This window comes from Aliiroseovarius crassostreae (assembly GCF_001307765.1).
GTDB lineage: Bacteria > Pseudomonadota > Alphaproteobacteria > Rhodobacterales > Rhodobacteraceae > Aliiroseovarius > Aliiroseovarius crassostreae.
Map to the genome: position 1 here is coordinate 1 of NZ_LKBA01000006.1, position 57671 is coordinate 57671.

At 59.1% G+C, this 57671-nt stretch carries 55 protein-coding genes, 2 tRNA genes and 2 pseudogenes (1 of these 59 running past the window's edge); 31 read left to right on the forward strand and 28 right to left on the reverse strand.

The window, feature by feature from the left end; genetic code table 11:
* The first annotated feature begins 42 nt into the window (after window positions 1–42).
* Window positions 43–1228 (forward strand): annotated as a pseudogene (locus tag AKJ29_RS06270) (IS5 family transposase).
* A gap of 104 nt (window positions 1229–1332) precedes the next feature.
* Here AKJ29_RS06270 and AKJ29_RS06275 read toward each other — a convergent pair.
* Window positions 1333–1953, reverse strand: coding sequence for a thiolase family protein (locus tag AKJ29_RS06275; RefSeq protein WP_055189101.1), 621 nt, complete (start codon window positions 1951–1953; stop codon window positions 1333–1335).
* A gap of 106 nt (window positions 1954–2059) precedes the next feature.
* Between AKJ29_RS06275 and AKJ29_RS06280 the strand changes: the two genes are divergently transcribed.
* From AKJ29_RS06280 to aat, 6 genes are all read left to right on the forward strand, one after another.
* Window positions 2060–2602, forward strand: a complete 543-nt coding sequence (locus AKJ29_RS06280; protein ID WP_082392538.1) for a helix-turn-helix domain-containing protein — start codon at window positions 2060–2062, stop codon at window positions 2600–2602.
* Between the two features lie 59 nt (window positions 2603–2661).
* Complete coding sequence (locus AKJ29_RS06285) at window positions 2662–3288, forward strand: TetR family transcriptional regulator C-terminal domain-containing protein (RefSeq protein ID WP_200909142.1); 627 nt, start codon at window positions 2662–2664, stop codon at window positions 3286–3288.
* A gap of 243 nt (window positions 3289–3531) precedes the next feature.
* Window positions 3532–4107, forward strand: a complete 576-nt coding sequence (locus AKJ29_RS06290) for a hypothetical protein (protein ID WP_055189107.1) — start codon at window positions 3532–3534, stop codon at window positions 4105–4107.
* Window positions 4108–4402: 295 nt separating this feature from the next.
* Window positions 4403–4900: an acetyl-CoA carboxylase biotin carboxyl carrier protein gene (gene accB, locus AKJ29_RS06295; protein WP_055189109.1), complete on the forward strand. Its 498-nt coding sequence runs from the start codon at window positions 4403–4405 to the stop codon at window positions 4898–4900.
* A 10-nt stretch (window positions 4901–4910) separates the two neighbouring features.
* Window positions 4911–6263 (forward strand): acetyl-CoA carboxylase biotin carboxylase subunit, encoded by a 1353-nt coding sequence (accC, locus tag AKJ29_RS06300; protein ID WP_055189111.1) that lies wholly within the window; start codon window positions 4911–4913, stop codon window positions 6261–6263.
* Window positions 6264–6268: 5 nt separating this feature from the next.
* Entirely contained in the window at window positions 6269–6910 is a 642-nt protein-coding gene (gene aat / locus AKJ29_RS06305; protein WP_074963672.1) for a leucyl/phenylalanyl-tRNA--protein transferase, read from the forward strand.
* Here aat and AKJ29_RS06310 read toward each other — a convergent pair.
* The 16 genes and pseudogenes from AKJ29_RS06310 to lon form a co-directional block, all read right to left on the reverse strand.
* Window positions 6874–7233 (reverse strand): DUF2155 domain-containing protein, encoded by a 360-nt coding sequence (locus AKJ29_RS06310; RefSeq protein WP_055189115.1) that lies wholly within the window; start codon window positions 7231–7233, stop codon window positions 6874–6876. The two genes, aat and AKJ29_RS06310, sit on opposite strands and share 37 nt — an antisense overlap.
* Complete coding sequence (mlaD, locus tag AKJ29_RS06315; RefSeq protein WP_055189116.1) at window positions 7230–7685, reverse strand: outer membrane lipid asymmetry maintenance protein MlaD; 456 nt, start codon at window positions 7683–7685, stop codon at window positions 7230–7232. The genes AKJ29_RS06310 and mlaD overlap by 4 nt, the downstream gene beginning before the upstream one ends.
* Before the next feature lie 32 nt (window positions 7686–7717).
* Window positions 7718–8089: an NADH:ubiquinone oxidoreductase subunit NDUFA12 gene (locus AKJ29_RS06320; protein WP_055189118.1), complete on the reverse strand. Its 372-nt coding sequence runs from the start codon at window positions 8087–8089 to the stop codon at window positions 7718–7720.
* Window positions 8090–8253: 164 nt separating this feature from the next.
* A complete protein-coding gene (clpX, locus tag AKJ29_RS06325; RefSeq protein WP_055189120.1) occupies window positions 8254–9522 on the reverse strand; it encodes an ATP-dependent Clp protease ATP-binding subunit ClpX in 1269 nt (422 codons plus the stop codon).
* A gap of 159 nt (window positions 9523–9681) precedes the next feature.
* Window positions 9682–10308: an ATP-dependent Clp protease proteolytic subunit gene (locus AKJ29_RS06330; protein WP_055189122.1), complete on the reverse strand. Its 627-nt coding sequence runs from the start codon at window positions 10306–10308 to the stop codon at window positions 9682–9684.
* A gap of 321 nt (window positions 10309–10629) precedes the next feature.
* Window positions 10630–11481, reverse strand: a pseudogene (locus tag AKJ29_RS06335) (ABC transporter permease); the annotation flags it as partial.
* Window positions 11482–11486: 5 nt separating this feature from the next.
* Window positions 11487–12758, reverse strand: coding sequence for an ABC transporter permease (locus tag AKJ29_RS06340; protein WP_055189126.1), 1272 nt, complete (start codon window positions 12756–12758; stop codon window positions 11487–11489).
* Window positions 12759–12927: 169 nt separating this feature from the next.
* Window positions 12928–14034, reverse strand: coding sequence for an extracellular solute-binding protein (locus AKJ29_RS06345; RefSeq protein ID WP_055189128.1), 1107 nt, complete (start codon window positions 14032–14034; stop codon window positions 12928–12930).
* Window positions 14035–14162: 128 nt separating this feature from the next.
* Window positions 14163–15263, reverse strand: a complete 1101-nt coding sequence (locus AKJ29_RS06350) for an ABC transporter ATP-binding protein (protein ID WP_055189130.1) — start codon at window positions 15261–15263, stop codon at window positions 14163–14165.
* Between the two features lie 411 nt (window positions 15264–15674).
* Window positions 15675–16901 carry an aminopeptidase P family protein gene (locus tag AKJ29_RS06355; RefSeq protein ID WP_055190421.1) on the reverse strand — a complete coding sequence of 409 codons (1227 nt, stop codon included), beginning with the start codon at window positions 16899–16901 and terminating at the stop codon, window positions 15675–15677.
* Window positions 16902–17123: 222 nt separating this feature from the next.
* Entirely contained in the window at window positions 17124–18365 is a 1242-nt protein-coding gene (locus tag AKJ29_RS06360) for an efflux RND transporter periplasmic adaptor subunit (RefSeq protein ID WP_074963671.1), read from the reverse strand.
* 5 nt (window positions 18366–18370) lie between these two features.
* Entirely contained in the window at window positions 18371–20731 is a 2361-nt protein-coding gene (locus tag AKJ29_RS06365) for an ABC transporter permease (protein ID WP_055189132.1), read from the reverse strand.
* Window positions 20732–20735: 4 nt separating this feature from the next.
* Window positions 20736–21482, reverse strand: a complete 747-nt coding sequence (locus AKJ29_RS06370; protein WP_055189134.1) for an ABC transporter ATP-binding protein — start codon at window positions 21480–21482, stop codon at window positions 20736–20738.
* An 853-nt stretch (window positions 21483–22335) separates the two neighbouring features.
* Window positions 22336–22410, reverse strand: a tRNA-Val gene (locus tag AKJ29_RS06375).
* 19 nt (window positions 22411–22429) lie between these two features.
* Complete coding sequence (locus AKJ29_RS06380) at window positions 22430–22870, reverse strand: HU family DNA-binding protein (protein ID WP_161805378.1); 441 nt, start codon at window positions 22868–22870, stop codon at window positions 22430–22432.
* Between the two features lie 243 nt (window positions 22871–23113).
* On the reverse strand, window positions 23114–25516 hold the full coding sequence (gene lon, locus AKJ29_RS06385) for an endopeptidase La (protein ID WP_055189138.1): 2403 nt from the start codon (window positions 25514–25516) through the stop codon (window positions 23114–23116).
* A gap of 465 nt (window positions 25517–25981) precedes the next feature.
* On the opposite strand from lon, the gene AKJ29_RS06390 reads away from it, so the two are divergent.
* A complete protein-coding gene (locus tag AKJ29_RS06390; protein WP_152972430.1) occupies window positions 25982–26419 on the forward strand; it encodes a hypothetical protein in 438 nt (145 codons plus the stop codon).
* A gap of 31 nt (window positions 26420–26450) precedes the next feature.
* Here the strand turns inward: AKJ29_RS06390 and tgt are convergent, their stop codons facing one another.
* Window positions 26451–27590 (reverse strand): tRNA guanosine(34) transglycosylase Tgt, encoded by a 1140-nt coding sequence (tgt, locus tag AKJ29_RS06395; protein WP_055189143.1) that lies wholly within the window; start codon window positions 27588–27590, stop codon window positions 26451–26453.
* A 209-nt stretch (window positions 27591–27799) separates the two neighbouring features.
* Here tgt and AKJ29_RS06400 point away from each other — a divergent pair, with 209 nt between their 5' ends.
* The 9 genes from AKJ29_RS06400 (at window position 27800) to AKJ29_RS06440 (ending at window position 36065) form a co-directional block, all read left to right on the forward strand.
* Window positions 27800–28165: an SUF system Fe-S cluster assembly protein gene (locus tag AKJ29_RS06400; protein ID WP_055189145.1), complete on the forward strand. Its 366-nt coding sequence runs from the start codon at window positions 27800–27802 to the stop codon at window positions 28163–28165.
* Window positions 28166–28309: 144 nt separating this feature from the next.
* The gene (locus AKJ29_RS06405; protein WP_055189146.1) at window positions 28310–28957 is read left to right on the forward strand and encodes a helix-turn-helix domain-containing protein; all 648 of its coding nucleotides are present in this window, start codon (window positions 28310–28312) and stop codon (window positions 28955–28957) included.
* On the forward strand, window positions 28950–29657 hold the full coding sequence (locus AKJ29_RS06410) for a DUF3307 domain-containing protein (RefSeq protein WP_055189148.1): 708 nt from the start codon (window positions 28950–28952) through the stop codon (window positions 29655–29657). The genes AKJ29_RS06405 and AKJ29_RS06410 overlap by 8 nt, the downstream gene beginning before the upstream one ends.
* A 62-nt stretch (window positions 29658–29719) precedes the next feature.
* Window positions 29720–30115 carry a HesB/IscA family protein gene (locus AKJ29_RS06415; protein ID WP_055189150.1) on the forward strand — a complete coding sequence of 132 codons (396 nt, stop codon included), beginning with the start codon at window positions 29720–29722 and terminating at the stop codon, window positions 30113–30115.
* A gap of 77 nt (window positions 30116–30192) precedes the next feature.
* Window positions 30193–30870 (forward strand): hypothetical protein, encoded by a 678-nt coding sequence (locus AKJ29_RS06420; protein WP_139231369.1) that lies wholly within the window; start codon window positions 30193–30195, stop codon window positions 30868–30870.
* A gap of 76 nt (window positions 30871–30946) precedes the next feature.
* Entirely contained in the window at window positions 30947–31693 is a 747-nt protein-coding gene (tpiA, locus tag AKJ29_RS06425) for a triose-phosphate isomerase (RefSeq protein WP_055189154.1), read from the forward strand.
* A gap of 115 nt (window positions 31694–31808) precedes the next feature.
* On the forward strand, window positions 31809–33206 hold the full coding sequence (locus tag AKJ29_RS06430; protein ID WP_055189156.1) for a pyridoxal phosphate-dependent decarboxylase family protein: 1398 nt from the start codon (window positions 31809–31811) through the stop codon (window positions 33204–33206).
* A gap of 405 nt (window positions 33207–33611) precedes the next feature.
* Entirely contained in the window at window positions 33612–34253 is a 642-nt protein-coding gene (trhA, locus tag AKJ29_RS06435) for a PAQR family membrane homeostasis protein TrhA (protein WP_055189158.1), read from the forward strand.
* 261 nt (window positions 34254–34514) lie between these two features.
* A complete protein-coding gene (locus AKJ29_RS06440) occupies window positions 34515–36065 on the forward strand; it encodes a trimethylamine methyltransferase family protein (protein ID WP_055189160.1) in 1551 nt (516 codons plus the stop codon).
* 263 nt (window positions 36066–36328) lie between these two features.
* Here the strand turns inward: AKJ29_RS06440 and AKJ29_RS06445 are convergent, their stop codons facing one another.
* Window positions 36329–38152: an ABC-F family ATP-binding cassette domain-containing protein gene (locus tag AKJ29_RS06445; RefSeq protein ID WP_055189162.1), complete on the reverse strand. Its 1824-nt coding sequence runs from the start codon at window positions 38150–38152 to the stop codon at window positions 36329–36331.
* A 127-nt stretch (window positions 38153–38279) separates the two neighbouring features.
* The gene (locus tag AKJ29_RS06450) at window positions 38280–39065 is read right to left on the reverse strand and encodes a GNAT family N-acetyltransferase (RefSeq protein WP_055189164.1); all 786 of its coding nucleotides are present in this window, start codon (window positions 39063–39065) and stop codon (window positions 38280–38282) included.
* A 153-nt stretch (window positions 39066–39218) separates the two neighbouring features.
* Here AKJ29_RS06450 and msrB point away from each other — a divergent pair, with 153 nt between their 5' ends.
* Window positions 39219–39629, forward strand: coding sequence for a peptide-methionine (R)-S-oxide reductase MsrB (gene msrB / locus AKJ29_RS06455; RefSeq protein ID WP_055189166.1), 411 nt, complete (start codon window positions 39219–39221; stop codon window positions 39627–39629).
* 88 nt (window positions 39630–39717) lie between these two features.
* Here the strand turns inward: msrB and AKJ29_RS06460 are convergent, their stop codons facing one another.
* Entirely contained in the window at window positions 39718–40170 is a 453-nt protein-coding gene (locus tag AKJ29_RS06460; protein ID WP_055189168.1) for an outer membrane protein assembly factor BamE, read from the reverse strand.
* Between the two features lie 216 nt (window positions 40171–40386).
* Between AKJ29_RS06460 and AKJ29_RS06465 the strand changes: the two genes are divergently transcribed.
* The 9 genes from AKJ29_RS06465 to AKJ29_RS06500 all read left to right on the forward strand — a co-directional run bounded on the left by AKJ29_RS06465 (window position 40387) and on the right by AKJ29_RS06500 (window position 46992).
* On the forward strand, window positions 40387–40962 hold the full coding sequence (locus AKJ29_RS06465) for a YceD family protein (protein ID WP_055189170.1): 576 nt from the start codon (window positions 40387–40389) through the stop codon (window positions 40960–40962).
* A gap of 121 nt (window positions 40963–41083) precedes the next feature.
* Window positions 41084–41212, forward strand: a complete 129-nt coding sequence (locus AKJ29_RS20305; RefSeq protein ID WP_256415719.1) for a hypothetical protein — start codon at window positions 41084–41086, stop codon at window positions 41210–41212.
* Window positions 41213–41249: 37 nt separating this feature from the next.
* Window positions 41250–41459 (forward strand): 50S ribosomal protein L32, encoded by a 210-nt coding sequence (rpmF, locus tag AKJ29_RS06470; RefSeq protein ID WP_055189173.1) that lies wholly within the window; start codon window positions 41250–41252, stop codon window positions 41457–41459.
* Window positions 41460–41552: 93 nt separating this feature from the next.
* Entirely contained in the window at window positions 41553–42635 is a 1083-nt protein-coding gene (gene plsX, locus AKJ29_RS06475; protein ID WP_055189175.1) for a phosphate acyltransferase PlsX, read from the forward strand.
* Window positions 42632–43606 carry a beta-ketoacyl-ACP synthase III gene (locus AKJ29_RS06480; RefSeq protein WP_055189177.1) on the forward strand — a complete coding sequence of 325 codons (975 nt, stop codon included), beginning with the start codon at window positions 42632–42634 and terminating at the stop codon, window positions 43604–43606. The genes plsX and AKJ29_RS06480 overlap by 4 nt, the downstream gene beginning before the upstream one ends.
* Before the next feature lie 115 nt (window positions 43607–43721).
* Window positions 43722–44024, forward strand: coding sequence for an integration host factor subunit alpha (gene ihfA / locus AKJ29_RS06485; RefSeq protein WP_055189179.1), 303 nt, complete (start codon window positions 43722–43724; stop codon window positions 44022–44024).
* A 74-nt stretch (window positions 44025–44098) separates the two neighbouring features.
* Window positions 44099–45679, forward strand: coding sequence for a MerR family transcriptional regulator (locus tag AKJ29_RS19975; protein ID WP_235477313.1), 1581 nt, complete (start codon window positions 44099–44101; stop codon window positions 45677–45679).
* Between the two features lie 83 nt (window positions 45680–45762).
* Window positions 45763–45839 (forward strand) — tRNA-Pro (locus AKJ29_RS06495).
* A 73-nt stretch (window positions 45840–45912) separates the two neighbouring features.
* A complete protein-coding gene (locus AKJ29_RS06500) occupies window positions 45913–46992 on the forward strand; it encodes a 2'-deoxycytidine 5'-triphosphate deaminase (protein ID WP_055189181.1) in 1080 nt (359 codons plus the stop codon).
* A 138-nt stretch (window positions 46993–47130) separates the two neighbouring features.
* On the opposite strand, the gene AKJ29_RS06505 is transcribed toward AKJ29_RS06500, so the two are convergent.
* From AKJ29_RS06505 to AKJ29_RS06535, 7 genes are all read right to left on the reverse strand, one after another.
* Window positions 47131–47370: a hypothetical protein gene (locus AKJ29_RS06505; RefSeq protein ID WP_235477315.1), complete on the reverse strand. Its 240-nt coding sequence runs from the start codon at window positions 47368–47370 to the stop codon at window positions 47131–47133.
* A gap of 56 nt (window positions 47371–47426) precedes the next feature.
* Complete coding sequence (scpB, locus tag AKJ29_RS06510) at window positions 47427–48086, reverse strand: SMC-Scp complex subunit ScpB (protein WP_055189187.1); 660 nt, start codon at window positions 48084–48086, stop codon at window positions 47427–47429.
* The gene (locus tag AKJ29_RS06515; RefSeq protein ID WP_375542823.1) at window positions 48086–48838 is read right to left on the reverse strand and encodes a segregation and condensation protein A; all 753 of its coding nucleotides are present in this window, start codon (window positions 48836–48838) and stop codon (window positions 48086–48088) included. The genes scpB and AKJ29_RS06515 overlap by 1 nt, the downstream gene beginning before the upstream one ends.
* Before the next feature lie 33 nt (window positions 48839–48871).
* Entirely contained in the window at window positions 48872–49891 is a 1020-nt protein-coding gene (locus AKJ29_RS06520; RefSeq protein WP_055189191.1) for a glycoside hydrolase family 3 N-terminal domain-containing protein, read from the reverse strand.
* A 36-nt stretch (window positions 49892–49927) separates the two neighbouring features.
* Entirely contained in the window at window positions 49928–51187 is a 1260-nt protein-coding gene (locus AKJ29_RS06525; protein WP_055189193.1) for an SPOR domain-containing protein, read from the reverse strand.
* Between the two features lie 126 nt (window positions 51188–51313).
* A complete protein-coding gene (gene argS / locus AKJ29_RS06530; protein ID WP_055189194.1) occupies window positions 51314–53035 on the reverse strand; it encodes an arginine--tRNA ligase in 1722 nt (573 codons plus the stop codon).
* A 142-nt stretch (window positions 53036–53177) separates the two neighbouring features.
* Window positions 53178–54317 carry a deoxyguanosinetriphosphate triphosphohydrolase gene (locus AKJ29_RS06535; RefSeq protein ID WP_055189197.1) on the reverse strand — a complete coding sequence of 380 codons (1140 nt, stop codon included), beginning with the start codon at window positions 54315–54317 and terminating at the stop codon, window positions 53178–53180.
* A 265-nt stretch (window positions 54318–54582) separates the two neighbouring features.
* Between AKJ29_RS06535 and AKJ29_RS06540 the strand changes: the two genes are divergently transcribed.
* From AKJ29_RS06540 to AKJ29_RS06555, 4 genes are all read left to right on the forward strand, one after another.
* Complete coding sequence (locus AKJ29_RS06540; RefSeq protein ID WP_055190424.1) at window positions 54583–54912, forward strand: HesB/IscA family protein; 330 nt, start codon at window positions 54583–54585, stop codon at window positions 54910–54912.
* A gap of 136 nt (window positions 54913–55048) precedes the next feature.
* Window positions 55049–56236 carry a BaiN/RdsA family NAD(P)/FAD-dependent oxidoreductase gene (locus AKJ29_RS06545; RefSeq protein WP_055189199.1) on the forward strand — a complete coding sequence of 396 codons (1188 nt, stop codon included), beginning with the start codon at window positions 55049–55051 and terminating at the stop codon, window positions 56234–56236.
* A gap of 96 nt (window positions 56237–56332) precedes the next feature.
* Window positions 56333–57139, forward strand: coding sequence for an exodeoxyribonuclease III (gene xth, locus AKJ29_RS06550; protein ID WP_055189201.1), 807 nt, complete (start codon window positions 56333–56335; stop codon window positions 57137–57139).
* Window positions 57140–57175: 36 nt separating this feature from the next.
* On the forward strand, window positions 57176–57671 hold the 5' portion of the coding sequence (locus AKJ29_RS06555) for a nucleoside hydrolase (RefSeq protein WP_055189203.1). 443 nt of this gene lie beyond the right edge of the window; only the first 496 of its 939 coding nucleotides appear in the window; it begins with the start codon at window positions 57176–57178; its stop codon lies beyond the right edge, outside the window.

Consider the following 57671-nt stretch of genomic DNA (forward strand, 5'->3'; position numbering starts at 1 on the left):
AACATGATTCACCATCCGGGATGGTTACGGCGGGGGGGTATGATGCGCGGAACGGACGAGACGAGCGGGTCGCTGTTCAGCTATGTCGATCTTGAGGAGCGCATCCCGCCGCGACACCCGCTGCGCAAGATCCGGCAGGTGGTGAATGACGCGCTTGCCAGCCTCGATGGCGAATTCGAAGTGCTTTACACGGATTTCGGCCGCCCCTCGATCCCGCCGGAACGGCTGATCCGGGCGAGCTTGCTCCAGATCCTGTTCTCGATCCGCTCCGAACGGCAGTTGATGGAACAGATGGATTACAACCTGATGTTTCGCTGGTTTGTGGGCCTCGGGATCGACGATCCGGTATGGGTCCCCACGGTATTCACCAAGAACCGCGACCGGCTTCTGACCACGGAAATGTCGCGCAAGGTAATGGCGGCGATCCTGGCGCACCGCGAGGTCGCGCCGCTGCTGTCGGACGAACATTTCTCGGTCGATGGAACTTTGGTGAAAGCCTGGGCGTCGATGAAAAGTTTCCAGCCCAAGGCTGAAGCCGCTCCGCCTGACGATGAAGGACCCGATGATCCTCCCGCCACTGAGACCACACCCGAGACCGACCCGATGCCCCGCAATTCTCACCGCCAGCGCAATGCCGAGGTCGACTTCAAGGGCGAGAAGCGCTCGAACGCGACGCATGCCTCGACCACCGATCCGGATGCGCGCCTTTACAAGAAATCCCCCGGCACGGGTGCCATGCTGTGCTTCATGGGGCATACTCTGATGGAGAACCGCAACGGGCTGGTCGTGCAGGGTGATCTGACCCAGGCCCCTCTCGGCAGATTGCTGCGCAATCGCCTGCCGGGCAATGGACGGTCATGCCGAGCGCAAGGCGGCACTGGACATGATCCATCGACATTCCCCCGGATCAACCCGACAGCTGACGCTGGGTGCCGACAAGGGATATGACGCGGCCGGGTTCGTGTCCGACCTGCGCCAAGCCTGCGTCACGCCCCATGTCGCCCAGAAAACGAGATTTTCAGCAATCGATGGCCGAACCACCCGGCACGAGGGCTACGCTCTATCCCAGCAGCACCGAAAGAAGATCGAAGAGCCGTTCGGATGGGCCAAAACCGTCGGCGGCATGGCGCAGACCATGTATCGGGGCGTCGAACGCATCCGATCCCGCTTCATCCTGACCATGGCCGCCAACAACCTTGCCCCGCTGCCGAGGTTGCTGGCGGTATGAAGGGAAAGATGGCCCCAGAAGCGAGCCGTGGGCGCGCCGACAGACATGACACTTCAGTCGAACCGGACCTGACGACGGGAAAGCGTTCCGGCTCAGCGACTATTTCAGCGACCTGTTAACGGGTCCGCCACCATCGGGTTCTTGTCGCTCACCCCGGCACAGAACTCATAGGACAGTTCCTTGTGAAGCTGCGCCAGTGGGTTGCGCATTGCATTGGCGTGATTCTTCACAGCAATCTGCGCAAGCGCATCGGACTGATCACCGTATTTGTCAAAATAGGCCCGCGCAAATCCGGCAAAGACCTGCGGAAAGCTCATTCCCGCCTCTTCGGCCTGATAGGCCGCATGCCCCAAACCGCGCGCCACCTCGGCTGTGGGCAAGTGGGTCATCTTTTCCGCACCAATCACCAGGGCAATCTTGGCGCGCCCGCTTTCAATCGCATCGCGCGCGGCAAAGATCGCAGCTGCCCCGGACGCACAGGCATTTTCAAGCCGCGTCGCGGGGGTGAAACGCAGATCATCATGGATGCCAAGCGCCAATGACGCCGCAAACCCATCCCCCACCATGCCCCCGTTGAAATGCCCAAGCCAGATGCCATCAACATCCCCAGGTGCCACGCCCGCATGGTCCAACGCTTCGCGCCCTGCACTGATGATCAATGCTTCAAGATCAAAATCCGCAAGTTTGCCAAATTTGGTATGGCCCCAACCCACAATTTGCACCATGCTCCACTCCTGTCATTTGGCCTGTTCACGACAAAGAGTATCACGTTCCGGGGCAAGGTGGCGCAATCAGGTAGAAATACCCGCAAACCTCTGGCAGGATGGCGAAATGACGCAAATGGACATCGCTTTCATGCATGCGCCAACCGGGCTGGCGCTGACCGAAAACCGCATCGTTCGCCGATGTAATCTGCGCTTTGCGGAGATGTTTGGCGCCGCTGTCGATGATTTTTCAGAGATGCCTCTGGAACGGCTTTACCCCTCGCTCAAGGATTATGAAAAGGTCGCACGCGTTGGGGGGAACATCCTGCGCGAAACCGGGCGCTATGAAGATGAGCGCGTCATGCGGCGCCTGAACGGCGCATTGTTTTGGTGCCGGGTGCGTGGCACCTCCCTGACCCCTGAGGACCCCTTCAAACAAGGGGTGTGGAGCTTTGCCGACCTTTCCGCCGAACGGCCTGTGGTCGAATTGACCGCCCGAGAACGCGAGGTGGCCATCCTGACCTGCCAGGGCAAGACATCCAAGGAAATCGGGCTCGCCCTCGACCTCAGCTATCGTACTGTCGAGGCCCATCGCGCCCGGCTTTTACAAAAGTTCGGCGCTCGGAAATTGCCCGAACTTGTCGCGAAATTCTCTGGTATGCCCTTATAAAATCGCGTAATTTTCACCCCTATTGCCAAGGCTATTTCCAGCCAGAAGGAGAGTGACTGGTGACACAGCCCCCGCAAACCCGGATCCAGAAACGCAACCGCGCTGCCATCCTCAATGCCGCGCTGGATGTGTTTTCCGCACATGGGTTTCGCGGTGCCACGCTGGACCAGATTGCCAAGGCGGCCGGGCTTTCAAAACCCAACCTGCTTTACTATTTTCCGTCAAAAGAAGCGGTGCATGGCGCGCTTCTGTCCCAATTGCTCGAAAACTGGCAAGAACCGCTGGAGGCGCTGGATCCGGAGGGGGACCCGGTAGAGGAACTGATCGCCTACGTGCTGCGCAAGCTTGAAATTGCCCGCGCCCTACCGCGCGAAAGTCGCCTTTTTGCAAATGAGATTATTCAGGGCGCCCCCAGAATCCTTACGCAAATTCAGGGGCCTGTGCGTCATCTTGTGGATGAAAAGGCCAAGTTGATCGCCCTGTGGTGCAAACAGGGTCAACTGACGGATCTTGATCCGCATCACCTGATTTTTTCGATCTGGGCAACGACGCAGCATTATGCGGATTTCGATGTGCAGGTCCGTGGAATCCTTGCGCCCCAAGGCGACACCCATTTCGAAGATGCCGCCCGTTTTCTGGAACAAATGTATCGCGCAGCCCTGACCCCGCCCACGGCTGGGCAGTGAACCTCCCGCTTATCTAAAGCGCTTCCCGTTATCGTTGGATCACAGCAAGAACTGGAAACACCCACCATCCCTAATTTGATACGCGGCATTTCCCCATCACGCCGTTTTAACGTGATATGGAAACGCTTTAAGATAACGCTTATTAACCAGAAGTTCAGATTTCTCTGGAGAGTTAACTTTTGAGCAAGACATCCATCTCTAATCTTTTAGCAAGTGGGGGCTTCGTGAGAAACGGAGCAGAAAATGGATATTTCGGCACCATCACCGATCAGTGCGCAAGCCACGCTCGCAGCACATGCGCCGGTGCGCGAACCGCCAGCCGTCGCTCAGGTTGATCCCAGCCCGGCCAGCGATGGAACACGTATGGACTCCAACACCGCCAATGGTGAGGGTCGCTCAGATCTGGCCCAGGACGCGCGCAAAAGGCTGGCGCATCAGGAACGGCTGGAAGACCCAAAGACGCCAACAGGTCCACCGCCGACCTTTCAGATCACTTTGCTTGAGGTGGAACAGGATCTGCACAATATCCTTGCACGCCTAGAAATGGCCCGCTCAAAAGAACGCGATGCGGACGGGGTGCGCCCTGATGTTTCTCAGGATACAGCTCAGGCGTCCTCGGAGCTTCAAAACAGGGCACCCAATGAGGTAAGGGATGTTCCGTCTTCCCAATCCCAACAATTGGACGCACATGAGACCAATAGATCGGCCCCGACGCGCGCTATTTCCATGGTTGAGCCGGAACAACTGCCAGCCCAGACCTCGCAACAGGCTGCCACGCTGACCAGAGCCCCGACCACAAATGATGGCATGCCAGTTTGAGGCGCCGGTCGCCATCATCACGATTGAGAAATCCCCGAAACGTTTTGACTTTCACCCTGAGGCAGGGAAAAAGCGAAACGCCGCAAGAGATACCCATGCTCGTGGGGGCGCGCAGAATAAACATATGTTTTAAGTGCCCCCCGAAACGCCTTAATCGGCCCGTTTCACACGCAATGACCCCGCCAAAATTCAATTTTGGTGGGGTTCGCGCTTTTCTCCCCCTACGTCACGCTCTATATGTAGGCAGATAGTGATGACCCGCCCCAACGCGGGCACGGAAATAAGGCGAGGACCCATGTCCAAGAAAAACCACGAAACCGATGTGGCCTTTATCGAAGCTCTGGCCAAGCTGCTTCAGGAAAACGACCTGACGGAGCTGGAAGTCATGCGCGATTACGGCGAAAACGACAGCCTGAATGTGCGCGTCAGCCGCGCCAAAGAAGTGATCACCCAGATGGCGCCTGCTGTCGCGGCCGCGCCTGCTCCTGCAGCTGCAGCCCCTGCCGCGGCTCCCGCCGCAACCGAGGCACCGGCCGTTTCGGACGATCCCGCAAACCATCCCGGCGCGGTTCCTTCGCCCATGGTCGGCACCGCCTATCTGCAACCTGAACCGGGTGCCCCTTCCTTTGTCAGCGTTGGCGACACCGTGTCGGAAGGCCAGACCGTGCTGATCGTCGAAGCCATGAAAACCATGAACCAGATCCCTGCCCCGCGTGCGGGCAAAGTGAAACGGATCCTGGTCGAGGACGGCGCTCCGGTAGAATTCGGCGCCCCCCTCATGATTATTGAATAAGGGGCGGATCATGGCCCAATTCGATAAAATCCTGATCGCCAACCGCGGCGAGATCGCGCTTCGCGTGATCCGTGCGGCCCGCGAAATGGGCATCAAGACCGTCGCCGTGCATTCCACGGCTGACGTCGATGCCATGCATGTGCGGATGGCCGATGAAAGCGTCTGCATCGGCCCACCGCCGGGCACCGACAGCTATCTCTCGATCCCGGCCATTATCGCGGCCTGCGAAATCACCGGCGCACAGGCCGTGCATCCAGGCTATGGTTTCCTGTCGGAAAATGCCAATTTCGTGCAATGTCTGGAAGACCACGAGATCACCTTTATTGGCCCCTCGGCCAAACATATCCGCATGATGGGCGACAAAATCACCGCCAAGGAAACAGCGATCAAGCTGGGCATCCCGGTGGTTCCCGGTTCAGACGGTGGCGTCCCGGACATTGAAACCGCTCGCAAAGTGGCGGCGGATATGGGGTATCCGGTGATCATCAAGGCCACTGCTGGTGGCGGCGGCCGCGGCATGAAAGTGGCTGAAACCGAAGCCGATATCGAAATGGCCTTCTCGACTGCCCGTTCAGAGGCCAAAAGCGCCTTTGGCAATGACGAGGTTTACATGGAGAAATACCTCCAGAAACCGCGTCACATCGAGGTGCAGGTCTTTGGCGACGGCCAAGGCGGTGGGGTGCATCTGGCTGAACGTGACTGCTCGTTGCAGCGACGTCACCAGAAAGTGTTCGAGGAGGCCCCCGGCCCCTGCATCACCCCGGAAGACCGCACACGTATCGGGTCGATCTGTGCCAATGCCATTGCCGAAATGGGCTATTCCGGCGCCGGCACAATCGAATTCCTCTATGAAGATGGCGAGTTTTATTTCATCGAAATGAACACCCGCCTGCAGGTGGAACACCCGGTGACCGAGGCCATTTTCGGCGTTGACCTTGTGCGTGAACAGATTCGCGTTGCCGAGGGGATGAAACTCTCCTTCGGACAGGACGAGCTTGAGGTAAACGGGCACGCCATCGAAGTGCGCCTGAATGCGGAGCGTCTGCCCAACTTCACCCCCAGCCCGGGCAAAATCACCCAGTATCATGCTCCGGGTGGCCTTGGGGTGCGCATGGATTCTGCGCTTTATGATGGCTACTCGATCCCGCCCTATTACGACTCGCTGATTGGCAAGCTGATCGTTCATGGCCGCGACCGGACCGAAGCTCTGTCGCGCCTGCATCGCGCCTTGGGAGAGCTGGTGATTGACGGCATCGACACAACCGTGCCGCTGTTCCACGCCCTGCTGGAAGAGGCCGACATTCATTCCGGGGAATACAACATTCACTGGCTTGAACGCTGGCTTGACGAAAACATGGGGTAAGGGCTTTGGCCCCTCCCCCACTCACCGCTGAATTATTGTTGCGCGCCTACGCAATGGGCGTGTTTCCAATGGCAGAAAGCCGGGACGACCCAGAGATTTTCTGGGTCGACCCGAGCGAGCGCGGTATCTTTCCGAACGGCGGCTTTCACCTTTCGCGATCCCTCCGCCGCACCATCCAAAAATCACCACTGACCGTGACCCTGAACCGGGATTTCGCGGGCGTCGTGAAGGGCTGCGCAGATCGCGATGAAACCTGGATCAACGACGAGATTTTTGCGCTCTATTGTGACTTGCATCAGATGGGGCATGCCCATTCCCTTGAACTCTGGGATGGCCATACGCTGGCGGGGGGCGTCTATGGCGTCACTCTGGGGGCTGCCTTTTTTGGTGAAAGCATGTTTTCGCGCCGCCGGGACGCATCAAAAATTGCCCTCGCCTACCTGACCAGGCATCTGGAAGATTGCGGATTCAAGCTCTTTGATACGCAGTTCCTGACGCCACATCTGGCCAGCCTCGGAGCGATCGAAATCCCGCGCGCCGACTATCATGAGCGTTTGTCGAAAGCCCTTGGAAGCCGGGCAAGCCTGACGTCCCGCCCATTACCGGACGCTTATTCGGTGGTGCAGCGCAGCACCCAGACATCATAGCGCGGATGATCCAGGCCGTTCAGCCCGGGGCTTGAGGAAATCATCCAGCCCTCAAAGGCGGTCTTCTCTGAATTTCCATCCCGCACAACCAACCAGGCGAAAGCATCACCTGACGGGTTGTCGGTCGGATAGCGGCATTCCCCCAGGGTGATCTGCAATTTGCCAAGCAGAACTGTTTCACCGGCGTTCAGTGAAAAATCCTCGTAGCTGCCAGAAATCTTATCCAGACCGCGCAGCATGGCACCAGGTGCCTTTGCCGTCTGGGCTGTTGCCGCCAGCGGGGCCAGCAGGGCAATTGCACTGACAAATGCGCGAAAGATCACTTCTCCCCTCCACCATCGGAGACGAATTTCATCAAAAGCTGGACCAGGCTGACCGCCCCCTGCGTATCTTCAATCTCCGCACCTGGCTCAAGATTGAACGGAGAGCCCCCCGGCAGAAGTTCCACATAGGAGCCCCCCAGCAGGCCTTCGGACGAAATGATGACAGCCGTGTCTTCGGGAAGCGCCACATCAGATTGCACGGAAAACGCCGCTTCGGCCCGGAAAGTTTTCGGGTTCAGCGAAATACCCGTGATCTGCCCTACTTTCACACCAGCAAGGCGCACATCCGTGCCAATCGAAATCCCGTCAGCAGATCGGAAAGAGGCGGAATAACTGTCGAGGTGGCTGCTACCGGAAATTCCGACAATTTGCCCCGCATAGACCAAAAAGGCCACGGCGGCTGCCAGAACGACGCCGCCGGTGATTACTTCGGTGGTGTGGGATTGGCTCATCTCGCCCCCGTTTCTGTCTGCGATAGCGCGGGTTATTCCGGCTGCCAGGCCTCATAATCGCGACGTTCAGCCGGTTGTGCCTGACGCAGCGATCCAGCCGGTGCATAGGCGGCCGGCGACCCGGTCAGGTTGTCCTGATGGGGTTTTTCCCAGCCTTTATGCTCAAGCGGTGCCTCGGACGGGCAGTTATCAAAGGTGCGGTGCAGCCAGCCGTGCCAATCCGGGCTTACGCGGCTTGCCTCAGGTTCCCCTTTGAAGATCACCCAGCGGCGGCTGTCATCCTTGTTGCGGTAAAACACATTCCCCTGCTCATCTTCCCCCACCTTGACGCCTTTGCGCCGGGTAAAGAGCCAGGTGCCGATGGTTTCGCCGTGATACCAGGTCAGAAGGGACAGTAGCCGCATGTCAATCTCCGCTTTCTCTCAACCTCATATGGCGCAAAGACGTGCAAAGGTCCAGTGCTTTGCTTTGATTTGACTGGCTCTGCGCTGTTTTCCCCTCACCTGATCCCTGCAACGCAAAAGCCACCCTGCAAAGGGTGGCTTTCATATTGGCTCTCAGGGGCTTGTCAGCTGGCAGAGGCGCCTTCCTGTTCCCCTTTTGCGTAGATGATCAGCGGCGACGCATCCGAGGTGACGGCCTCTTCATTGACCACAACTTCATCCACATTTTCCAAGGCCGGCAGTTCGAACATTGTATCGAGCAGGATATCTTCCATGATCGAACGCAGGCCCCGCGCACCGGTTTTGCGCTCGATCGCGCGTTTGGCAATGGCGGTGAGCGCATCTTCGGTAAAGGTCAGCTGCGCCTCTTCCAGTTCAAACAGGCGTTGATACTGTTTCACCAGGGCGTTTTTCGGCGCGGTCAGGATCGTGACCAGCGCGTCTGCATCCAGATCTTCCAGCGTTGCAATCACCGGCAGACGCCCGACAAATTCGGGAATCAGCCCGAATTTCAGAAGGTCTTCCGGCTCCAGTTCCTTGAAAATCTCACCCACGCCGCGGGCATCATCCCCCTTCACTTCGGCACCAAACCCAATGGCAGACCCTTTGCCACGCTGGGCAATGATCCGGTCGAGGCCGGCAAATGCGCCACCGCAAATGAAAAGAATATTGGTCGTGTCGACCTGCAGGAATTCCTGCTGCGGATGTTTGCGCCCACCTTGCGGCGGCACGGAGGCAACCGTGCCTTCCATGATTTTCAGAAGCGCCTGCTGCACCCCCTCGCCCGACACGTCACGGGTAATCGAAGGATTGTCGGATTTGCGGGTGATCTTGTCGACCTCATCAATATAGACAATACCGCGCTGCGCACGTTCGACATTGTATTCCGAGGCCTGAAGCAGCTTGAGGATGATGTTTTCCACATCCTCGCCCACATAACCGGCCTCCGTCAGTGTCGTCGCATCCGCCATGGTGAAGGGCACATCCAGAATACGGGCAAGCGTCTGGGCCAGAAGGGTTTTACCACAGCCCGTTGGGCCAATCAGCAGGATGTTCGACTTGGCCAGTTCGATATCCTCACCGGATTTCGCCGCATGGTTCAGACGTTTGTAATGGTTGTGCACGGCCACGGCGAGCACGCGTTTTGCATGGGCCTGACCGATCACGTAATCGTCCAGAACCCCGCAGATTTCCTGCGGTGTCGGAACCCCATCCGCGGCCTTGAGACCAGAGGATTTGGTTTCCTCACGAATAATGTCCATGCAAAGTTCGACGCATTCATCACAGATGAATACGGTGGGACCAGCAATCAGCTTACGCACCTCGTGCTGGCTCTTTCCGCAGAAAGAACAATAGAGGGTGTTTTTGCTGTCACCGGAGGAATTATTCGCCATCTTGTCTTCCCTAGGGCCTACGCCCGAAACTTGAAATGCCCGTTCGGGCCTGAACCGGCCCCTGCGCCTTTAGCTTAGGACAGGGGCCGGTTGGGCACAATGCGATTTTCCACATGGCCTTTTTCATCACAGGCAGCAAATGGGCTGCCTCACCTCAAGTTACTCGTCATCTGTCTTGGGGCGGTTCTCGACGATCTCGTCGATATGTCCCCAATCCTTGGCCTCCTGCGGTGACATGAAGTTGTCGCGCTCCAGCGCTTTTTCCACGTTTTTCAGCGAGTTGCCTGTGTGTTTTACATAGATCTGGTGCAAGGTATCCTTGACCTTCTGGGTCTCGGCCGCATGGATCATGATATCGGTTGCCTGCCCCTGATATCCGCCCGAGGGCTGGTGCACCATGATGCGCGAATGCGGCAAGGAAAACCGCATCCCCTTTTCGCCGGCCACCGACAGGACCGACCCCATCGACGCGGCCTGACCAATCACCAGAGTCGACACTTTCGGTTTGATATACTGCATCGTGTCATAGATCGACAGGCCAGAGGTCACCACGCCGCCGGGCGAGTTGATATACATCGAGATTTCTTTTTTCGGATTTTCCGCTTCGAGATGCAGAAGCTGCGCCACGATCAGGCTCGACATACCATCATGAATCGGCCCGTTCACGAACACGATGCGTTCTTTCAGAAGGCGCGAGAAAATATCATAAGCCCGTTCCCCGCGCGAGGTTTGCTCAACCACCATGGGGACAAGGGTGTTGTTGTAAAGATCAATAGGGTCGTGCATTCTGCCTGCTTTCATAGTCGCGTGTATTGGCCCGTCCTGGGCCGACCTCATCAGAGATTACTGGGGCACACCGGGGGCCGCAAGGGGCTGCGGGGCGCGGGGCACCGGAAAACGAGATCGGGCTGGGGTGCAAAACGAACCATAATGTCAGGCATCGCGCAAAAGCGTTAACAATTCCTTTCCATCCCACCCGCCTGACCTTGATTTCCCCAATAGCGTTTTGAGTTATTGTTGCCCCCCAGAGATGACTGGAAACACCTTAAACACAAAACGGCGCCCCGGTTTGGGACGCCGTTTTCTTTTGGGATTTATGACCCTGGATTAACCGGGTGACATACCACGCAGGCGCTCAGACCGGCGACGCAGCAGTTCCACGGTGGTCAGCAGGGCAATCGAGATCACCACGAGGATGGTGGCCACCGCCAGAATGGTCGGAGAGATCTGCTCGCGCAGGCCCAGGAACATCTGCCAAGGCAGGGTTTTCTGACCGGCAGAGCCAACAAACAGCACCACAACCACTTCGTCAAACGAGGTGATGAAGGCAAAGAGGGCCCCGGAAATCACGCCGGGCAGAATGAGCGGCATCTGCACCCGGAAGAACGTGGTCACCGGATCGGCGCCCATATTCGCCGCAGCCCGTGTCAGAGAGCGGTCAAAGCCCACCAGCGTTGCGGTCACCGTAATGATCACAAACGGGATCCCCAGCGCGGCATGGGCCAGCACCACACCCCAATACGTCCCCTGCAAGCCCAGACGGGAATAGAAGAAATACATCCCCGCCGCCGAGATGATCAGGGGCACGATCATCGGCGAAATCAGGATCGCCATGATCGCGCGTCGGTATGGCACATGCGGCTGGCTGAGGCCGATTGCCGCCAGCGTCCCAAAGCCCACCGACAGAAGCGTCGCCACCGGTGCGATCCGCACCGAGTTCCACAGCGACGATTGCCAATCCGCATTCGAGAAGAAATCGCGGTAGTGTTTCAGCGAATAGCCATCAGGATCCAGGCGTAGCATTTCCGGTGTGAAGGTGAAGAAATCCTGTGCGTTGAAGCTCAGCGGGATCACCACCACAATCGGTGCAATAAGGAAAAAGAAGATCAGACCGCAGATGAACCGGAACGTATAGTACCAGATCCGTTGGCCGGTGGAGGCATAAGGAGGAAGTCCCATAGTGTTTATCCCAGTTTCACGTTGTCGATGCCCACGATCTTGTCATAGGCCCAATAAAGGACCAGCACGACCGCGAGGAGAATGGCGCCCAGTGCCGCTGCCAGACCCCAATTGAGCGAGGTCGAGATATGGTAGGCAATCTGGTTCGAAATGAAGGTGCCCTTGGTGCCACCAACCAGCGCCGGCGTGATGTAGTAACCGATCGCGAGGATGAAGACGAGGATCGAGCCCGCGCCGATACCCGGCACCGTCTGCGGGAAATAAACCCTCCAGAACGCGGTCCAGTCGGTGGCCCCCAGAGATTTCGCGGCCCGCAGATAGCTGGGCGGAATGGTCTGCATCACCGAATACATCGGCAGGATCATGAAGGGCAGCAGAATATGGGTCATCGCAATGATGGTCCCGGTCTGGTTGTTGATGATGACCAGACGACTGTCATCTGCGATAAACCCGACCCAAACCAGCAGGTCATTGATCACCCCCTGTTGCTGCAGCAGGATTTTCCAGGCCGAGGTCCGCACCAGAAGCGAGGTCCAGAACGGCAGCAGCACCAGGATCATCAGAAGGTTCGAGATCCGCATCGGCAGATTGGCCAGGATCCAGGCCACCGGATAGGCCAGCATGATACAGCTGAATGTGATCAGCAAAGACATCCAAAGGGTGCGCCCCAGCAGATTCATGTAGATCTGTTCGTCTTCGGGACGCGCTTCGGCCCCATCCGGCCCGACCCGCATGTCAACGGCATTCAGGAAATAGCCCTGCGTGACACGCGGCGAATAGGTCTGAATGGTGCGCCAGACCTCGGTGTCCGCCCATGCCTTGTTCAGACCGATCAGTTCTTCTTTCCACGGGCCGCCATTTTCGATATCAAATTTCTTGGCCTTGCGGCCCGCCTTGCGGAAGGCCGACGCGATACCGGGGTTTTCATAGTTCAGACGTGTGCCGACCTTTGTGTGGGTCTTCGCCTCGGCTGCGTCTTTCAGATCCGCCGCCATCGCGGCATAGACCGCTTCACTTGGCAACTCGCCTGAATTCGCATCCCAATCCTGGATGGCCACAACCGTGCGCGGCAAAGTGTTGGCCACGATGTCGTTTTTGACCGAGCGATAGAGCATATCGCCCACAGGCAGAATGAAACTGACCAGAATAAAGATCAGCAGAGGAGCGATCAGCATCAGGGCGCGCATTTTCTGCCGCCTGAGCGCACGCGCCAAGCTGCGCTTGAGTGGGGTCCCGTCTGCGGCCAGAACCGGGCCGGTATCTGTCATATCGCTCATATCATCCCTGTCGGCTTACGCCTTTTTGTTTTGTTGCAGCATGTCGAAAGTGACTAACGAAAGGTCTGGAAAATAAAGAAAATCACGCGGCGCCAATTGGCATCTGGAATTCGGACCGCAGGGTGAAGGGGGCCGCATACTGCGGCGCAGCCCCCTTCGAAAGCTGGAATTACTTGGCCAGCCAGGCTTCAAACTTCGCGTTCAGATCGTCGCGGTTGTCTGCCCACCATTCGTAGTCATAGACGTGAATGTTGCCAGAGTTGGCAGGATCGGTCGGCATGTGCGGCGCCATGTCGATGCCCAGTTCCGCGTGTTTACCCACCAGCGGAGCCGACGACTTACGCGACGGACCGTAGGAGATGTAGGCGGCCTGATCTGCCAGACGCTGGGTGTCGGTGGCGAACTTCAGGAAGTCCAGCGCACGGGCACGGCGATCTGCCGGCAGGTTGGCGGGCAGCACCCAACCATCAAGGTCAAACGACTGCATGTCCCAGAGCATACCAATCGGCTGGTTCTGCTCGGCAATGGCCGAGAACAGGCGACCGTTGAAGGTTGAGCCGAACACCACTTCGCCGTCAGCCAGCAGCTGCGGGGTTTCTGCACCAGCAGTCCACCAGACAACGTCCGACTTGATGCTGTCGAGCTTCTTGAACGCACGGTCTACACCTTCGTCGGTGCCCAGCACGTCATAGATCTCGTCCTTGGCAACGCCGTCGCAATAGAGAGCCCATTCCATATTGTCGATCGGGCGTTTTTGCAGCGAACGCTTACCCGGATAGGTGGCCGTGTCGAAGATCGCGCAGACATCAGTCGGCGGGGTGTCCCCCACCATATCGGTGCGATAGCCGAAGGTGGTCGAATAAACGATCTGCGGAACAAAACAGTCAGATACGATCAGCGGATCCATATCTTCGGATGCCGGGGTGCCATCGGGGGCAGCGGCCAGCACCTCGTCATGGTTCAGCTCTTCTGCCAGACCTTCGTCGCACAGGCGCATCGAGTCCGAGGCCACGGCATCCACCAGATCCCAGGTCACATTCTTAGCTTCATCCATGGCGCGCATTTTGGCCACGGCTTCTGCCGACGAGGTGTCCCAGGTCACGGTCAGGCCCGGGTTCATCGCCAGATAGGGTTCAACATAGGCCTTGTGCTGGCTTTCCTGATAGGCACCGCCCCAGGACACGAGGGTCAATTCGTTTGACATTTCTTCGGCATTTGCAACGCCAGCGGCAACGGTCAGTGCCGTCGAGGCCGCAAGAAACTTAGCTACTTTCATATTTTTCTCCCTGTTACATTCCCGTAATTTTCTTGGGGCCGGCAGACGGGCGGCAGCGTGGCCCCGGACTGTTCACCGTTGCCACCCATCGGGCACCCAGCGGCCCCGAAGGCGGCAAAGGCAATATCTTAGGCGTCCAGCGCGCGGCAATCCTGCGGAAGCCAGCCGATTTCGATCTGCTGGCCCGGGACCAGACGATCAACATCAGGGGCGTTGCGGGTCTTGATAATGAAGTCTTCATTACCGGCCACGCGCAGACGGGTGCGGAAAATGTCACCCATATAAATGAACTCAAGCACTTCGGCCTTGAGGGTATGAGCGCCTTCCTGCAGGCGATCCTTATTGTATTCAACACGCTCGGGGCGGATCGACACTTTGGTGCGCTCGCCCACTTTCGAGACGTTGATCGGGGTGGCGTCAAGCTCTTCCCCATCATCCAAACGTACCACGCAGGTATCGCCGGAAATCTCAGTCACAACGCCTTCCAAAGTATTGTTTTCGCCAATGAATTGCGCCACAAAGCTGTTTTGCGGCTTTTCATAGAGATCCGCGGGCGGCGCCAGCTGCTGAATACGGCCATCGTCAAACACGGCGACATTGTCCGACATGGTCAGCGCCTCAGTCTGGTCGTGGGTCACGTAAACCGTGGTGATCCCCAACTGATGCGCCAGGTGGGTGATTTCGAACTGCATCTTTTCGCGCAGCTGTTTATCGAGCGCCCCCAGCGGTTCGTCCATTAGCACCAGTTCCGGTTCGAACACCAGCGCACGGGCCAAGGCGACCCGTTGTTGCTGACCGCCCGAAAGCTGGGCGGGGCGGCGACCACCGAAAGCGCCCATTTCCACCATATCCAGCGCGCGTTTGATCTTCGCTTCGCGCTCGGATTTGCCCATTTTGCGCACCTCCAACGGGAAGGCGAGGTTTTCGGCAATCGTCATATGCGGAAACAGAGCGTAGTTCTGGAAAACCATGCCAATGCCGCGCTTGTGTGGCGGAATATTGTTGATCGGACGACCGTCCAGCAGAATGTCGCCATGGGTTGCGGTTTCAAACCCTGCCAGCATCATCAGGCAGGTGGTTTTCCCGGATCCGGACGGCCCGAGCATGGTCAGGAACTCGCCCTTCCCCACGGACAGGTTGAGGTCTTTCACGACCAGGTTAACCCCGTCATAGCTTTTCTGAACACGATCAAATACGACGAAACCGTCGTTCGCAGCAGTATCGGTCAAGTGACCCCCCTGTACCCGTTTTCGGGCTCTCTGTTGCAGCGCCTGCGTTTGCTTCACAGGCATCTTATTTTTTCGGCTGTCCCGGAGTTGAGCCCAGCTCTTCCCTGCAGCCTTTTGGTGCGTAAGACAAAGCCAACACGAAGCGCGGACAGATTGCAACAGGAAAGCGACGTCTTTTGTCCATTAACGACAAGGCATTGGCGATGATTGGATCCAATGATACATTTCCGTCAAGCTTTATTGGAAATAATCATATTGCCGCCCCCACCCTGATTTTTGATATTTTCTTGCGAGATTGCAAAGATTTTGATCTCGAATCAAAATTCAGACAACCCTAAGTAGTGACAGCAACACCATCGCTTCATCTTAAAGGGTATCAGGCACCATCTGAGACGAAACAGGCCCGAAACTTCATGAGCATGTCGGAACAATGTTGTGTTCCGGGCCATAGGGGAAGCCGGTGATGTTCTCGGCCCCCGCTTCACCCACGACAAGAATATCATGTTCGCGGTATCCCCCTGCCCCCGGCTTGCCCTCCGGCAGGAACAACATCGGCTCCATCGAGACCACCATTCCGGGCTCCAGCACCGTGTCGATGTCTTCACGCAGCTCCAGCCCCGCCTCACGCCCATAGTAATGCGACAGAACGCCAAACGAGTGCCCGTAGCCAAAGGAGCGATATTGCAGCAGGTTCTCACTTTCAAAAAACCTGTTGATTTCGGCCGTAATGCCCGAGCAACTCGCCCCCGGTTTGATCAGGCTCAACCCCAGTTCATGCGCAGCTACATTGGCCTCCCAGATGCGCAGACTGTCGCGGTCCGGCTCACCAATGAACAGCGTGCGTTCCAAAGCGGTGTAATAGCCCGAGATCATCGGAAACGTGTTCAGGGACAGGATGTCGCCTGCTTCCAGTCGGCGCGTGGTCACCGGGTTGTGGGCACCGTCCGTATTGATACCGGACTGAAACCAGACCCAGCTGTCACGGATTTCGCTGTCGGGATGCGCGCGGGAGATCTCCTCTTCCATCGCATCCCGTCCGGCCATGGCAATGTCAATCTCGCGGGCGCCCACGCGTATCGCGTCGCGAATTGCGGCGCCACCAATGTCCGCCACCCGCGCCCCGTCGCGGATCAGCGCGATCTCTTCTGCGGATTTGATCATCCGCGCCTGCATCGTGTCTGCGGCAATGTCGACAAGCGCGGCACCTTGCAGGAACTCTTTCGCAAGCGCCTGCTGGGCCAGTGTCAGATGGTCACCTTCGATCCCGATCTGCCTTGCGCCACCGGCAACCTCTCGCACGGCGCGCCAGTAATTGTTTCGCTCCCAATCAGTGTAGATCACGTTGTCGCCAAAGCTGCGCCGCCACGGTTGCCCTGCATCAATATTGGCGCTGATCGTGGTGCAGCGGTCAGCGGTGACCACACAGCCGTAAGGGCGCCCAAAGGAGCAATACAGAAAGCCCGAATAATAGGCGATATTGTGCATTGAGGTGAACAGGGCGGCCTCGATCCCTTTCGCCGCCATAATGGCGCGCAGTTGCGACAGCCGGCGTTCATATTCGGTATTTGAAAAGGGCAGCGGGGCTTTTTCCCCGTTTTCACAGACAAAGAACTGAGGACGTAGCATAAGCATCTCCATATCCGAGGCCGGGATGGGTTTGGGAATGGTCATGCCCGGCCAATCAATGCCCCGGCGTTCAGGACAGTTGATCTCCGGTCGGGGAACTGCGGCGGATCAAACGGCTGGGTAACCTCCCAAGGATCCGTGACGCAGGCCCGGTGCAGCGACGCCATCGCTGCGGATAACAAATACCTGCCTGATTCCTGTCAGCTCTGTCAATCAGCTTGTAAGCGGAAAGATCTAGTCCCCCGCAAGCAAAGCCCGGTCAGTGATCAATACCCCGTGGCCCACACGGTCACCGGGATGGGTGACGACCTGCTCCCCTTCAAGCAGGCCCTCTATCACTTCGGCAAAATCCTCATTTCGATGTGAAATCACCACCTTCCGCAAATGAGCCAAACCGTTTTCTGCCACGAAAACCGCCCATTCCCCCCCAGATCTGAACAACGCCGAGACCGGCACACGCAACACGTCATCTGCCGACCATTCGACAATGCGCAGATAGGTGCGGAACCCATGTCCAAGCGCCGCTCTCGCCTCGGTCGGACTGTCGAAATCCAACCGCACCTTGACCCGCTGTTCTTCAATGCCCAGCGCAGAAATCTTTGTGAAACCAGAGGGTTCGATTACCCGAAGGTGTGCCATCAGGGTTTCTCCCCCCCCCCAGCGTTCAACATAGGCACGCGCACCGAGCGTCAGCCGCACCGCATCCGAAGAGAGGAGATCCGCCGTAATTTCAAGGTCACTCGTCTCGCCAATGGACAGGATCGGTGTCCCCACCTGCACCATACGCGCGCTTTCATGGGCGATGCTCAGCACGGTGCCGGATACCGGGGCCAGCAGGTCCAGACAACATGAGGACCTGTCCTCATCGCCCCACCCGCTTGCGGGTTCGATCAGGGTCGCGGTCTGTGCGGCCAGCTCACCTTTGCGCATTTCATACTGGGCATGGGCCGCATCAAGCTTGGCCGCCGCAAGGTCCAGCGACAGCTCTGCCGCATCAAGCTGGGTTTGCGGGGCGGTGCCACGTGCATGAAGATCCACGAGGCGGCTGAGATTGACCTGTGCATGGCCCAGATCCGCCTCTGCCATGGCGATGTTTGAACGGGCAAGTTGCAACGCGGCTTTGGCCTGGGCCACGGCGGCTTCGGCCTGAGCGCGGGACCGGTCATCGAGAAACGCAGGCGCGCCGGGGGCGATGCGCGCCACAAGCGTTTCCCCGGCCACCACCATATCCCCGACCCGCAGAGGGCTGCGGTCCATCTGGCCTGTTACCGGGGCGGACAGGTCATAGATATCGCGGATCCTAGTCTGCCCCTCGGCATTGATGGTCACCTCCAGCGGTCCGCGCCCCACCTCAGCCAGATCCACCGGGACGGCTTCGGGGCGGCTGACCAGATAGATCAGCGCCACAATCCCGATCACGGCCAGGGATCCCAGCCCGAACTTGCGCCAGATCTTTGTGTTTTCACGTCCAGACATTCGGGTTACTCCCTTGTTTTCATGACAGACACCAGTTCCATCTGGTCAATGCGCCGCCACACCACAGCGGCAGACAGCACGGAGGCGAGCGCCACAACCCAGGCGGCCCGCACATAGGTCCCACGCGCAATATGCAGTGGGATCGCGTAGAGATCGCTTTCAAATCCAACCGCCATAAGTGCCGCCAGCCCGCGGCCCATCATCAGCCCGATAGGAATTGCGAGGCAGGTCAGAAGGGCCAGCTCTCCCATCAGAATGTAGCTGACCTCGGCCTTGGTAAAGCCAAGGATGCGCAGGCTGGCCAGTTCCCGTGCCCGCTCAGACAGCTGGATCCGTGCAGCGTTATAGACAACCCCCACCGCAATGAGCGCCGCCATGATCGAGTTGATGGTGGTCATCATTCCGGCATTCTGGGCAATCGTATCGGTAAAACTTTGCCGGATCGCGGCCATTTCCACCATTCCCGAAAGGGCTGGCGTGGTCTTGGCCACTTGATAGAAAGCGTCGCGCTGATCTTGATCAATCAGCAGGTTGGCCTGCGTGACCCGCACCGCCTGCCCGGTCAAACGCGACAAGACATGCGGGCTGACATAGGCCCCCATCCCAAAACCCTGATCGGCATACCCCACCAGAGGCAGTCGGGAGGTGCCCGTCCCAAGCAAGGGAAAATTCAGGGTCACGTCTTCGCCCAGCGCAAGGTCAAGCTGATCGGCCAGTCGGCGCGTCAGGATCACCCCGCTTCCGGGGTCCAGCGGCTGGCCCTGCTCCGACAGCAGGCGCGTCAGGTCAGCGTTTTCTTCGCGCGCCTCCAGAACCGCGCGTTTGCTGCGCGCACCGTGGGTCAGGCGCACCGGCATTGCCCAGACGCTTTCGCTGACCAGAACCCCCGGCAGATGGTCCACATCCTCCACGACAGATTGCGGGCGCTCATTTGTGAAACTCAGCACAACGTCCTGACGGTTGAGCTGGACAAACGACTTGTCCAAAAGCGCGTCCATCGCATCGAACATGAACAGCGCCGCCACCATCACCGCCGCCGAAGTGGCGATGCCCAGAGTGGTCAGCCCTGCGCGCAGGGGCCAGCGAGACAGGGAGCGCCAGATCATCATGCTGGTCTGGCTGAGACGCAACCAATTGATCATCCGGTCCGCAAGCCCCTTTCGGAACTTCAGCGGAGCGGGTGGGGACATGGCAACGGCGGGGCTGAGAAACACAACGTTACGCACAGCAAAGACCGCCCCCAGTGCCGCAGCCATCAGGCCCGCCAGCCCAGCCAGCGCATAGACCGGGGGAGAGGGCAAAAACACCAGATAGGGAAAGTGGAAGAAATCCGCATAAAGCCGGGCGATCCCCTGCCCCGCCCACAGGCCAAACGCCCAGCCGATCAAAACCCCAAACGCTCCAATCGCGAGCGCCAGTTTGACATAGTGCCAGACTATTTCCGCACTGTTATAGCCCAGCGCCTTGAGCAGCCCGATCTGTTCACGCTCCAGCGCAACCAGCCGCCCCAGAACCATGTTGACCAGAAACGCCGAGACGATCAGAAAAATCGGCGGCACCACTTTGACCATGCTGGCCAGCTGGGTCAGTTCGGCATCCAGAAACATATGCGATTGCTGATCCTTGCGCAGATAAGCGCCGGTGCCCCCAAAGGGCGCGAGGATCAGATCAAGCCGGCGCAGGATGTCCTGCAAATCCGCGCCAGGTTCCGCCGACAGGCTGATGTCGTTGAAGGCACCGGTCAGGTTGAAGGCCGAGGCAAGCACCGCCTCTTCCATCCAGATCACCCCGAACCGTTTGTCATCCGGCATGAAGGCGCCAGGACCGATCGTATAGATGAACTCCGGCGAAAGGGCCGTGCCCACGATGGTCAGCGCATGTCGCTGGCCGTTGAACAGGGCATGAAACCTGTCACCGGGCTGAAACCCATGTGCCTTTGCGAAGGTTTCATTGACCACCACTTCGCCCGTTCTGCCCAGAAGCGGCATACGTCCGGTGGTCAGGCTGGGCTTGTTCAGACGAGGAGAGGTGCCAGCAGGCAACGACAGCAGCATCCCGGCGCCCGGCGCCCGCATATCTTCGATATCCAGCACGACATTCCGACGCCCCCGTACCTCGGCGACGGCAACACCGGGAAGGGCGCGCACCCGATCCAGAACCTCAAGAGGGGCACGGGTCACCGTGGCAAAGACCTGACCAAACTGGTTGCGTTCGTAAAACGTGTCGCGTGTTTCCCGCAGCGCCCGTTCCGCCCCGGCCATCATCACCAGGATCGCCACCCCGACCGCCAGCACAAGGGCAATCGCCAGGCTCTGCGACCAGAGACGGGCCAGATCCCTCAGCAATTTGCGATCAAGTGGGGCCATTGGATCACCAGGAAATTTCTGCGGGCGCAAGGCGGGTTTTGTTCAGGCTGACCGAACTGATCGTGCCATCTGCAAATCGGATCACCCGGTGTGCCATAGCCTGAATGCCGGCATTATGGGTGATCACCACGGTGGTTGTGCCCAGATCACGGTTGATCTGCTCCAGCGCCTCGAGCACCTGCACCCCGGTCTTGCTGTCCAGCGCCCCGGTCGGTTCGTCACACAAAAGGATCTCAGGGCGTTTGGCAATGGCACGCGCAATGGCCACGCGCTGCTGCTCCCCCCCGGACAGCTCCGCCGGAAAATGGTTCATCCGGTGGGCAAGCCCGGCCCGCTCTAACGCCTCTTCCGGGGACATGGGGTTCGGTGCAATTTCCGTCACCAGCGCCACGTTTTCGCGCGCCGTCAGAGAGGGCACGATATTGTAGAACTGAAAAACAAAGCCGACATGATCGCGGCGATAGCGCGTCAGCGCACGATCCCCCATTGCTGTCAGCTCCTGATCACGAAACCAGACCCGGCCAGAGGTGACATGGTCCAACCCGCCAAGGATATTGAGAAGGGTGGATTTCCCCGAGCCGGACGCCCCGAGCAGCACGGTGAACTCACCGGAAAACAGCTCGACATTCACGCCGCGCAGGGCATGCACCTCGACCATCCCTGTGCGATAGATCTTGGTCACATCCTCCGTATGGAAAATGCGTTGGGCGGCACGCGCGCCATCAGGCGCTGTGGGATCTGCATGGGTCATGGCTTATCCTCACACAACATCCTGCCGCGCGCTTTGACGTGGCGCAACCGGAAGTGGCGGGATTTCTGGCCAATATGTTACAGGTCAATATGATGCCGGATTAATTGTGGTACCCGCGGTCGGACCCGAACCGGCACGGCCTATACGGCCTAGAGATTTTAAGTTTTAATTCAGGGCGCTTTTTACGACCTTTTGCGCCTTATAGCGGTCCGCAAGTGCATATAAACACGACATAAAACCCGTATGCGCCTCAGATCGACCTGAGGCACCCTAGGCTCAGGCGTCATAGCCAACAAATGACGATGGCGGCGAGAGCGATTGCCGAGAGGAAGACCAGACGCCATCAGAATTGGGGGCATGGTGAGTTCATCGAACGAGCATTTGTCGCGGCATCGAGCAATCACGTCGCCCAACCGAAAACGTTCTGTCTGCCCTCCGCCCTTTGGGCCTGAGGGATCAGAATGACTTTCCAGTCGATAAGGTTGCTCAATCAGCTTGCGCACGCGGTGATAGCGCCAGCCTGTCGCTTCACGGATGTACGCACGAGACAACGTGAATTGTGTCAATCGTGTTTCCAGTGTTTTTGTGGATATCAGGACGCCCCCGGCGTCAAACCAGACTGCCCCTGGCAATTAGGTTATGTTCGGAAACATACCATACTTTGCGACTCACTTCAAGGAACATAAAGAGAACGGCCGCATGTTTCTTGAAATCTTCCTGAAAGGAAATCCCACGCCTTGAGTTGCTAGAAATGTGGCAGAGTTACCATGGAACCTCAGAGGCGTTACCATGGAAATCAAAAAAGGCGCGGAACCATCTCGTTGATTCTACGCGCTTTTTTCTCAAAATGATATGGTGGGTGATAAGAGATTTGAACTCCTGACATCTTCGATGTGAACGAAGCGCTCTACCACTGAGCTAATCACCCAACGAGGGGCTATTTACCGTCACTCGGCTGCAGGCGCAAGAGGGTCATTGTCAGAATTTTCATCCTTTTTACGGCGCAGCTTGCAGATCAGAACATCCGCCGCTCCAACATCCTTGCTGCGCTTGACCTGCATCTTTCCAAGCCCCGGCAGTTTCAGTTCTTCACTGTTCGAGAGCGCCAGCCCCAATTCCTCAAGCACCGCTTCGGTCACCGCACGCACCTGATTGGGACGCAGGTCAGCACGCTTTGCCACCCGGCGCACCAGTTCTTTCTTATTGACACCTTTCGCCGCAATGGACCGTGTGACACCAGACACCTGTGTGGGCGTGGTCGTCGCGGGGGCCTCTACAGCTGCGCTGCGTGTCGAGGTGGCAACCTTTTTCACTGCGGCGTCCAGGGCGGGGTCAGGTGCAACAACCGGGCTTGCAGGTTTTGGACTTGCCTTCGACGTCTTTGTCACCTTCGCCACCTTTTCCGCAGACGCTTTTGTATTTTTGGTGCGGGTGGTTTTTTTCGACTTTGTCGCCATTGCTCTGCTCGGTTCATGATTGTTTCTGATTGGGAATAAGTTAGAGCAAAAACATTAACAAATCCAGCTCCAAGCATTTTTTAGAGCAAAAATTCAAGTGGCGCGCCCAAACCGGGCGCGCCACTGAAAGGGTGTCACAAGCACATAAAACGGATGGGCCCCTGCCCGTCCAGATCAATGCGCGGTCTGGCTGGTGCTGCCCGGTTTGCTGGCAAGCGCGGCGGCGGCCTCTTCCGCGGCTTCATCCCATTCCACCGGTTCCGGTGTCCGGGTCAAAGCCAGTTTCAGAACATCCGACACATGGTTTACCGGGATAATTTCCAGACCATCCTTCACGCTGTCCGGCAAATCCGGCAGGTCCTTTTCGTTCTCCTCGGGGATCAGAACCGTCTTGATCCCACCACGCAGCGCCGCCAGCAGCTTTTCTTTCAAACCACCAATGGCCAGCGCATTGCCGCGCAGGCTGACCTCTCCGGTCATGGCAATGTCCTTGCGCACCGGAATGCCGGTCAGCACCGAGACAATTGACGTGACCATGGCCAGACCCGCCGAAGGACCATCCTTTGGCGTGGCCCCATCCGGCACGTGCACGTGGATGTCCCATTTTTCAAACTGCGGCGGTTTCACCCCGATTTCAGGGGCGATGGAACGCACATAGGACGAGGCCGCATCAATCGACTCTTTCATCACGTCGCCCAGTTTCCCGGTGGTCTTCATCCGGCCTTTGCCCGGCAGACGCAGGGCTTCGATCGACAGAAGGTCGCCACCAACCGAGGTATAAGCCAGCCCGGTCACGACACCGACCTGATCTTCCTTCTCGGCCAGACCATAGCGATGGCGCCGCACCCCGAGCAGGTCAGACAATGCCTCAGGGGTCACATCCACCGCTTCAACCTCACGCTTCACGATTTTGGTAACCGCCTTGCGGGCCAGTTTGCCAATCTCGCGCTTCAGGTTCCGAACGCCCGCCTCGCGGGTGTAATAGCGGATCACATCACTCAGGGCATCATCGGTCAGCGAGAACTCTTTCGCCTTCAGCCCATGATCCTTGATCTGCTGCGGCACCAGATGCTGGCGTGCAATCTCAAGCTTTTCTTCCTCGGTATAGCCCGACAGCGGAATGATCTCCATCCGGTCCAGAAGCGGGCCCGGCATGTTGTAGCTGTTGGCCGTGGTCAGGAACATCACATCCGACAGGTCATATTCGACCTCGAGATAGTGATCGACAAAAGTCGAGTTCTGTTCCGGGTCCAGCACTTCCAGCATCGCAGACGCGGGATCACCCCGGAAATCCTGCCCCATCTTGTCAATTTCATCGAGCAGGATCAGCGGGTTGGTGGTTTTCGCCTTTTTCAGCGCCTGGATGATCTTGCCGGGCATGGACCCGATATAGGTCCGGCGGTGGCCGCGAATTTCGCTTTCGTCACGTACGCCGCCCAGCGAGATGCGAATGAACTCGCGCCCCGTGGCCTTGGCGACCGATTTGCCAAGCGACGTCTTCCCCACACCCGGCGGGCCGACAAGGCACATGATCGGGCCTTTCAGCTTTTTCGAACGTTGCTGCACGGCCAGATATTCGACAATGCGTTCCTTGACCTTCTCAAGCCCGTAATGGTCTTGATCGAGCACCTTCTGCGCGTTCAGCAGGTCTTTTTTCACGCGGGATCTCTTGCCCCACGGCAGACCCAGCATCCAGTCGAGATAGTTGCGTACCACGGTGGCTTCGGCCGACATGGGCGACATGTTCTTGAGCTTTTTCAGCTCGGCATCCGCCTTTTCGCGGGCTTCTTTCGAGAGCTTGGTTTCGGCGATTTTCTCTTCGAGTTCCGTCAGTTCGTTCTGACCTTCATCCCCATCGCCCAACTCCTTCTGAATGGCCTTCATCTGCTCATTCAGGTAATATTCACGCTGGGTGCGCTCCATCTGCGATTTCACGCGGGTCTTGATTTTCTTCTCAACCTGCAGAACGGACATTTCCCCCTGCATCAGCCCCATGACCTTTTCCAGCCGCTCGGACACGGTGAAGGTTTCAAGCAGGTCCTGTTTCTGATCCACATCCACGCCAAGATGACCCGCCACAAGGTCAGCCAGCTTGTCAGGTGTGCGCGTCTCGGCCACGGCGGCCAGCGCCTCTTCGGGGATGTTTTTCTTGATCTTGGCGTAGCGTTCGAAATCTTCGCCCACCGAGCGCAGCAAGGCTTCAAGCTCGTCGGGATCTCCCGGGCGTTCTTCGATCAGCTCTGCCTCGGCTTCGAAATAATTATCATTGTCGAGGAAGTCGGTGATCTTCACCCGTGCCTGCCCTTCGACCAGCACTTTCACGGTGCCGTCGGGCAGCTTCAGAAGCTGCAACACATTGGCGAGCACCCCTACGGAATAGATGCCCTCGACCTCCGGCTCATCCACCGCAGGGTCGATCTGGCTCGACAGCAGGATCTGCTTGTCATCCGCCATCACCTCTTCCAGTGCGCGCACCGATTTCTCGCGCCCGACAAAAAGCGGCACGATCATATGCGGGAACACGACAATGTCGCGCAGCGGCAGCACCGGATAGGATTGGTTCAGTTGCTCGGTCATGGATAATCCTTGTTCTTGGCAAGAAGATCAGGCCCCGTAAGCGGCAGCCGCGATCCCCTCCTGTTCGCGTATATCACTTGGGCATTCAGCAACCCGGTTTCAAGCGCAGCAACCCTGGACTGGCCCTGGACTGGCCCTTAGATCCAGCCCATACGCGCTGTCCCAAACCATGCCTGTGCCGGACGGAAGGTGCAAGGGGCCAATCCCGGTGAGAGGGCGGAAAACCACATGGTTTTGTGGGAAGGCAAATGCCCTTCCGGTTTCCTGCCCGGCGGGATCGCGTTGCCCTCGCGCATCGCCTGGGGGTTTAACCACGTTTTTTTCACAAACGCGCCGCAATATGGTGATTCTCCTGCTTAAAATACCTTCCGACATGAATTCGGAGATTTCAGGATGCTAAAATTTCTCAAGCGATCATCGCAGAAGACCGATCCTGCGCCAGCGAAACCTCCTTCCGCCCCGCAGATGCCCACCCCGTTGCTGACTGCGGAAATGATGCACCGCCTTATCCGCAACCTTGCGCGTGAGGGCCACTTTCAGGGTAGCTTTGCCATTTTCCCGGACTATCTCAGTGAAAAAACCGGGAAAGATCAGGAAAATGTGACCCATGCCAGTTTTCTGGCTGGTGGTCATCTAGATCCGACAAGGGTGGCCATCTCTTTTGCGGGCATCACCGGGCCGCACCTTGCCAGCCTCGCAATCGACGTGGTGATGGACGATCTGTTTGAACTGATCCCCAAATGGCACAACAGCGATGAGGGCACGGTTTCAACCCGCCTGCCCTTTGGTCCGCCGGGGCATTGGATGCTGATCGACTGTGTCACCGAACCGGTTGATCCTTGGAGCACCGGGCAGATATGTGACGGGTCCACCCTTCGGATCTCGCTGGTCGAAGAAGGGTGAGCCGCCCGGAGCTGCGGCCCTCCGGACCTGCTTACAACGGCGCGATGTCCCCCTGGGCCCGCTGCGCGTGGAACTCGGCCTCCCAGGCGTCGAACCGCCCTTCGAAAATCGCATCACGCATCCCCTGCATGATCTCCTGGAAATAATGCAGGTTATGCCAGGTCAGTAGCATCCCCGAGATCATCTCGTTCGAGCGGAACACATGATGCAGATAGGCGCGCGAATAATTGCGGCAGGCCGGGCATGTGCAGTTCTCATCCACCGGGCGCGGATCATCTGCGTGGCGGGCATTCTTGATGTTCAGAACGCCATGGCGGGTCCAGACCTGTCCGGTGCGACCTGATCGCGAGGGCAACACGCAATCCATCATGTCCACCCCACGCTTCACGGCCCCGACAATGTCGTCCGGCTTGCCAACCCCCATCAGGTAGCGCGGCTTGTCTTCGGGCAGGAACCCCGGCGCAAATTCAAGGCAGTCAAACATTGCCTCCTGCCCCTCACCCACTGCGAGACCACCAATTGCGTAGCCATCAAAGCCGATCTCTATCAGCGCCTTGGCCGATTCCTCACGAAAGTCCTTTTCAAGCCCGCCCTGCATGATGCCAAACAGCGCATGTCCCGGACGGTCGCCAAAGGCCTCGCGCGACCGCTCCGCCCAGCGCATCGACAGGCGCATGCTTTCGGCAATTCGTTTGCGGTCGGCAGGCAAGGCGGGGCATTCGTCGAAACACATGACAATGTCAGACCCCAACAGGCGCTGGATCTCCATCGAGCGTTCCGGGGTCAGCTCGTGTTTTGAGCCGTCAATGTGGGATCGGAAGGTCACGCCCTTTTCCGTCAGCTTGCGCAGGGACGAGAGGCTCATCACCTGGAACCCGCCGCTGTCGGTCAGGATCGGTTTCGACCAGTTCATGAACTTGTGCAGCCCGCCCAGCGCGTGAATACGTTCCGCTGTGGGGCGCAGCATCAGGTGATAGGTGTTGCCCAGCAGGATATCCGCCCCGGTCGCCGCCACGCTTTCCGGCATCATCGCCTTGACGGTGGCCGCGGTGCCCACCGGCATGAAGGCAGGCGTGCGGATCTCTCCGCGTGGGGTAGAGATCACCCCGGTGCGGGCGCGCCCATCGGTGGCTTTGAGGGTATAGCTGAATGTGGTCGTATCCTGTGTCATATCCCCCGAATGTCGCAATTGTCGGAAAATGCCAAGAGGGGAATCGCGCCAGAGGACAGTTCTCCGCCCGGATTGGCATGGTTCCCGAGCGTTTCAGGCGGGTTTGATCTGCATCATGGGCAATTTCCGCACCCTGCGGCATTGGTCCTCTGGACCTCGGAGCATGTAATCCTTATATGTTCGCTCAGGAATAAAACGGGACTTTCCAGATGACCATGGAATCGCAAGACCAGCTCGAAGGTGAGCCACTGATCAAACCCTCCTCAACCGAGCATCCGCTTTATGATGATGTGGTAGAGGCCTGCCGCACGGTGTTCGACCCGGAGATCCCGGTCAATATCTATGACCTTGGCCTGATCTATACGATCGAGATCAACGCGCAGAACGAAGTGGATATCATCATGACCCTCACCGCGCCGGGCTGCCCGGTGGCTGGTGACATGCCGGGCTGGATCATTGAGGCGATTGAACCGGTGGCAGGTGTGAAGCAGGTCAATGTGGACCTGACATGGGAGCCGCCCTGGGGCATGGAGATGATGTCGGACGAGGCGCGTCTGGAGCTTGGCTTCATGTAAGCCCTCCCCCTCAAGAGATCCGAAGGCAGGCCCAGCGCCTGCCTTTTTTGTTGCCCCGACAAGTTCGCAACTGCTTTCAGTTGCAATACATCAAAGCAAGCAAAATAACTTGCATTTGCCAAAAGCAAGCGATATAACTTGCATATGCCACAGATTGCCGTCCTCACCGGAGATATCGTGAACTCCTCTGCCCTCTCTTCAGGAGAGCTGGACCGGGCAATTGAAACGCTCCAACAGGCGGCAATGATGATTTCTGCATGGCCTCCACACGATACAAAGACAGCAACTGTTTTTGGGCGTCGCGGTGGGGACGGCTGGCAAACGACACTTTTTGCACCTGGGCGTTCACTGAGGGCCGCGCTGTTCCTTCGCTCCTCACTTATGTCTGCGGGGGCATTTCAAACCCGCATCGTCGTAGCCGTCGGCGAAGGTGCTCTAAGCGACAAAGCAATGAACGACCCGAATTATGGCCATGGCCCGGCATTCACACATTCCGGGCGCTTGCTCGAAAAACTCCCCCGTAACAGCCTGATGCAACATGCGGATGGCGGGCCACTCTCTGCCGCCTATCTGCTGGCAGATCATATTTCGCGGGAATGGACACAGGCACAGGCCGCCACGATGGCCCTTGCCCTCGCGCCAACACGCCGAACACAGCAAGACATCGCCGAACACCTCGGCATTTCACGTCAGGCCGTGGCACAATCCCTGAAATCGGCAGGCTATACCGCCATAAACGCCGCGCTCGCGCTGATCGAAACAGCCCCACCCGAAAGACATCACGATGCTTGAAACCTTCCTGGCCCTTCTCATCGCCCATCTGCTCGCCGACTTCGTGTTTCAGACCAACGCAATGGTGCGCGAGAAGCGGCGGCTGGATGTGTTTGCCTCACATATCGCGGTGGTCGGAGCGGCCAGTCTGTTTGCGCTGGGGGGCGATTGGCAGCCTGCGCTGGGGATCACCGTGGCCCATGCGATCATTGATACGCTCAAAACCTACGCCCTGCCGGCCCGGCAGGGCGCACGGCTTTGGGCCTTTCTTACGGATCAGATCGCGCATCTGGCCACGATCTTCTGGGTGGCGCTCCTCTGGCCGCTTTCCTTCGTGCATGGGATCTGGGGCTTTGCCACGCCCTATATGGCGGGGCCAGCCATCCTAATCGCAGGCTTTCTGATTGCCACCTTCATGGGCGGGCCGATTGTGGGGGGCCTCATGCGTGGCTTCCCGCAAAGCTTTGCCATTCAGGGGTTGAAAAATGCAGGGCGCATGATTGGCCTGCTTGAGCGCATCTTCGTCTTTTTCCTGATCCTGTTTGACAGCCCGATCGGCATCGGCTTCCTGCTCACCGCGAAATCGGTTCTGCGCTTCGACACTACCCGCAAGGGGCAACGGGCCTCTGAGTATGTGATTATCGGCACGCTTGCCTCATTTGGATGGGCGATGGGGGTGGCTTTCCTCACAAAAGAGGCATTGGCGCTTCTCCCCCCTTGAGACATTCCGAATAACACCCTAAATTTGTCAGGCTCATCAGATTGGGCACAAAGGAGCACAACATGTTCGGCATCCCCGGCAAACAGGCCCTGACCATGACGGATCGGGCCGCTAAGCAGATCTCCAAACTGATGGAGAAAGAAGGCCATACCGGTCTGCGCATCGGCCTGAAAAAGGGTGGCTGTGCGGGGATGGAATACACGATGGACTATGTGGATCAGGCCGATCCCCATGATGAGGTGGTCGAACATAACGGTGCGCGTATCCTCATTGCCCCCACCGCACAGATGTTCCTGTTCGGCACCGAGATCGACTATGAAACCGGTCTTCTGGAAAGCGGCTTCAAGTTCAACAACCCCAATGTGGACGAGGCCTGTGGCTGCGGGGAATCGGTGACGTTCAAAAGCGTCGAAGAACTGACCGAAGCCTTCCCGAACGGGGTGCCGAAGCTGAGTTGAGACCCTACCAAGTAAATTTCCTATTTTGATTAAACAATGCGAATAGTTAAATGCACGAGAGCTTAGACCCAAGACTAATGGCCACCCTCTTGGGCGCTGGAATTTCTACGGCTACGGCCCTCATTGTTTTCACACTAAACCAGAAATCGGAACGCAAAAAACGCGACGAAGAAAGAAAGCGCTTGGAAGCTGGAAATGCTATTTCTGGCCACATCAAGCTCACCCAATGGGCCAACTTGCTCGCAAACATACAGAGCCACATCGACCGCTTTTATGAGGAAGCAAACCAAGATGACCTGCAAGTCTACGAGCCGTGTCAAATCGTTGGGCCAACTGCGGGTCTCTTCCTGGAACCGGAGAGACTGAAAGCGGAGGAATTCGCTTTCCTCATATCCGAAAAAGAGAGTGAGCTTATTAGCAATATGCTTTTGGTGGAAGCGCGTGCCAGCAACACGCACCACTTGCTGAATGAATATTCAAAACAGCGTTTAGCATTCGAGGAATGGTTAGAGAGCCTGCCGGGATTTAAAAGAGAGCTTGTTGGTCGCATATCTAAAGAAAGCATTCCCATTGAACATAAGACAAATTGGGACCTTCGCATTGCTCAGCTAAATGTGATCTTGGGCAACATAATTGCAAACATAAAAGCCGACATCTTGTTAGCAGAAAACACCACAAATGAATTCGCCCGTATTGCGCACCATAGATTTGACGACAATTTTCCAGAAATAACTTTGAATTCGGAGCCCTCCTGATCTCGCGCCTTAATGCCCCCTTGACGCCCCCTGCCCCAGCCCTGAAAACGGGGCAAACAGTATTGGAGGATCCGCGATGCGGCGTAAATTGGTAGCAGGCAATTGGAAGATGAACGGGCTGGGAAGCAACCTGGCAGAATTGGAAAAGCTGTCGGCGCATCATGCCGCCCCCTCCTGCGAGGTGCTGGTCTGCCCGCCCGCCACGCTGATCTCTCGCGCCCGTGACACGGCGGGCAGCCAGATTGCCATTGGCGGTCAGGATTGTCATGCGGCCACCTCGGGCGCGCATACCGGTGACATCTCTGCCGAGATGCTGAAAGACGCAGGCGCCAGCCATGTGATCCTTGGCCATTACGAGCGTCGAGAGAACCACAACGAAAGTGACACGGATGTGCGCAAGAAAGCCTCTGCGGCGATTGCAGCGGGCCTCAAGGTTGTGATCTGTGTCGGCGAAAGCCTCGACGAACGCGAAGCAAACAACACGCTTGATATCATTGGCGGGCAATTGGCGGGATCGATCCCTGATGAAGTGACCGGCGAAAATCTCATCGTGGCCTATGAAGCGATCTGGGCGATTGGCACCGGCAAAGTGCCGACGCTGGACCAGATCGGCGAAGTGCATGATTTCATTCGCTCCCGCCTGGAGCGGCGCTTTGGCGAAGGCGTGGGCCGTTCGGCCCGCCTGCTCTATGGCGGTTCCGTCAAGCCGGACAACGCGGGTGAGATTTTTGCCGTCTCGAATGTGGACGGTGCCTTGGTCGGCGGGGCCAGCCTGAAAGCTGATGATTTCTCGGCAATCATATCTGCCTTGGAAAACGCCTGAAGCATCATGGAGTGAGGGGCTACGGCCCCTCTTTTCTTTTGCCTGCCCGGAACACCAACTGAAGCCCCACAAAAGAACAGGCGACACGACAGATACAGGGAAACGGAAGCTCGACATGAACCACGACGATCTGGTCACCTGGTCCACAAAAGCCGCCGAATGGGCGCGCGACTACCATCAGGGGCTGCGCGCGCGCCCGGTGCGCCCGGACATCACGCCCGGCGCTTTTCTGGCACAAATCAACGCACCGGTGCCGGAAACCCCCGAACCGATCGAAACGATTTTTGACGATTTCACCCGGTTGGTGCCGGACGCGATGACCCATTGGCAGCACCCGCGCTTTTTCGCCTATTTCCCAGCCAATGCGGCCCCTGCGTCGATGCTGGCAGAGCAACTGGCCAATGCCATGGCCTGTCAGGCGATGCTCTGGCAGACCGCCCCGGCCGCAAATGAGATGGAGGAGCTGGTGATCCGCTGGCTGCGCGACGGCATGGGGCTGCCCGAGGCGTTCACCGGCACCATTCACGACAGCGCCACCACCGCCACCTTTTGCGCCGTCACCACGATGCGTGAACTTGCCCTTGGTCATGAGGGCGTAAGCAAAGGGCTGGCCGGTGGCCCGACCCTGCGCATCTATGCCAGCGCCCAGACCCATTCGAGCGTCGACAAGGCGGTGCGCCTGTGCGGCATCGGGCAGGATAACCTTGTCAAGGTGCCCACCCTGCCCGACCACGCCACCTGGTCGATGGACCCGGTGGCGCTTGATGCCCTTATTCGCGCCGACCGTGACGCGGGCCGAAAACCGGCAGGCGTCGTGCTTTGTGTCGGGGGCACCTCGATCGGGGCCTGCGACCTGGTGGGCGACTGTATCAAGGTCGCGCATGCCCATGGCCTCACCGTGCATGTGGATGCGGCCTGGGCGGGATCCGCGATGATCTGCGAAGAATTCCGCACGCTTTGGGCGGGGATCAACGCCGCCGACAGCATTGTCTTCAACCCGCATAAATGGCTGGGCGCGCAGTTCGATTGCGCAATCCAGTTTCTGCGGGACCCCGCCCCCCAGATCGGGGCAATGGGGCTGAGACCCGATTACCTGAAAACGCAGGGAACGGATGAGGTCGTCAATTACAATGAATGGACCCTGCCGCTTGGCCGCCGCTTCCGCGCCCTGAAGATCTGGTTCCTGTTGCGCGCCGAGGGCCTGACAGGTCTGCGCGACCGCATTCGCAACCACGTCACCTGGGCAAAAGAAGCCGCGGAGGCCATCGCCAAACTGGACGGGTTCGAGATCACCACCCCGCCGATCCTCTCTTTGTTCACCTTCCAATACCAAGATGACGCCAAAACCGCAGCCCTTCTGGAGCAGGTGAATCGCGACGGGCGCATCTATCTGACCCAGACAAATCATGAGGGGAAATTTGTCATTCGTGTGCAGGTCGGCCAGTTCGATTGCCTGCGGGAGGATGTGATGATGGTGCCGAAAGTGCTCTCGGAACTTGCAATCGACCTCTAAGGCAAGGAAATCTTTACATGTTCATGAAATCCTGATGATCAGAACAGGTCATCAGGCGCAGGCGGGACTGTTTCCGGCATCCTGACAATGAGTTGATCAGGTTTGACCACAAATCGCCTCGATTTTGCGCTAACATGAAAGGACCGGTCCCAAGGCGATAGGCCTTCATGTCCGACATTGCACAGAAAGTCACATCCAGAAGGATCCCGAACTCATGGCATTGAACCGTGCGTCAGGCACGGATCACGGACATTACAGGTCACGTCGCCCTGCACGAGATTGTTTGTGGGCGTGTTGCCGAGCAGCTTTTTGCAAACCCTTCGACACCCCGCATGAGCAGCATTTAAAGCGTTTCGACTTTACGCTGAAACAGGGAAAAGTCGAAACGCCGCAAGGGGTAGCGATATGGAGTTTGGAGAAGAATTCACATTTCAGGAATATGTCGCCGATGGTGTCGTGCACGGGGTGGGGGTGATTGCCGCCCTTGCTGGCGCCACCGGGTTGATCATCTGGGCGGCCCATGCGGGGCCAATGGGGCATTTGCCGCTGGTGGCCATCTACGCAGCCGGATTGCTGGCCACGTTCCTGCTTTCAGCTGCCTATAACATGACCCTTCACCGCGAAGCCCGCGCCGTGCTGCGCCGCTTTGATCACGCAGCGATCTTCTTGATGATCGCCTGCTCCTACACCCCGCTTGCTCTGATTGGCATTGGCGGCACCAACGGGGTGGCGCTGATGCTGGCAGTCTGGACCATCGCCGTGATCGGCATCACCCTGAAACTGTTCTTTTTTGGCCGGTTTGAACGGTTTACCTTTCAACTCATGCTGATGCAGGGCTGGCTTGCCGTTCTGGCCATAGGCCCGTTGATCGCCTCTTTCAGCCTTGGCGTCCTGATCCTGCTGGTCGGCGGCGGTGTGCTGTTCACATTGGGCACGCTGTTTCACCTGCGCGATCACCTGCCTTTCAACCGCGCCATCTGGCACGGGCATGTGCTGATCGCCGCCGGGATGCATTATGTGGCCATGTTCATGATCTTGCGGGGATAATCGTTACATTCCGTCGTGACAGCGTCCAATTGCGACATGCAATTATGACGCAAACGGAAAAGAATCACGTTCTGCACTCGTTTCTTATTGGAAACAGGGAGGACGAAATGGACAGCTTTAACTGGCTCATTTCCATTGTGGTTAGGACCATTGGCGCCGAACGGGGCCGGGCCGCACGTGGGCGACCGGGTGGCAGCTGAGCACGGGCCGCGATTTGCCCCGTGGCTTTGGCATTCCACCCCAAGATACACTCTCTGATAAATGGACCTTGATATGAGTTCACCTTCTGCCCGCCGTTCCGGCGGTCGCGCAGCCCGTAAGGCTTTGCGCGCAGCCCCCCTGACCGATGCGATCCGCCCCGTGCGTCCCGGAATGGAGGGCGGCACCTATCAACCGCTTTCCGATGCGGATGTGCTGCGCATCCACAACGCCGCCCTTGAGGCACTGGAGACAATCGGCCTTGCCGATGCCCCCCCCAGCGGCATTGAATACATGACCAAAGCGGGGGCCATCCTGGGCGAAGACGGGCGGCTGCGCTTTCCGCGTGCTTTGGTGGAAGACAGCCTGGCCATGGCGGCAAAACAGATCACCCTGCATGGGCGCGATCCAAAACGTGACCTGGACCTGGGCGGCAACCGCGTCCATTACGGCACCGCAGGCGCTGCGGTCAGCATGGTGGATGTGCAGGGCCGCAATTACCGCGACAGCACCGTACAGGACCTGCATGACGCGGCCCGTATCGCGGATCGTCTGGACAATATCCACTTCCTGCAACGCCCCATGGTCTGCCGTGACATCGCTGACAATTGCGAGATGGACCTGAATTCAATCTACGCCTGCGTGACCGGCACCACCAAACATATCGGCGTCTCTTTCACCGAACCGGATTTCGTGAAACCGGCCATGGAGTTGCTGCATATGATGGCGGGCGGCGAAGAGAAATGGCGCGAGCGGCCCTTCGTGTCAAACTCCAACTGCTTTGTGGTGCCACCCATGAAATTTGCCACCGAAAGCTGTCAGGTGATGGAAGAGGTGATCAAGGCCGGCATGCCGGTGCTGCTGCTGTCTGCGGGCATGGCGGGCGCCACCGCCCCCTCCACCGTGGCAGGCGCCATTGTGCAGGCCACGGCCGAATGCCTCGCTGGTCTGGTCTATGTCAATGCCGTCAAACCCGGCCACCCGGCCATCATGGGCACCTGGCCCTTCGGTCTGGACCTGCGCACCGGCGCCATGTCGGTGGGATCAGGAGAGCAGGCCCTGCTAACCTCTGGATGTGCACAGATGCACCACTTTTACGGTCTGCCCGGCGGAGCAGCCGCTGGGGCGTCAGACGCGAAACTGCCGGACATGCAGGCCGGCTGGGAACAGATGTGTTCCAATGTCACCGCCGGGCTGGCCGGGGTGAACATGATCTATGAAGCGGCCGGCATGCATGCCTCGTTGCTGGGATTTTGCCATGAAAGCCTGATCCTTGGCGATGACCTGATTGGACAGGCCCAGCGCGTGGTGCGCGGGATCGAAGTGACGGATGAGACGCTTGCACTGGACCAGATCGCCTCGGTCTGCCTTGAGGGGCCGGGGCATTACCTTGGCACCCCACAGACCCTCAGCCGGATGCAGGCGGATTATGTCTATCCGACATATGGAGATCGGACCTCGCCCAAGGAATGGGCAGAAAACGACAAACCAGACCTGATCGCCAAAGCGACCGAACGCAAGGAGGCCATTCTGGCGGAGCCGTCGCAGGCCGCCCTAGATCCCATGCTGGATGCGGAGATCCGGGCCAAGTTCAACATTCACCTGAAAGGGTGATCAGGCGCGCGCGGGAACACTCCCGCGCCTTTACGACCTGCCGGTCGACAGGCTTGGGCAGGGCCTCGCTTCACTCGGATCAGGGGCTTTGCCCCTCGCCTCTGCGCGGCTCACCCCAAGGTATTTGGGGCAAGAAAAAAGCGAAAATACTAAAGTGTTTCGACTTATTATTGAGACACAATAATGAGGCGAAACGCTCGAATCCTACTGATGTTGCGGGCGTTTCGAAATCAACTTGTGTCTCAAGTTAATCTCGAAACGCTTTAGGATTTCGCCGCCTCTGCTTTTTCCTCCAGCTCCAGCCATTCCTCTTCGGCGCGCGCGAGTTTTATCTGCCGTTCTGCCAGCCCTTCCGAGGCTTTCTTGAACTTGATCGGCGCATCCGTGAAGAGGTTTGGGTCCATCAGGAACTCTTCAAGTTTGGCAATCTCGGCCATCAGGCGGTCAATCTCATCGGGCAATGCCTCCAACCGATGCTGTTCGGTAAAAGAGAGGCCAGTGGTTTGTGCTGCGGATTTTTCGGCTTTCGGCTTCTCGGCAGGCTTGGATTTTTTCTTTGCCGGCAACGCTGGGTCTTCTTCGCCCTTCTGTGCCTGATAATCCGACCAGCCTCCGGGGTAGATCGTCGCGCGCCCGTTGCCCTCCATCGCAATGGTGCGATGCGCCACTCGGTCGAGGAAATCCCGGTCGTGGCTCACCAGCAGCACCGTGCCGTCATACGACCCAAGAATGTCCTGCAGCAGGTCGAGCGTTTCCACGTCAAGGTCGTTGGTCGGTTCGTCGAGCACCAGCAGGTTGGATTGCCGCGCCATGATCTTGGCCAAAATCAGCCGCGCCTTTTCCCCGCCGGACAAGGACCTGACCGGTGCCCGGGCCTGCGCCTCATCAAAGAGAAATTCCTTGAGATAGCCCACCACATGTTTCGGATATCCCCGCACCATCACCTGGTCGGCCTTGCCGGAGACGCGCATCTCCGGGTCCCCGGTCAGGTTTTCCCACAGGCTGTCATCTTCCACCAGGGTCGAACGGTTCTGGTCAAACACCGCCATTTCAATGCCGGTTCCCAACGAGACAGAGCCGTCATCCGGGGTTTCCTGACCAATGAGCATTTTCAGAAGCGTGGTTTTGCCCGCGCCATTGGGGCCGACAAAGGCCACGCACTCACCGCGCATGACCCGCAGGTCAAACGGACGCAGAATCAGTTTATCCCCGTAGGCCTTTGAAATACCTTGCGCTTCGATCACGCGGCGGCCGGATTTCGGCCCCGCCTCAAGCACCATCTCAGCCGTGCCCTTGCGTTTGATCTGCCCCGCGCGTTCGTCGCGAAGCTTGGCCAGTTCACGCAGCCGCCCCTGATTGCGTTTGCGTCGCGCCGATATCCCTTCGACCGCCCAGCGCGCTTCGGATTTGATCTTGCGATTGAGCTTGTGGCGGCCCTGGTCTTCCTCTTCCCAGGTCTTGTCGCGCCAGGTTTCGAAATGTTCAAATCCCTTTTCCTGCCGACGCACCTGCCCGCGATCCACCCAAAGGGTCGCACGGGTAAGATTGCGCAGAAATGCGCGGTCGTGGCTGATCAGAACATATCCTGCACGGGTGGAGTTCAGCTCATCTTCCAGCCATTGAATGGCCTGAATATCGAGGTGGTTGGTCGGCTCATCCAACAGCATCAGATCCGGGGCCTCAGCCAGCAGTTTCGCCAGCGCCGCCCGCCGGCGCTCTCCGCCAGAGGCGGTCCCTACCGGTGCTTCAAGGTTCATCTTCAACCCCTCGGCCACCCGCTCAACCAGATACTCCTCGCCGGGTTCCAGCCCGCTCACGGCAAAATCACCCAATGTGGCAAAGGCAGACAGGTCCGGGTGCTGTTCCATATACCCCACGGACACCCCGGGCGACAGCACCCGCTCCCCCTGGTCCGGCTCAATCATACCGGCCATCACTTTCATCAAGGTGGATTTCCCCGACCCGTTGCGCCCGACCAGCGCCACACGATCCGCGGGCTGCACCACCAGATCAAGATCATCAAAAACAGGATCGCCCCCGAAGGTCAGCGAAATTCCGGACATTTGCAAAAGAGGTATACGTGCCATGAGGAGGAGTTAGGCGGCCTGATGCGACAGGTCAACGCCAAAGCCGCACCAGAAACCCCCGGTCCTTATTTTCTGGTCAAAAATATCCTGGGGTGAATGACGCAGTCAGAGGGGCAAAGCCCCTTCCCTACCCATCCTGCGTCAAAGCCCGCAGCAGACGTGCCCGACCGGGGGGGATGGCGGCAATTTCCACCCCGATGAACACATGCAACGTGTTCAGGTCACGATCCACAACCGCGTGATCACTGACCCACCCTCCCATACTCAGATAGCTGCGCAGCAAGGGGGGCATCAGCCGCAACGCCTGATTTCGGTCGGGGGGCCGCCCGCCCGGACCTTCCTTGGCAAACGGCACCACTTCGGGGGCCTTGCGTCGGGGGGCATGCTGGGCCGGGGCCAGATGGGCCTGACGCAGAACCCCAAAGACATCAAGGTAGCGGGCCACGTCGGTTCCCTGAAAAGAGCTGCACCCGAAAAGCAGTCCAATCCTTTCCGCATCCACCACCCGCGTGATCTCAGCCCAGGCCAGACGCAGGATATCCGCCCCATCGGCTTCCTTCGCCCCGTCGGGAGCGATACAGAACCGGCCCAGTTCCAGCAATGGCTCCGCATAGGTCGACAGCGCGGACAGGTCGTAATACTGCGCGGAATAGCTCCGCGCGATCTCGGCCCCGGACGCAAGCGGCAACAGGCGAAAACAGGCCATCAGCGCCCCGTCCTCCATCCGTTCGATCAACACGTGGCGACAATGCGCGTCAAACGCGTCATGGTCACGGGGTTCCTGCCCGGAGGGATCGGGTTGGTTGGCCTGCCCGGCACGGAAACACCGAAACCGCAGCTTTTGCGCTGCAATCCGATCCCCCTCCCCATCGGCCAGACGCACCCGGTAACGGGGGGCACACGTTTTCGGCATCCTTGTTTCTCCGCCCTTGGCGCCATCCCGCGCGCACCCTAACTATTGGCTCTATCGGTCTGCTCGCTGGCACAATTATGTGACAGCAGTATGACCCTTGCCTGATCCAACCATATTGAATGAGATCAAGAAAAGCGAAAAGGGAGAGGCGACATGGCCAAAGTGACCAAAACCGACGAGGAATGGCGCGCCGAGCTGCAAGACGAACTGACCTTTCAGGTCACACGAAAGGCCGCTACGGAACGCGCCTTCTCGCATCCCGGCTTTCCCGAGGGCGACGGTGTCTTTCACTGCGTCTGCTGCGGGGCCGCCCTGTTTGACAAGGGGGAAAAGTTCGAAAGCCATTGCGGATGGCCCGCCTTTTCCGCCCCCCGTGACGATGCCCCGATTGGCGAAGAGGTTGACCGCAGTTTCGGCATGACCCGCACCGAGGTGCATTGCGACGATTGCGGCGCCCATCTGGGACATGTGTTCCCGGACGGCCCCGGCCCCAACGGTTTGCGCTATTGCATCAACGGGGTCTGCCTGAGTTTCGAACCCGGCCCAGGGACAAAAAAGGACTGACACGCACGCCCACAGACATGCCCCACAGACATGAAAACGCCCGGACGGGTGATCCGGGCGTTTTATCTAAATTCTTGCAAAAACCGGTTCAGTTCCCGCTGATAATATCCCCGACATTAAGCCGCCCGAGCGAGCCGAACATCTGGCGCAGGAAGCCAACCCCGACGATCCCGGTTTCTGTCACACGCCGATCCAAAACAACCACGCGGCCATCTTCCAGGCCAAATCGCTCGATATTGGCGACCTTACCTGCGGTGTCATAGCTGATGGCCAGCACCTGACGGTCGATCTCTTTCGGTTCATTATAGGTGAAATGCTCAAACCGGCTTTGCACGTAATACCAGCCCCCGTCGGTCAACAGACCGCTGGTGCCCGGTTGTCCGACGGTTTCCGCCACGCTTTCACGGGTATCGACACCCACCTGAAGGGCAGCAATATCCGTATCCGTCGGCATATAGCCGTGATTACGATAGGTTGCCGAGCAAGCCGCCACGCTGCCCGCCAGCAGTATTGCCAGCCCCACGCGCTTCAATTTTGACATTGGCCCCCCTCAAGACGCATCGCTAAATTTCACCAAACAGGGCTTGCGCAAACCGCCATTGGTTGGGCATGGTGACCAAACCGCGGGAAACCCGTCCGCAAACACCTTGTAATACAAGTCTGTCCACTCACAGCCCCTTATGGCATATTGCGTTTTCCTACCTGTCTCGCGTATCGGCTTACCCTAGGATCGCAAAACGTTCAAGAAACATACATCATGACCCAGCCAAAAGACGCCCTTCTCTTCACCCACCCGATCCGCGTTGCGGATCTGAGCCCGAATGAGGCCACCGCCTTTGAGATCATCCCAAGCGAGGCGCAGTGCCGTGCAATCGCTGCAGATATTGGCGTGCCCGCCCTGCGCAAAATCCGCTTTACCGGCACCCTCGCGCCGATGGGAAAACGCGACTGGAAAATGCAGGCGCGCCTTGGGGCCACCGTGACGCAGGACTGTGTTGTCACCCTGGCGCCGGTCACGACCCGGATCGAAGACGAGGTCAGCCGCCACTGGATTGCCGGGCTGGTCACGGCCCCGGAAGGTGACGAGGTGGAAATGCCCGATGACGTCACCCAGGAACCGCTTGGTACGGAGATTGATCTGGGCGAGGTGCTGATCGAGGCGCTGGCGCTGGCGCTGCCGCTTTACCCGCGCGCCGAGGGGGCCGCACTTGAGGCACAGAATTTCACCGAACCGGGCATCACCCCAATGACGGATGAGGCTGCGCGGCCTTTTGCGGGACTGGCCGGGCTGCGGGACAAGCTGTCAGGCGAATCTGACCCATCCGACAACTGACCCACCACGCCGGATCCGCCATCAGATCAGTCAGATCAGGCTGTCAGATCGCCCCGGGACACCCGTCCCGGACCACGCGCTTTCAGCCTATTTCACCTTTTGCACCATTCCCCCTTGCAACATGACAGAAAATACGTATTTTCGCGGCTTCTTTCTGCAAGATGAGTTGGACAGCGCCCGCGAGATCGCGTATGACGCGCCGAGACTCAGGAAACTGAACATGAACATGGGCGTGATTGCCCCCGATTAAACCCGGGCCCCGCGCCCCCAAACCAAAGGTTGAGACGATGGCTGTCCAACAGAACAAAGTTTCGAAATCGCGCCGCAACAACCGCCGCGCACATGACGCTCTGGTTGCTGCCAACCCGAACGAATGCACCAATTGCGGCGAGCTGAAGCGCCCGCACCACGTCTGCCCCTCCTGCGGTCACTATGACGACCGTGAAGTGGTGGCCATGGCTGGTGAAGCCGACTTCGACGACGAAGACGCAGCGTAAGGCTCTTGCCCTCTTGGGGCGGGCATGTCAGGAAAGTCCCTAAAGCACGGGTGGCCCACAGGCAGGGCCCCAGCGCCCAAGGGACAATTAAGAATGACAAGTAACGCCCCGAAACGCACCATTATTTCGATCGACGCCATGGGCGGCGATCGTGGGCCGGCAGCCGTGGTTGCCGGCCTTGCGCTGTCTGCAGAAAAGAACCCGGATATCGGGTTTCTTCTGCATGGCGACAAACCCACCCTTGAACCGTTGATTGCGCGCGAAGCCAATCTGCAGGGCCGGGTGGAAATCCGTCACACTCAGGAAGTGGTGACGATGGATGCCAAACCGTCTCATGTCATGCGCAATGGCAAAGAGACCTCGATGTGGGCCACCATTGATGCGGTGCGCAACCACGAAGCGGATGTGGCGGTCAGCTGCGGCAACACCGGCGCGCTGATGCTTCTGTCGATGGTCCGCCTGCGCAAGCTGCCCGGGGTGAACCGCCCTGCGATTGCCTGCCTCTGGCCCTCGCGCAATCCCGGCGGGTTCAACATCATGCTGGACGTTGGGGCCGATATTCGCGCCGACGACACCGATCTTCTGCAATATGCGATGATGGGCGCGTCCTATGCGCGCAACGGTTTGGGCATCGCCCGCCCGCGTATCGGCCTGCTGAACGTCGGCACGGAAGAGCACAAAGGCCACCCGGTTCTGAAATCGGCCCATGAGCTGATCACGAACGCGGCAGAGGACGCGAATATCGAGTTTGTCGGCTTTGTCGAAGGTGTCGATATCCCCTCGGATCAGGTGGATGTGATCGTCACGGACGGGTTCACCGGGAATGTGGCGCTGAAAACCGCCGAAGGCACGGCCAACCTGATGGCAGGCTTTATTCGTGAAAGCTTCACCGAGACCGTTCTGGCCAAGCTGACCGCGCTGATCGCCAAGGCGTCGCTAGGGCGGCTCAAGCTGCGCATGGACCCGCGTCGCGCCAATGGCGGCGTGTTCCTGGGCCTCAACGGCACGGTTGTGAAAAGCCATGGATCGGCGGATCCGGTGGCCATTTCATCGGCCGTCAAACTGGCCTTCACGCTGGCCCGGTCGGGCTTCAATCAGAAACTTGCCGCACGGGTTGCATCCTCGGGAACCCTACGTCAAGATGACATGTCAACGAAGGATGAAGAGCAGGCATGACAATTCGCGCGGTGGTCAAAGGCGTTGGGCATTATCTGCCCGAACGCGTGGTGGAAAACTCCTATTTTGAAGGCATTGTGGACACGTCCGACGAATGGATTCGGGCGCGTTCCGGCATTGAACGGCGCCGTTTTGCGGCAGAGGATGAGACCACATCGCAAATGGCTGGAAAGGCCGCGCGCGAAGCCCTGGCGGATGCCGGTCTGGACGCGGATGATATCGACGCCATTGTCGTGGCCACCTCCACCCCGGACCTGACCTTTCCCTCGGTCGCCACCATGGTGCAGAACGAGTTGGGCATGACCCGCGGCTTTGGCTTTGACGTTCAGGCGGTTTGCGCAGGCTTTGTCTTTGCCCTGACCAATGCCAATGCGCTGATCCTGTCCGGTCAGGCCAAACGTGTCCTGGTGATCGGGGCCGAGACCTTCTCGCGCATCCTTGACATGACGGACCGGGCCACCTGCGTGCTGTTCGGTGATGGCGCCGGGGCCCTGGTGCTGGAAGCGCAGGAGAGCCGCGGAGAGAATTCGGATCGCGGCATCCTGTCGGCCGACCTGAATTCAGACGGGCGCATGCGCGAAATGCTTTATGTGGATGGCGGCGTCTCAACCACCCAGAAATCGGGCTTCCTGCGGATGCAGGGCAACCCCCTGTTCCGGCAGGCGGTCGGCAAACTGACCGAGACCGCCGAAGCCGCTTTGGGCAAGATCGGGTTCACCGATGATGACGTGGATTGGATTGTGCCGCACCAGGCCAATATCCGCATTATTCAGGGCACCGCGAAGAAAATGGGCGTGCCGATGGACCGCGTGATTGTCACGGTCCAGGACCATGGCAACACCTCTGCCGCCTCGATCCCGCTGGCCCTTTACGAGGGGCGCAAGTCCGGAAAGATCAAAGAAGGCCAGCTTGTCGTAACCGAGGCAATCGGTGGCGGGCTTGCCTGGGGCGCGGTGGTCCTGCGCTGGTAACCGGCAGGCTTTTGCCTGCAACTCACGACACAAGCCATTGATTTTGGGGGTGCTTATTGACAGCCTCCCCCAAAGCACTCATTCTCTCTGCAACAACATTACAGGGGGACAAACAATGAGTGAAAAGACTTTGACGCGCATGGATCTGAGCGAAGCTGTATTCCGCGAAGTAGGCCTGTCGCGCAATGAAAGTGCGCAATTGGTGGAAAGCGTTCTGGGCCATATGTCCGACTCTCTGGTCAATGGTGAAAGCGTCAAGATCTCATCCTTCGGCACCTTTTCCGTTCGCGAAAAAGCTGCCCGTGTGGGTCGCAATCCGAAGACCGGTGAAGAGGTTCCGATCAGCCCACGCCGCGTGCTGACCTTCCGTCCGTCCCATCTGATGAAAGACCGTGTCACGGCCGGCAATAAGAGCTGATTATTTACGTGTTTTCAGGGGGATAACTCCCCCCTTTCTTTTCTATTTTCCACTGAATATCCGGGCAAAACACCATGGACAAAAAGTCACCCGACGCCTTCCGGACCATCAGCGAGGTGGCCGATTGGCTTGGCGTGCCAACCCACGTCCTCCGTTTCTGGGAAAGCCGTTTTTCGCAGGTCAAACCGGTGAAGCGCGCGGGGGGGCGGCGTTATTACCGCCCCACGGACATGGCGCTTTTAGGCGGCATTCGCAAATTGCTGCATGAAGACGGGATGACCATTCGCGGCGTGCAGAAACTGCTGCGCGAACAAGGGGTCAAACATGTGGCCGCCATGTCCCCCCTGCTCGATTCGCCCCCTTTGCCGCAAAATGCCGAAGGCAACGTGGTCTCCTTTGACCCTGCCGAACGCGCCCGCGATGGCCAGGCTCAGTCCGGTGATGGGCAGCCCCAGCCGGATGAAGACGCAGCGACCACCCCGGATGTGACCGCACCTCCCGCAGAGGAGATTGCAGAGGCTGGCATCTCCGAAACGGATGCTGACACCTCCCCAGCGACCCCAACTGACCCACTTGCCCCGCTGCCACAGAAGGACCGCACCATCGCCGAAGCTCTGGAGAACGGGCCCAGCACTGCCCCGGCCCCAGAGGATATCGTGGAGGAGTCTGCAGCCCCGGTCACAACAGATCCTTCCACCATCCCTTCCACCATGGAAGACGGGGAAGATGCGAACGTCGCTGAGGCGCAAACAGAGGTAACAACCGCCCCAGACACGACAGCACCGGCCGAAGCCATGCCTTCGCCGTCGGCTTTCACCGAAGAAGACACTCCAACCACATCGGCAGATCCCGCAACCGATCCGTTGCCCCCCCTCCCCGAGCAAATGCCGCCGGAAGAGAGCGCGACGAGCGCGCCTGCCGCAGATACCGTCACCGGAGAGGCCGACACCGAGGCGGAACAGCCTTCCCCCACAGAGGCTGCGCAGGAAGGCGAAGCGGTCGATCCCCCCGCCAGCCCGCAACCGATGGATCTGTTCGGATTTGCGGACACGCTTCCGGGCGAAGCGCCAGACGCAGGCCCTGCTGACCCGCCAGCCACATTCCCGGCAGCCGAGGGGCAGGACCCTGCCCCGACCACCCCCACCGACAGTGAGCCGGACGCCACGGGTGAGGCGCTGAGCGCCGAATTGCCCGATCTTGCGGATGACGCCTCGCATCCCACTGACACCGATCCTGATTTTGACGCTGGCGAGACACCAGTTGCCCCGACCCTTGAGCAGCCCCCCGAACAGGACACGGGGGATGGCCTGTCCGAAGACATGGTGGCAGTTGAGCACGGGCAAGAGGACGCCGAGGCGGATCCCACCTCCCTCCCCCCGCTTCATTCTGAACCGGAGGAGAGCGACACGTCCCAGCCGGAAGAGATCCCGATACCACCCGAATCTCCTGCTGAGCCAGACCTGCCGCCGCAGATCGACCTGTCCCATATTCCGGCCGACCCCGAAGGGGATGATCCTGAGGTGGACACCCCCCTGATCCTCACGCTCCGCGACATCGGAAAGCGCGGCACAGATGTGCATCTGCCGGTTTTGCAGGCCCTTGCGGATCAACTGGATGCTCTGCTTGCGCAGATGGACCGATCAAACAAGCGTTGAGCAAAAGAAGTGGGGACAATGGTGACTTTCCTGCGTTTTCCGGCTTGCCCCGCCCGTGAAAATCACTATGTAAGGGCCTCAGTCGGGCTATGGCGCAGCCTGGTAGCGCGTCCGTCTGGGGGACGGAAGGTCGCAGGTTCGAGTCCTGCTAGCCCGACCAAAACAGCCCGCCCCTTCACTGAGGGGTGGGCGTTTTTGTATTCGGGGTTCAGGGAAACGATGGGAGGATTGCGATGACACCGGGTGTTCTGGCAGATGCGCAGATCAGGCAAATGATCACCGATGGGGCCATCTCGGCTGCCTCTCCGATTCTGAATGACCAGATCCAGCCCGCCAGCCTTGATCTGCGGCTGGGGGAGCGGGCCTATCGCGTGCGCGCCTCGTTCCTGCCGGGATTGGGACGCACCGTGGCGGACCGTCTGGACGATCTGACCATGCATGAAGTGCCCCTGACCGGCGGTGCCGTGCTGGAAAAGGGCTGTGTCTATGTGGTGCCGCTGATGGAACACCTGTCCTTGCCTGCGGGGATGACCGGGGCGGCCAGCGCCAAATCCTCAATCGGGCGCCTTGATATGATGACACGTGTGATCACCGATCAGGGGATCGAATTTGATCGCGTTCCCGATGGGTATGAAGGCCCGCTTTATGCCGAAATCTGTCCGCAGAGCTTTTCGGTGGTGGCCCAGCCCGGTCAGTTGCTGACACAGATCATCTTTCGGCAGGGCCGCACATTCCTGTCTGATGAGGAGTTGCGCAAGGTCCATGTCGAGACGCCAATTGTTTCCGGTGACCCGGTGATTTCCGATGGGCTGGGGTTTTCGGTGGACCTGAAACCACGTTCCGGTGACCTTGTAGGCTATCGCGCCAAGCGGCACTCCGGTGTGGTGGATCTGTCCAAGCTTAACCATTACGACCCGGCGGAATACTGGGAAGAGGTGCGCACCACCAAAGGGCAGATTATCCTTGATCCGGGAGCGTTTTACATTCTGGTCAGCCGGGAGGCGATTGCGATCCCTCCCAATTGTGCTGCGGAAATGGCCCCTTACCTTGCCATGGTGGGTGAGTTCCGGGTGCATTATGCCGGTTTCTTTGATCCCGGTTTTGGCTTTGATGCTGCGGGTGGATCAGGTTCACGCGGGGTTTTGGAAGTGCGCTGCCATGAGGCGCCTTTTGTGCTGGAACATGGGCAGGTCGTGGGACGGCTGGTGTATGAGCGCATGTCACAGACACCTGAGGCGCTTTATGGGGTTGATATCAAATCAAACTACCAGGGGCAGGGCCTGAAACTGTCCAAACATTTCAAGGCAAAATGACGTAGAGGGCCAAGGGGCGCTGCCCCTCGCCTCGTTGAGGCTCACCCCGGGATATTTTCAACCAGAAAATGAGAGCGGCGACTGGATGCCGGTTCCGTTTCCAGTGGCGGCGGCGCTTGCGTAAAGGGTTTCGGCCTCTCAGAACAGTTTGCGGGTGATGCGGGCGCTTTGCCGGGCCTTTCGGACCATCTGGCGGGCCTGCCGGGCGCGCTTGCGCTCTTCAGGGGTCATGTCTTCGTTTGTCGGGGCCTCACCACGGCCAGACCGTTTCGCGGCATAATCAATTCCGGCATCGACCCCTTTGTTGATCAACTGGCCAAGAACCCGGCGAATGATCATGTTGATAATGCTGTTGAGGTTCATGTCTGTCTTTCCCATCTGCGCGCAAAGGTAATATAGCACATCATTGCGGCGATTTCAGGATGTGGCCGGAATTAATCTTCGAACAGTTCGCTCTGGCCGCTGGTTGGTTCGTCATCCTCGTCGTCATGGTCCGGGCCGGGCATCATGCCGGGGGGCGGGCGGCTTTCGAGAAGGCCTGCGGCGCGCAGCTCTTTCAGCCCCGGCAGGTCGCGGGCGCTTTCCAGGCCAAAGTGATCCAGGAAATGCGGCGTGACCACAAAAGTGACAGGGCGGCCCGGGGTCATGCGACGGCGGCCAAAACGGATCCATTCCATTTCGATCAGCTGATCGATCGTGCCCCGAGAGACGGAAACGCCCCGGATCTCTTCGATTTCGGCCCGCGTGGCGGGTTGGTGATAGGCGATGATGGCCAGGGTTTCGATTGCGGCGCGACTGAGTTTCCGCACCTCGATCGTTTCCTTTTGCATCAGATGGCCCAGATCAGGGGCGGTTCGGATAGCCCAGGCATCCCCCACACGCACGACCCGCACACCGCGCCCTTCATAGCGTTTCACCAGATGGGCGAGTGCCTCGCCGGCATCCGCCCCATGGGGCATGCGGCTTTCAAGTTCCGCCACGCTGACCGGTTCCCCCGAGGCAAACAGGATCGCTTCGACCATGCGTTCCTGCTCTCCCATCGGGGGGGCATCAAACAGGCTTTCTTCCTGAGTATCAACGACTTGCTCATTCATCACGATTTCCTGCGAATTTCGATCGGCGCAAATGTGTCGGGTTGGCGAATGTCGATCATTCCCCGTTTGGCCAGTTCCAGAGAGGCGGCAAAATTGGCGGCGGTGGCCGAGCGGCGGCGTTTGCCATCCAGCACCCAGCCCTCGGGCAGATAAGAGGACAGGTCGGTCCAGTCCCCCGCATAACCCACGAGGTCACGCATCCGTTCCAGCGCCTGTTCCATGGTCATCAGGCTTTCCCGGTCCATGACAAAAGGGCGAAACTCGTCCTTGGTGCGGATCCGTGCATAGCCCTGCATCAGGTCGAGAAGCGTGGCTGTATAGGTCACGGTGCGAATGCGCGTCACATCCTCGGGCACACCACGGGCGAAGAAATCCCGCCCCAATTGGTCACGCGCCATCAGCTTGGCAGCGGCATCGCGCATGCCCTGCAGCCGTTCCAGCTGAAACGCCAGATGCGCGGCGAGGTCCTCGCCCGTCGGCCCTTCTTCGGTGGGGTCAGGGGGCAGAAGCAGACGGGATTTCAGAAAGGCCAGCCAGGCCGCCATCACAAGGTAATCCGCCGCCAGCTCAATCCGCAAATGGCGCGCTTTTTCGACAAATCCCAGATATTGTTCCGCCAGATCAAGGATCGAGATCTGGCGCAGATCCACTTTTTGCGTGCGCGACAGGGTCAAAAGCAGGTCCAGCGGGCCTTCATACCCATCGACATCGACAATCAGTGCCTCCGCCGCGAGGCGGTCTGACACCGACATGACGTCTTCTGAAAATTCTTCCTGCTCCGCCATCTAGCGTGGGTTCTCTGCTGTTTCACCTGTCATCAGGTTCTGAAACTCGGCCTCCAGCGCCTCTATGTCAACCGCCATGGGCACGGCGCGCCAGGTCAGTGCCTTGTCGGCCCGCGCCTGCGCCCCCTCGGACATCTGACCAGTGGCGTCCACAATCTCGGCCATTTCTTCCCGATCCCCGTTGCAGTGCAGGATCAGATCGCAGCCTGCGGCAAGGGCACGGCGGGCGCGCAGCGACAGCGGCCCTTCGAGCGCCTGCATCGACAGATCATCCGTCATCAAAAGCCCGTCAAACCCGATATCCTTACGGATCAGGTCCAGCATGATGGGGGATTGGGTGGCGGGCGCGGTCGGGTCGATATCCTCGAACACGATATGCGCGGTCATGCCAAGGGGCAGGTTCGAAACCCCCGAAAAGGCAAGGAAGTCAGTGTTGTGCAGCTCTCGCGCATGGGTGGCAACATGGGGCAGGTCCAGGTGGCTGTCCATCGTGGCCCGCCCATGCCCCGGCAAGTGTTTCACCACCGGCAGCACCCCGCCCTCAAGCAAGCCCTGGGCCACGGCCTGTGCCCGCTCCACCACATGCACCACATCTTCGCCAAGGCAGCGATTGCGCAGGACGGGATGGGTGTCGGCAAAGGCAAGATCAACCACCGGGGCACAATTTCCGTCAATGCCAACGGAATAAAGCTCGTCCGCAATCAGGCGATAGCGCAAATACATGGCGCGTGTCGCGTTGCGTTTGTTGAACTGCGCCTGATCCAGCGCCGGAAGCCATTCCCGCCAATGGGGGGCAATCATGCGCGCAACCCGGCCGCCTTCCTGATCAATGAAGATAGGGGCATTTCGGCCGACCGTGCCGCGCAGATCAGCCGTCAAAGCGCGCAGTTGATCGGGGCTGTCCACATTTCGGGCAAACAGAATAAATCCCCAGGGCTGCGTTTTCTCAAAAAACCGGCGTTCCCGTTCGGACAGGGTCAGACCTGCGCAGCCGAAAATATAGGCGCCCTGCCGTGACATGACAGCTCCTTTAACTTCACATTCCGGCAGGACCGATCAGCGGGTGACCACCGGGATACAGGCGGTTTTGCCTGCCATCAAAGCTGAACAGAAACGGCGCGCATCGGCAAGGTCTTTAAATCCCATGGCGCGCAGACGATAAAAGGTCTTGCCGCCGGATTGGGCCTTTTGGATCACGCGGGTCTTGCCGGGAAGGTAATCGTCAAACCGGGTTGAAAGCTTGTCCCATTCGCTACGCGCAATCTCTGCACTTTCGAAGGCGCCAAGCTGGACAAGCCGCGTGCCGGCCGGGATCGCCTCGGGGGTGATCTCCTTGGGGGCGCTGTCCACCGGTCTTTCCAGGCTTGCCTTGACCGGGCTGATCGTGCGCAGATCCGACGGGCGGATCAGCGGGCGGGCGGATGTCGACACGCCGGGCACGGAGGCCGGAATAACCTTGACGGTTTTGGGGGCAACCTGCGGCAGGCTGACCGGGCTTTGCGCCGCCACCCGGGTCACATCTGCGCCAGACGGGGCAGTTTGCGACAGGGGCTTGATATTCTGGCTGACCTGACTGGCAATGGCCAGCGCGGCGACCACCGGGTCAGAGGGCAGATTGCTCATATCCACGCTCGGGGCGCCAGGAACAGAATGCGCTGCAACTTCAATAGGTTCAAGAATCGGATCCGTATCCGAGATCTGGGTTTCGACCTGTGCGACGAGATTGGCAGAGCCCGCCGGGAGATCCTCATCATCCAGCGTTTCCGGCGCAGGGGCAAGCGCCACCTGATCAGACGGGGCACTGGCCTCGCCGTCTGCCTGAACCGAATTCACCGCCAGGCCCTGGTGGGCCGCAGACTGCCCCCCCGGTTCAACCGGCTGTATCCGCATCGGACCTTCCAGCGCGCGCACCACCGGAATGCCGGTCACGTCGCGCATGGCCAACTGGTATCCCCAGACGGCCAGCCCAACAATCAATCCAAGAGAAACCGCCGCCCCGGCATAATTGACCACTGTCCCAAAGCGCCCACCGCCATTCAGGACAGGCGCAGCGGGGGCTGGCATATGAGATGTGTGGGCATAGGCAGGCGGGGCACCAAACTCATCCTGCCCCTGTGCACCACCATAGTGGAGGTGAGGATCCTGCACAGGCACATGATGCACCTGCCCAGCGGCAGACCAATGTTGATGTCCCTGTTGCTGCTGTCCCTGCACCGGGGCGGATCCCCCGTTGGAATAGCCGCCCTTCCCTGCCGGTCCGGGTGTCTGCTGGGGATATATGGGGGCACGGGTGTTGCCCCAATCGATCGTCGCCATACCTGCCTCACATCCGGGGGGACACGATTAGGCAGGCCTGCTGCCCGCATCCTCTCTCCGGTCTCTGCTCGTTGCCTCGAAAAGGGGCGTTTGCGCCCCCATTTCCGGCACGAGCTGAGCTTGTGATCAGCGCATTTCCTCGGCCGGATTGACACCAAGAATACCAAGACCTGCGGAAATGACAAGTTTCACGGCACGCGGCAGGGCGATTTTCGTAGCAGATGAGTCATTCTTGCCATCCTGCACGAAACGCAGCTCTGATTTTTCGTTGCCACGATTGTAAAGCGACTGAAATTCTGCTGCGAGTTCATAGAGATAGAAGGCGACGCGATGCGGCTCATGGGTGCGTGCCGCGATCTCGACCAGGCGTGGCCATTCGGCCAGCTTCTTGGCCACCGCCAGCTCTGCCTCATCTTCGATCAGCGGTGCGGCGCCCAGGGAAACACCAGCCTCTTCGGCCTTTTTCAGAACCGAACAGATCCGCGCATGGGCATATTGCACATACCAGACCGGGTTGTCCCGGCTGGCCTCTTTCACCTTGTCAAAGTCGAAATCAAGCGGGGCATCGTTCTTGCGGGTCAGCATGACAAAACGGGTCACATCCGCCCCCACCTCGCTCACCACATCGCGCAGCGTGACAAAATTGCCCGCACGTTTCGACATTTTGAACGGCTCACCGTTTTTATAAAGCTTCACCAGCTGGGTCAGCTTGATATCAAGCGGCACCTTGCCATCCGACAATGCGGACACTGCCGCTTTCATCCGTTTGACATAACCGCCATGGTCCGCGCCGAACACGTCGATCAACTGGTCATAGCCGCGCTCGACCTTGTCATAGTGATAGGCGATATCGGGCGCAAAATAGGTCCATGCGCCGTCCGACTTCTTCACCGGACGATCCACGTCATCGCCATGTTCGGTCGATTTAAAGAGGGTCTGCTCACGCGGTTCCCAATCTTCGGGTTTCTTGCCTTTCGGCGGCTCAAGAACACCCTGATAAATCAAGCCTTTGCTTTCGAGGCTGGCAAGGGCCGCCTCGATCCGCCCGGTGCCATATAGCGACTTTTCTGAGAAGAACTTGTCCATTTTCACACCAAGCTGCGCCAGATCCTCACGGATCAGGTCCAGCATCGCAGCCGTGGCAAACTCGCGGATTTCCACCAGCCAGACGTCTTCCGGCTGATCCAGATAGGCATCCCCGACCTTGGCCTTCAGCGCCTCCCCCACCGGCACAAGATAATCGCCCGGATAGGTGCCATCCTCAAACGCCACTTCCTGCCCGTGGGCTTCGAGGTAGCGCAGGTAAACAGACCGCGCCAGCACATCAACCTGCGCGCCACCATCGTTGATGTAATATTCGCGCGTGACGTCATAGCCCGCATATTCCAGAAGGCTTGCCAGGGCATCTCCAAAAACCGCACCGCGGGTGTGCCCCACATGAAGCGGCCCGGTCGGGTTGGCGGACACATATTCGACATTGATTTTCTGATCCGCCCCCATGGCGGACCGACCATAGCCCTCGCTTGCCAAAATGCCCGAGACCAGCCCGGACCAGATCGACGCCGACAGGCGCAGGTTCAAAAAGCCGGGGCCCGCCACTTCCGCCACATCAATCCGATCATCCGCCCCCAGCTTGGCAGCCAGCACTTCGGCAATATCACGCGGCTTCATCCGGGCAGGCTTGGCCAGCACCATCGCCGCATTGGTCGCCATGTCCCCATGGGCCGGATCGCGCGGAGGTTCCACCGCCACATTGTCAAAGCTCAGCCCCTCGGGCAGCACGCCTTCGGCCACCATCTCGGTCAGGCTGTTGATCACAAGCGCGCGAATTTCAGCAAACAGGTTCATGTCACGGATCCTTTCTCGTCCAGCGCACCTCTATCAGCATGGGGCCAAAGGTCAAGAGAGCCACCCCCTCACGCGCGCCCTCTTTTTTCTTTGCTACAAATACCTCGGGGTGAGCGAGCTTGTCTCGCGAGGGGCAGCGCCCCTACCCCCCGAGCCCCAGACGCCTGTGTTCCTGAAGCGCAAACCGGTCCGTCATCCCGGCAATGTAATCGGCAACATGACGTGCAATCGCCCGCTCGCTCGCCCCAGCAAGGGCCACCTGCCACTCTGCCGGAAGATCCGAGGGGTGCGCAAACATATGGGCAAACAGCTCTTCCAGCACCTGCGTGACCCGCCTGCGCATCTCAACCACCGAAGGGGCACGATACATGCGGGTGAACAGGAATTCCCGGATTTCTTTCAGGTCCTGCCACAAACCGGGTGAAAAGCGGATCACCGCGTGATCCAGCGCACGCAGATCCTCGACGCAGGCGGGGTTTGCCGCTTGCAGCAATCGGGTTGAGGTCGCAAGCACGTCTTCGACCATGACGCCAAAGACGCGCCGCAGCGCTTCGTGGCGCCGCCGCCCGCCGCGAAGGCCGGGGTATTTGCGGTCCACCTCGCGGATCATGTCCCCCACGATGGGCAGCTCCGCAATCTCCTCCATCGTGAACAACCCCGCCTGCAACCCGTCATGCAGGTCGTGATTGTTATAGGCAATGTCATCAGCCAGCGCCGCCACCTGCGCCTCGCCCCCCGCATGGGTGTGCAATTCCAGATCATGGCGCGCATTATACTCCGCCAGCGCAAAAGGCAGCGCGCCGCTGACCGGGCCATTGTGCTTGGCAATGCCCTCAAGCGTTTCCCAGGTCAGGTTCAGCCCGTCCCAATTGGCATAGTGATGTTCCAGAGAGGTCACGATCTTGAGCGCCTGCGCATTGTGGTCAAACCCGCCATAGGGCGCCATCAGCTCATCCAGCCGATCCTCTCCGGTATGACCAAAGGGCGTATGTCCCAGATCATGGGCCAGCGCCACCGCTTCGGTCAGATGCTGGTTGAGCCTGAGCGCCCCGGCAATGGTGCGTGCCACCTGCGCCACTTCAATCGAATGGGTCAGCCGGGTGCGAAAATAATCCCCCTCATGTTCGACAAAGACCTGCGTCTTATGCTTGAGCCTGCGAAAGGCCGAAGAGTGAATGATCCGGTCCCGGTCCCTCTGATACGGCTCCCGAAAGGCGCTTTCGCTTTCCTCAAACAGCCGCCCTCGGCTGCGTTCGGGATGCGTTGCATATGTGGCGAGCATCCGGGTGCTCCTTCTCTGCCTGTCAATCTGCCCATCAAACGACCTGTCAAAACGCACTCAATTGCAAATAGTTACCCAGGTCAACACATAGCCATCTTGCCGCGCGTGGCCCCCACACCTATATTTGCTCTGCGCTGAACAAAATCGTTTCACGTCAAATCTGGGTCACAGTTTTGGCGTGGGGCTTTTCTACGACAAACATCACCCGCGCTGCCTCCTCCCGTGTTTCGGCACAGGAAAAGCGCTCTGAGAAATGGTTACCCCGATGGATCTCACCCTGCCCCCCACCGTGACCCAACGTGCTTTTGACCGGCTGGCCGAAATTGGCGCGGCCGATCAGGGCAAGGCCCTGCGGGTGGCCGTGGAAGGGGGCGGCTGCTCCGGGTTTCAATATGACATTTCCCTTGATGATCCCGCCGAGGGCGACCTGATCCTCGAAAAAGACGGCGAAAAGGTTGTGGTGGATGAAATGTCCCTGCCCTTTCTCGCCAATGCCGAGATCGACTTTACCGAAGAACTGATCGGGGCGCGGTTTGTGATCAACAATCCCAATGCCACCGCCTCCTGCGGCTGCGGCACCTCGTTTTCGATCTGACCCCGCGCAGGAACCGGCCCGTTTCCCGCACCACCTCAGCCCCGCCCCTCAACGGCAGGATGGCCGCGCGTGATGCCAGCCTCGCGGCCCTGACCTGCACGCTTTCCTCTTACTGATGAAACAGGTATGCAGCGCCATGATTTACGACACGATCATCATCGGCGCGGGGGCGGCTGGCCTGCTTTGCGCCACGCGAACCGGCGGGCGCACGCTGGTGCTTGATCACGCCAAACGCCCGGGCGAGAAAATCCGCATTTCCGGCGGCGGGCGCTGCAATTTCACCAACATGTATTGCGAGCCGGGAAATTTTCTCGGGCAGAACAGGCATTTTCACAAATCCGCCCTCAGCCGTTTTGGCCCCTGGGACTTTGTGGCCAAGCTCGACCAGGCCGGGATAAACTGGCATGAAAAAACGCTTGGGCAGCTGTTTTGCGACGACAAGGCAACGCAGATCGTAGAGCTTCTCGTCTCCGAGGCCAAAGCCACGGGCGCGGAAATCCGCCTGAATTGCAGCGTTCAGTCCATTGCCCATGACGGTCAGGTATTTGTCCTCACCACCCCTCACGGCCCGGTGCAGGCGCACGCACTTGTGCTGGCCACCGGCGGCAAGTCGATCCCGAAGATGGGGGCAACCGGGTTTGCCTATGACATCGCCCGCCAGTTCGGGCATGAGATCACCGAAACCCGCCCCGGCCTTGTGCCCTTCACCTTTCCCGAAGGGCGCTTTGCCCCGCTGTCCGGCCTGTCCCTGCCGGTGCGGGTCTGGAACGCCCGCGCGCGGTTCGAAGAGGCGCTTTTGTTCACCCATCGCGGCCTGTCCGGGCCGGCGATCCTGCAGATCTCGTCCTACTGGCGCGAAGGGGAAAGCGTCACGATTGACCTGACCGCGGGGATTTCGGACGGGCGCGACCTGTTGACAGCCCTGCGCGATCAGCGTCAGCGCGCCGGGCGGCGCAATCTGACCACGGAGCTGGGACAGTTTCTGCCCGCAAAACTTGTCGATTTCCTTGCGCCCGAGCTGGGCCTGTCCGGCAATCTGGCTGATCAGAGCGACACCCGCCTGCGCGAAATCTGCGACGCCCTTGCCAACTGGACCGTGACCCCGTCCGGAACCGAAGGCTATCGCACCGCCGAGGTGACGCTTGGCGGGGTGGCAACCTCGGGCCTCGACAGCAAGACAATGATGTCAAAACACCAAGACGGGCTTTATTTCATCGGCGAATGCGTAGATGTAACCGGCTGGCTTGGCGGGTTCAACTTCCAATGGGCCTGGGCGTCGGCCCATGCGGCGGGCACGGCAATTGCGGCCCGCAATGCAGGCTGATCAGCCATTTCCGGCCCGCCGCCCCCCGGACCCGTTAATCGCTTGTGCCGCCGCAGATTTCCCCCCACAGTAAGCGCAGAAAATCGGAGAGCGCCCATGAAGATTGCCAGTTTCAACATCGCCGGGATCAAGGCCCGCATGCCCGCTCTTACCGCGTGGCTGGAAGAGGCGGCCCCGGATGTGGCAATCTTGCAGGAAGTCAAATCCGTGGATGAAAACTTTCCACGCGAACAGTTTGAAAACATGGGATATAATGTCGCCACCCATGGGCAGAAAAGCTTCAACGGCGTGGCGATTTTGTCGAAATACCCGCTTGAGGACGTGATGACCGGCCTGCCCGGGGACGACAGCGATGAACAGGCGCGATATATCGAAGCCACCGTGGTGAACGAATGCGCGATCCGCATCTGCGGGCTTTACCTGCCCAACGGGAACCCGGTCTCGTTTGATGCCGATGATCAACCGATCCATGACGGCAAATATGGCTATAAGCTCAACTGGATGGCCCGATTGCAAAACCGTGCAGAAGAGCTGATGGCCGCGGAAGAACCGTTCCTGATGGCGGGGGATTACAACATCATTCCGCAGCCTGAAGACGCCGCCCGCCCCGAGGCCTGGACCCGCGATGCGCTGGCGCTTCCTGACAGCCGAACCGCCTTTCGCAAGCTTCTGAACCTCGGCCTTACCGAAGCCTTCCGCACCCGCAATCCCGCCCCTGAGCAATACACGTTTTGGGATTTCCAGCGCGGGGCGTGGCAGCGCAATGACGGGATCCGTATCGACCATTTCCTGCTGTCACCGGAATGCGCCGACATGCTGCGTGACTGCCAGATCGACAAAGAGGTGCGCGGGCGCGAAAAGCCATCGGATCACGTGCCGATCTGGATTGAGCTTGCAGCTTAACACCAGGGCATAAAAATCAGGACACAAAGATCTGATATGGCACGAAAAATTATCATAGACACCGACCCCGGACAGGACGATGCGGTGGCCATCCTGCTGGCGCTGGCCAGCCCGGAAGAGGTGGAGGTTCTGGGCATCACGACCGTCGCCGGCAACGTGCCGCTCAGCTATACGCAGCGCAATGCACGGATCATCTGTGAGCTCGCTGGCAAGCCGGAGACAAAGGTCTTTGCCGGATGTGATCGCCCGTTGGAACGCGATCTGGTCACGGCGGAATATGTGCATGGTAAAACCGGGCTGGACGGGCCGGAGCTCTGGGACCCGGTCATGCCATTGCAGGATGGTCACGCGGTGGATTTCATCATCGACACCCTGCGCAGCCAGCCGCCCGGCGCGGTCACGCTCTGCCCGCTGGGGCCGCTGACCAACATCGCCACCGCCTTCACCCGCGCCCCGGACATCATCAACCGGGTTGCGGAGATCGTCCTGATGGGGGGCGCTTATTTCGAGGTGGGAAATGTGACCCCCGCAG

Coding starts and splice junctions, on each gene's coding strand:
- AKJ29_RS06275 (WP_055189101.1), bottom strand. CDS start 1,953: ATGGTGCAAATTGTGGGTTGGGGCCATACCAAATTTGGCAAACTTGCG.
- AKJ29_RS06280 (WP_082392538.1), top strand. CDS start 2,060: ATGACGCAAATGGACATCGCTTTCATGCATGCGCCAACCGGGCTGGCG.
- AKJ29_RS06290 (WP_055189107.1), top strand. CDS start 3,532: ATGGATATTTCGGCACCATCACCGATCAGTGCGCAAGCCACGCTCGCA.
- accB (WP_055189109.1), top strand. CDS start 4,403: ATGTCCAAGAAAAACCACGAAACCGATGTGGCCTTTATCGAAGCTCTG.
- accC (WP_055189111.1), top strand. CDS start 4,911: ATGGCCCAATTCGATAAAATCCTGATCGCCAACCGCGGCGAGATCGCG.
- mlaD (WP_055189116.1), bottom strand. CDS start 7,685: ATGAGCCAATCCCACACCACCGAAGTAATCACCGGCGGCGTCGTTCTG.
- AKJ29_RS06320 (WP_055189118.1), bottom strand. CDS start 8,089: ATGCGGCTACTGTCCCTTCTGACCTGGTATCACGGCGAAACCATCGGC.
- clpX (WP_055189120.1), bottom strand. CDS start 9,522: ATGGCGAATAATTCCTCCGGTGACAGCAAAAACACCCTCTATTGTTCT.
- AKJ29_RS06330 (WP_055189122.1), bottom strand. CDS start 10,308: ATGCACGACCCTATTGATCTTTACAACAACACCCTTGTCCCCATGGTG.
- AKJ29_RS06340 (WP_055189126.1), bottom strand. CDS start 12,758: ATGAGCGATATGACAGATACCGGCCCGGTTCTGGCCGCAGACGGGACC.
- AKJ29_RS06345 (WP_055189128.1), bottom strand. CDS start 14,034: ATGAAAGTAGCTAAGTTTCTTGCGGCCTCGACGGCACTGACCGTTGCC.
- AKJ29_RS06355 (WP_055190421.1), bottom strand. CDS start 16,901: ATGGAGATGCTTATGCTACGTCCTCAGTTCTTTGTCTGTGAAAACGGG.
- AKJ29_RS06360 (WP_074963671.1), bottom strand. CDS start 18,365: ATGTCTGGACGTGAAAACACAAAGATCTGGCGCAAGTTCGGGCTGGGA.
- AKJ29_RS06365 (WP_055189132.1), bottom strand. CDS start 20,731: ATGGCCCCACTTGATCGCAAATTGCTGAGGGATCTGGCCCGTCTCTGG.
- AKJ29_RS06370 (WP_055189134.1), bottom strand. CDS start 21,482: ATGACCCATGCAGATCCCACAGCGCCTGATGGCGCGCGTGCCGCCCAA.
- lon (WP_055189138.1), bottom strand. CDS start 25,516: ATGACCGAGCAACTGAACCAATCCTATCCGGTGCTGCCGCTGCGCGAC.
- AKJ29_RS06390 (WP_152972430.1), top strand. CDS start 25,982: ATGCCCACCCCGTTGCTGACTGCGGAAATGATGCACCGCCTTATCCGC.
- tgt (WP_055189143.1), bottom strand. CDS start 27,590: ATGACACAGGATACGACCACATTCAGCTATACCCTCAAAGCCACCGAT.
- AKJ29_RS06400 (WP_055189145.1), top strand. CDS start 27,800: ATGACCATGGAATCGCAAGACCAGCTCGAAGGTGAGCCACTGATCAAA.
- AKJ29_RS06405 (WP_055189146.1), top strand. CDS start 28,310: ATGCCACAGATTGCCGTCCTCACCGGAGATATCGTGAACTCCTCTGCC.
- AKJ29_RS06410 (WP_055189148.1), top strand. CDS start 28,950: ATGCTTGAAACCTTCCTGGCCCTTCTCATCGCCCATCTGCTCGCCGAC.
- AKJ29_RS06415 (WP_055189150.1), top strand. CDS start 29,720: ATGTTCGGCATCCCCGGCAAACAGGCCCTGACCATGACGGATCGGGCC.
- AKJ29_RS06420 (WP_139231369.1), top strand. CDS start 30,193: ATGGCCACCCTCTTGGGCGCTGGAATTTCTACGGCTACGGCCCTCATT.
- tpiA (WP_055189154.1), top strand. CDS start 30,947: ATGCGGCGTAAATTGGTAGCAGGCAATTGGAAGATGAACGGGCTGGGA.
- AKJ29_RS06430 (WP_055189156.1), top strand. CDS start 31,809: ATGAACCACGACGATCTGGTCACCTGGTCCACAAAAGCCGCCGAATGG.
- trhA (WP_055189158.1), top strand. CDS start 33,612: ATGGAGTTTGGAGAAGAATTCACATTTCAGGAATATGTCGCCGATGGT.
- AKJ29_RS06440 (WP_055189160.1), top strand. CDS start 34,515: ATGGACCTTGATATGAGTTCACCTTCTGCCCGCCGTTCCGGCGGTCGC.
- AKJ29_RS06445 (WP_055189162.1), bottom strand. CDS start 38,152: ATGGCACGTATACCTCTTTTGCAAATGTCCGGAATTTCGCTGACCTTC.
- AKJ29_RS06450 (WP_055189164.1), bottom strand. CDS start 39,065: ATGCCGAAAACGTGTGCCCCCCGTTACCGGGTGCGTCTGGCCGATGGG.
- msrB (WP_055189166.1), top strand. CDS start 39,219: ATGGCCAAAGTGACCAAAACCGACGAGGAATGGCGCGCCGAGCTGCAA.
- AKJ29_RS06460 (WP_055189168.1), bottom strand. CDS start 40,170: ATGTCAAAATTGAAGCGCGTGGGGCTGGCAATACTGCTGGCGGGCAGC.
- AKJ29_RS06465 (WP_055189170.1), top strand. CDS start 40,387: ATGACCCAGCCAAAAGACGCCCTTCTCTTCACCCACCCGATCCGCGTT.
- AKJ29_RS20305 (WP_256415719.1), top strand. CDS start 41,084: ATGACAGAAAATACGTATTTTCGCGGCTTCTTTCTGCAAGATGAGTTG.
- rpmF (WP_055189173.1), top strand. CDS start 41,250: ATGGCTGTCCAACAGAACAAAGTTTCGAAATCGCGCCGCAACAACCGC.
- plsX (WP_055189175.1), top strand. CDS start 41,553: ATGACAAGTAACGCCCCGAAACGCACCATTATTTCGATCGACGCCATG.
- AKJ29_RS06480 (WP_055189177.1), top strand. CDS start 42,632: ATGACAATTCGCGCGGTGGTCAAAGGCGTTGGGCATTATCTGCCCGAA.
- ihfA (WP_055189179.1), top strand. CDS start 43,722: ATGAGTGAAAAGACTTTGACGCGCATGGATCTGAGCGAAGCTGTATTC.
- AKJ29_RS19975 (WP_235477313.1), top strand. CDS start 44,099: ATGGACAAAAAGTCACCCGACGCCTTCCGGACCATCAGCGAGGTGGCC.
- AKJ29_RS06500 (WP_055189181.1), top strand. CDS start 45,913: ATGACACCGGGTGTTCTGGCAGATGCGCAGATCAGGCAAATGATCACC.
- AKJ29_RS06505 (WP_235477315.1), bottom strand. CDS start 47,370: ATGGGAAAGACAGACATGAACCTCAACAGCATTATCAACATGATCATT.
- scpB (WP_055189187.1), bottom strand. CDS start 48,086: ATGAATGAGCAAGTCGTTGATACTCAGGAAGAAAGCCTGTTTGATGCC.
- AKJ29_RS06515 (WP_375542823.1), bottom strand. CDS start 48,838: ATGTCGGTGTCAGACCGCCTCGCGGCGGAGGCACTGATTGTCGATGTC.
- AKJ29_RS06520 (WP_055189191.1), bottom strand. CDS start 49,891: ATGTCACGGCAGGGCGCCTATATTTTCGGCTGCGCAGGTCTGACCCTG.
- AKJ29_RS06525 (WP_055189193.1), bottom strand. CDS start 51,187: ATGGCGACGATCGATTGGGGCAACACCCGTGCCCCCATATATCCCCAG.
- argS (WP_055189194.1), bottom strand. CDS start 53,035: ATGAACCTGTTTGCTGAAATTCGCGCGCTTGTGATCAACAGCCTGACC.
- AKJ29_RS06535 (WP_055189197.1), bottom strand. CDS start 54,317: ATGCTCGCCACATATGCAACGCATCCCGAACGCAGCCGAGGGCGGCTG.
- AKJ29_RS06540 (WP_055190424.1), top strand. CDS start 54,583: ATGGATCTCACCCTGCCCCCCACCGTGACCCAACGTGCTTTTGACCGG.
- AKJ29_RS06545 (WP_055189199.1), top strand. CDS start 55,049: ATGATTTACGACACGATCATCATCGGCGCGGGGGCGGCTGGCCTGCTT.
- xth (WP_055189201.1), top strand. CDS start 56,333: ATGAAGATTGCCAGTTTCAACATCGCCGGGATCAAGGCCCGCATGCCC.